The 42,976-nt window shown below is 64.5% G+C and carries 38 protein-coding genes and 1 tRNA gene; 18 read left to right on the top strand and 21 right to left on the bottom strand.

The window, feature by feature from the left end; all coding sequences use genetic code 11:
- Positions 1-928: Na+-dependent transporter (locus DY467_RS22765; RefSeq protein ID WP_164639163.1), on the top strand; the 928-nt coding region annotated here is incomplete at its 5' end.
- Here DY467_RS22765 and DY467_RS22760 read toward each other — a convergent pair.
- The 4 genes from DY467_RS22760 to DY467_RS22745 all read right to left on the bottom strand — a co-directional run bounded on the left by DY467_RS22760 (position 918) and on the right by DY467_RS22745 (position 4,352).
- The gene (locus DY467_RS22760) at positions 918-1,772 is read right to left on the bottom strand and encodes an ABC transporter permease (RefSeq protein ID WP_164639161.1); all 855 of its coding nucleotides are present in this window, start codon (positions 1,770-1,772) and stop codon (positions 918-920) included. The two genes, DY467_RS22765 and DY467_RS22760, sit on opposite strands and share 11 nt — an antisense overlap.
- Positions 1,773-1,950: 178 nt before the next feature.
- Positions 1,951-2,748 carry an ABC transporter ATP-binding protein gene (locus DY467_RS22755; protein ID WP_164639159.1) on the bottom strand — a complete coding sequence of 266 codons (798 nt, stop codon included), beginning with the start codon at positions 2,746-2,748 and terminating at the stop codon, positions 1,951-1,953.
- A gap of 202 nt (positions 2,749-2,950) precedes the next feature.
- Entirely contained in the window at positions 2,951-3,949 is a 999-nt protein-coding gene (locus DY467_RS22750; protein ID WP_164639157.1) for an ABC transporter substrate-binding protein, read from the bottom strand.
- 130 nt (positions 3,950-4,079) lie between these two features.
- Positions 4,080-4,352, bottom strand: coding sequence for a hypothetical protein (locus tag DY467_RS22745; protein ID WP_164639154.1), 273 nt, complete (start codon positions 4,350-4,352; stop codon positions 4,080-4,082).
- 167 nt (positions 4,353-4,519) lie between these two features.
- Between DY467_RS22745 and DY467_RS22740 the strand changes: the two genes are divergently transcribed.
- Positions 4,520-6,028, top strand: coding sequence for a sensor domain-containing diguanylate cyclase (locus DY467_RS22740; protein ID WP_164639152.1), 1,509 nt, complete (start codon positions 4,520-4,522; stop codon positions 6,026-6,028).
- 27 nt (positions 6,029-6,055) lie between these two features.
- On the opposite strand, the gene galU is transcribed toward DY467_RS22740, so the two are convergent.
- Positions 6,056-6,931, bottom strand: a complete 876-nt coding sequence (gene galU, locus DY467_RS22735) for a UTP--glucose-1-phosphate uridylyltransferase GalU (protein ID WP_107343045.1) — start codon at positions 6,929-6,931, stop codon at positions 6,056-6,058.
- Positions 6,932-7,054: 123 nt separating this feature from the next.
- Positions 7,055-7,999, bottom strand: coding sequence for an alpha/beta hydrolase (locus tag DY467_RS22730; RefSeq protein WP_164639146.1), 945 nt, complete (start codon positions 7,997-7,999; stop codon positions 7,055-7,057).
- Positions 8,000-8,219: 220 nt separating this feature from the next.
- Between DY467_RS22730 and DY467_RS22725 the strand changes: the two genes are divergently transcribed.
- A complete protein-coding gene (locus DY467_RS22725) occupies positions 8,220-8,696 on the top strand; it encodes an Hsp20 family protein (RefSeq protein ID WP_107343047.1) in 477 nt (158 codons plus the stop codon).
- Between the two features lie 141 nt (positions 8,697-8,837).
- Here DY467_RS22725 and DY467_RS22720 read toward each other — a convergent pair whose 3' ends face one another.
- On the bottom strand, positions 8,838-9,620 hold the full coding sequence (locus tag DY467_RS22720; protein ID WP_164639144.1) for a hypothetical protein: 783 nt from the start codon (positions 9,618-9,620) through the stop codon (positions 8,838-8,840).
- 459 nt (positions 9,621-10,079) lie between these two features.
- Between DY467_RS22720 and gltB the strand changes: the two genes are divergently transcribed.
- From gltB to DY467_RS22705, 3 genes are all read left to right on the top strand, one after another.
- The gene (gene gltB, locus DY467_RS22715) at positions 10,080-14,807 is read left to right on the top strand and encodes a glutamate synthase large subunit (RefSeq protein ID WP_164639142.1); all 4,728 of its coding nucleotides are present in this window, start codon (positions 10,080-10,082) and stop codon (positions 14,805-14,807) included.
- Between the two features lie 193 nt (positions 14,808-15,000).
- Positions 15,001-16,455 carry a glutamate synthase subunit beta gene (locus tag DY467_RS22710; RefSeq protein WP_164639139.1) on the top strand — a complete coding sequence of 485 codons (1,455 nt, stop codon included), beginning with the start codon at positions 15,001-15,003 and terminating at the stop codon, positions 16,453-16,455.
- A gap of 327 nt (positions 16,456-16,782) precedes the next feature.
- A complete protein-coding gene (locus DY467_RS22705; RefSeq protein WP_164639137.1) occupies positions 16,783-17,187 on the top strand; it encodes a DUF559 domain-containing protein in 405 nt (134 codons plus the stop codon).
- A 213-nt stretch (positions 17,188-17,400) separates the two neighbouring features.
- Here the strand turns inward: DY467_RS22705 and DY467_RS22700 are convergent, their stop codons facing one another.
- Positions 17,401-18,177 (bottom strand): SDR family NAD(P)-dependent oxidoreductase, encoded by a 777-nt coding sequence (locus tag DY467_RS22700; RefSeq protein WP_107354327.1) that lies wholly within the window; start codon positions 18,175-18,177, stop codon positions 17,401-17,403.
- A gap of 139 nt (positions 18,178-18,316) precedes the next feature.
- On the opposite strand from DY467_RS22700, the gene DY467_RS22695 reads away from it, so the two are divergent.
- Positions 18,317-19,051 (top strand): SDR family NAD(P)-dependent oxidoreductase, encoded by a 735-nt coding sequence (locus tag DY467_RS22695; protein WP_107354328.1) that lies wholly within the window; start codon positions 18,317-18,319, stop codon positions 19,049-19,051.
- A gap of 72 nt (positions 19,052-19,123) precedes the next feature.
- Here the strand turns inward: DY467_RS22695 and DY467_RS22690 are convergent, their stop codons facing one another.
- Together DY467_RS22690 and dapA are read right to left on the bottom strand one after the other, a co-directional pair.
- Entirely contained in the window at positions 19,124-20,821 is a 1,698-nt protein-coding gene (locus DY467_RS22690; RefSeq protein ID WP_164639135.1) for an SGNH/GDSL hydrolase family protein, read from the bottom strand.
- Between the two features lie 146 nt (positions 20,822-20,967).
- Entirely contained in the window at positions 20,968-21,885 is a 918-nt protein-coding gene (dapA, locus tag DY467_RS22685) for a 4-hydroxy-tetrahydrodipicolinate synthase (protein ID WP_164639133.1), read from the bottom strand.
- Between the two features lie 343 nt (positions 21,886-22,228).
- Here dapA and DY467_RS22680 point away from each other — a divergent pair, with 343 nt between their 5' ends.
- Both DY467_RS22680 and DY467_RS22675 read left to right on the top strand, forming a co-directional pair.
- The gene (locus DY467_RS22680; RefSeq protein WP_164639132.1) at positions 22,229-22,714 is read left to right on the top strand and encodes a DUF2231 domain-containing protein; all 486 of its coding nucleotides are present in this window, start codon (positions 22,229-22,231) and stop codon (positions 22,712-22,714) included.
- On the top strand, positions 22,711-24,117 hold the full coding sequence (locus DY467_RS22675) for a PQQ-dependent sugar dehydrogenase (protein WP_502706453.1): 1,407 nt from the start codon (positions 22,711-22,713) through the stop codon (positions 24,115-24,117). Before DY467_RS22680 ends, DY467_RS22675 begins: the two co-directional genes overlap by 4 nt.
- A 3-nt stretch (positions 24,118-24,120) precedes the next feature.
- On the opposite strand, the gene DY467_RS22670 is transcribed toward DY467_RS22675, so the two are convergent.
- On the bottom strand, positions 24,121-25,053 hold the full coding sequence (locus tag DY467_RS22670; RefSeq protein ID WP_164639130.1) for a tyrosine-type recombinase/integrase: 933 nt from the start codon (positions 25,051-25,053) through the stop codon (positions 24,121-24,123).
- A gap of 151 nt (positions 25,054-25,204) precedes the next feature.
- Between DY467_RS22670 and DY467_RS22665 the strand changes: the two genes are divergently transcribed.
- Positions 25,205-26,230: a D-alanine--D-alanine ligase family protein gene (locus tag DY467_RS22665; RefSeq protein ID WP_164639121.1), complete on the top strand. Its 1,026-nt coding sequence runs from the start codon at positions 25,205-25,207 to the stop codon at positions 26,228-26,230.
- Here the strand turns inward: DY467_RS22665 and DY467_RS22660 are convergent.
- The gene (locus DY467_RS22660; protein WP_164639119.1) at positions 26,168-28,648 is read right to left on the bottom strand and encodes an ATP-binding protein; all 2,481 of its coding nucleotides are present in this window, start codon (positions 28,646-28,648) and stop codon (positions 26,168-26,170) included. The two genes, DY467_RS22665 and DY467_RS22660, sit on opposite strands and share 63 nt — an antisense overlap.
- 65 nt (positions 28,649-28,713) lie before the next feature.
- Positions 28,714-30,099 carry a lytic murein transglycosylase gene (locus DY467_RS22655; protein ID WP_164639117.1) on the bottom strand — a complete coding sequence of 462 codons (1,386 nt, stop codon included), beginning with the start codon at positions 30,097-30,099 and terminating at the stop codon, positions 28,714-28,716.
- A gap of 194 nt (positions 30,100-30,293) precedes the next feature.
- Here DY467_RS22655 and DY467_RS22650 point away from each other — a divergent pair, with 194 nt between their 5' ends.
- The gene (locus DY467_RS22650) at positions 30,294-30,926 is read left to right on the top strand and encodes a LysE family translocator (protein WP_164639115.1); all 633 of its coding nucleotides are present in this window, start codon (positions 30,294-30,296) and stop codon (positions 30,924-30,926) included.
- A 14-nt stretch (positions 30,927-30,940) separates the two neighbouring features.
- On the opposite strand, the gene DY467_RS22645 is transcribed toward DY467_RS22650, so the two are convergent.
- Together DY467_RS22645 and DY467_RS22640 are read right to left on the bottom strand one after the other, a co-directional pair.
- On the bottom strand, positions 30,941-31,708 hold the full coding sequence (locus tag DY467_RS22645; RefSeq protein ID WP_164639113.1) for a sulfite exporter TauE/SafE family protein: 768 nt from the start codon (positions 31,706-31,708) through the stop codon (positions 30,941-30,943).
- Positions 31,709-31,740: 32 nt separating this feature from the next.
- Positions 31,741-32,172, bottom strand: a complete 432-nt coding sequence (locus tag DY467_RS22640; RefSeq protein WP_164639111.1) for a VOC family protein — start codon at positions 32,170-32,172, stop codon at positions 31,741-31,743.
- Between the two features lie 62 nt (positions 32,173-32,234).
- On the opposite strand from DY467_RS22640, the gene DY467_RS22635 reads away from it, so the two are divergent.
- Entirely contained in the window at positions 32,235-32,819 is a 585-nt protein-coding gene (locus DY467_RS22635; RefSeq protein ID WP_164639109.1) for a TetR/AcrR family transcriptional regulator, read from the top strand.
- A 15-nt stretch (positions 32,820-32,834) separates the two neighbouring features.
- Here the strand turns inward: DY467_RS22635 and hisN are convergent, their stop codons facing one another.
- From hisN to DY467_RS22620, 3 genes are all read right to left on the bottom strand, one after another.
- Positions 32,835-33,617, bottom strand: coding sequence for a histidinol-phosphatase (gene hisN, locus DY467_RS22630; protein WP_164639107.1), 783 nt, complete (start codon positions 33,615-33,617; stop codon positions 32,835-32,837).
- 697 nt (positions 33,618-34,314) lie between these two features.
- Entirely contained in the window at positions 34,315-34,488 is a 174-nt protein-coding gene (locus tag DY467_RS22625; protein ID WP_107343061.1) for a Flp family type IVb pilin, read from the bottom strand.
- A 155-nt stretch (positions 34,489-34,643) separates the two neighbouring features.
- The gene (locus tag DY467_RS22620; RefSeq protein WP_107343062.1) at positions 34,644-35,531 is read right to left on the bottom strand and encodes an N-formylglutamate amidohydrolase; all 888 of its coding nucleotides are present in this window, start codon (positions 35,529-35,531) and stop codon (positions 34,644-34,646) included.
- Between the two features lie 311 nt (positions 35,532-35,842).
- Here DY467_RS22620 and cpdR point away from each other — a divergent pair, with 311 nt between their 5' ends.
- The 3 genes from cpdR (at position 35,843) to DY467_RS22605 (ending at position 36,765) form a co-directional block, all read left to right on the top strand.
- Positions 35,843-36,202 carry a cell cycle two-component system response regulator CpdR gene (gene cpdR, locus DY467_RS22615; protein ID WP_011156442.1) on the top strand — a complete coding sequence of 120 codons (360 nt, stop codon included), beginning with the start codon at positions 35,843-35,845 and terminating at the stop codon, positions 36,200-36,202.
- 84 nt (positions 36,203-36,286) lie between these two features.
- Positions 36,287-36,361, top strand: a tRNA-Val gene (locus DY467_RS22610).
- A gap of 131 nt (positions 36,362-36,492) precedes the next feature.
- Positions 36,493-36,765: a hypothetical protein gene (locus DY467_RS22605; protein WP_107343063.1), complete on the top strand. Its 273-nt coding sequence runs from the start codon at positions 36,493-36,495 to the stop codon at positions 36,763-36,765.
- Between the two features lie 79 nt (positions 36,766-36,844).
- Here the strand turns inward: DY467_RS22605 and DY467_RS22600 are convergent, their stop codons facing one another.
- Positions 36,845-37,471, bottom strand: coding sequence for a TetR/AcrR family transcriptional regulator (locus DY467_RS22600; protein ID WP_164639105.1), 627 nt, complete (start codon positions 37,469-37,471; stop codon positions 36,845-36,847).
- A gap of 216 nt (positions 37,472-37,687) precedes the next feature.
- Here DY467_RS22600 and DY467_RS22595 point away from each other — a divergent pair, with 216 nt between their 5' ends.
- Genes DY467_RS22595 through DY467_RS22585 form a run of 3 tightly spaced genes read left to right on the top strand, consistent with a single transcriptional unit; the run spans position 37,688 to position 41,537 of the window.
- A complete protein-coding gene (locus DY467_RS22595) occupies positions 37,688-38,224 on the top strand; it encodes a (2Fe-2S)-binding protein (RefSeq protein WP_164639103.1) in 537 nt (178 codons plus the stop codon).
- Complete coding sequence (locus DY467_RS22590; RefSeq protein WP_164639101.1) at positions 38,221-39,207, top strand: FAD binding domain-containing protein; 987 nt, start codon at positions 38,221-38,223, stop codon at positions 39,205-39,207. The genes DY467_RS22595 and DY467_RS22590 overlap by 4 nt, the downstream gene beginning before the upstream one ends.
- A gap of 41 nt (positions 39,208-39,248) precedes the next feature.
- Positions 39,249-41,537, top strand: a complete 2,289-nt coding sequence (locus DY467_RS22585) for a xanthine dehydrogenase family protein molybdopterin-binding subunit (protein ID WP_205502678.1) — start codon at positions 39,249-39,251, stop codon at positions 41,535-41,537.
- A gap of 284 nt (positions 41,538-41,821) precedes the next feature.
- On the opposite strand, the gene DY467_RS26280 is transcribed toward DY467_RS22585, so the two are convergent.
- Both DY467_RS26280 and wrbA read right to left on the bottom strand, forming a co-directional pair.
- Positions 41,822-41,971 (bottom strand): hypothetical protein, encoded by a 150-nt coding sequence (locus DY467_RS26280; RefSeq protein WP_193528685.1) that lies wholly within the window; start codon positions 41,969-41,971, stop codon positions 41,822-41,824.
- Positions 41,972-42,131: 160 nt separating this feature from the next.
- Entirely contained in the window at positions 42,132-42,731 is a 600-nt protein-coding gene (wrbA, locus tag DY467_RS22580) for an NAD(P)H:quinone oxidoreductase (protein ID WP_012494572.1), read from the bottom strand.
- Positions 42,732-42,976: the final 245 nt, after the last annotated feature.

Genomic DNA, 42,976 nt, shown 5'->3' with positions numbered 1-42,976 from the left:
GGTGATCCTCGGACTGCTGGTGACGCCGCTCGGCGACATCTTAAGACCATTCGTCACCGAAGCGATCTTTGCGCTGCTGTGTATCTCGTTCATGCGTGTTGACGTCGCCCAGGTGCGCGCCAATCTCCGGCAGCCTGGGACCGTGCTAGCGGCGACCGCATGGACCACCTTGGCGGTGCCGGCTCTTGCCGGCCTGGCCTGTCTCGCGGTCGGGCTGGATGTACGCTCGCCGGATCTGTTTCTGGCGCTGATGCTGCAGGCGGTCGCATCTCCGATGATGGCCTCGCCAGCACTTGCGGCACTGATGGGGCTGGATGCGACCCTGGTGCTGATCACGCTGGTGACCAGCACGGCGCTGATCCCGTTCACTGCGCCGCTGTTTGCTTACCTATTCGTCGGCTCCGCGATGACGCTGTCGCCGCTGGCTCTCGGCCTGAAGCTGTCGGCGATCCTCGGAGGCTCGCTGCTGGTCGCTGCGATCATCCGCAAGCTGGTGGGCGCGGATGCTATCCGTCGCCACAAGGAGCCGATAGACGGCGTCAATATTCTGATCCTGTACGTCTTCGTCGCGGCCGTGATGGGCAATGTGGTGTCGAACTTCATCGCGCGGCCGCTGCTCATGATCGCGCTTACGTTGTTCGCCTTTATGATGTTCCTGGTGCTCCTGGTCGCCACCATGCTGATCTTCCGCAAGATCGGTGCCGGCCGCGCGTTGGCGCTCGGCCTGATGGTGTCGCAGCGCAATATGGGACTGATGCTGGCGGCGACCGATGGCGTACTGCCGGGCGCGACCTGGCTGTATTTCGCGCTGTCGCAGTTTCCGATCTACCTGGCGCCGCAGTTGCTCAAACCGATCGCGCGCCGAGTGCTGGCCCGGCCGTCGTTCGATGCCGCTGGCGATCCGGTGTCGTCGCCGGCTAATCGTTGAGGGCCGAGGCCTCCGGCCGCCACGTCAGCAATCGCTTCTCCAGCGCGGTCAGCAGTCCTTCGGCGACCAGCGCCACCACGGCGATGACGATCATCGCGGCGAACACGCCGTTGGAGTCGAACGAGCCCTGGGCGGTGGCGATCAGCAGGCCCATGCCTTCGCGGGCGCCGAGGAATTCGCCGACGATGGCGCCGACCAGCGCGAAGCCGAAGCTGACATGCAGACTGGCGAGAATCCACGACAGCGCCGAAGGGATCACCACCGAGGTCGTCACCTGCCACGGGCTGGCGCCGAGAATCCGCGCATTGGCGATCAGGTTCTTGTCGGCTTCGCGCACGCCCTGAAACGCATTGGCGAACACCACGAAGAACACCATCACCACCGCCAGCGCGACCTTCGACGCCGCGCCGAGTCCGAGCGCGACGATGAAGATCGAGCCGAGCACCACGCGCGGAATCGAGTTGGCGACTTTGATGTAGATCGAAAACACGTCCGACAGCAGGTGATTGCGGCCGAGCGCGATGCCGCACAGCACCCCGAGCACCGCCCCGATCAGGAAGCCGGCGCTGGCCTCGTAGATCGTCACCCACACCTGCTGCCACAGCGGGCCGATCGAGGTGCCGTTCTGGATCCAGTCGATCAGCTTGAGCACGATGCCGCTCGGCTGGCCGAAGAAAAATGGATCGATCACGCCGAACCGCACGCCCAACTCCCAGCCGGCGATCAGCACCACCAGCACCGCGAGCCGCAGCGCCAGCACCAGCCGCGCCCGCCGCCGCATGCGGACAGCCATCGGCTCGGCGCGAATGTCCGTCTCCGGCTTGCTGATTGTCGTATCAGCCATCAGCATGCTCCTCGCACGTCGCCGGTCCCATGCGAGGCCCTCATGGTGAGGAGGCGCGTCAGCGCCGTCTCGAACCATGAGTTTGCGCGGCTCTCATCCTTCGAGACGCGGCGAAGACGCCGCTCCTCAGGATGAGGACGCTGCGAGTTGTGGCGATGCCGAATGTCGCGATGCCTCCTCAATGTCCCGCCCTCGCGCGCAGGACTTCTTCGCGCAGGTCGTCGCTGATGCGGCGGGCGATGGCGATGAAGCGCTCGTCGTAGCGGAGCGTGGCGACGTCGCGCGGGCGCGGCAGGTCGATAGCGTGCACCGACTTCACCCGCGCCGGACGCGTCGTCAGTACCGCGACACGGTCGGCCAGCAGGATCGCTTCATCGAGGTCGTGAGTGACGAACAGCACCGCAGAGCGCGCCTGCGCCCACCGCTGCAGCAGTTCTTCCTGCATCAGTTCGCGGGTCTGGACGTCGAGCGCCGAAAACGGCTCGTCCATCAGCAGCACCTGCGGATTGTTGATGAAGGTCTGCGCCAGCGCCACGCGCTTGCGCATGCCGCCGGACAGTTGATGCGGATGATGGTTCTCGAAACCCTTCAAGCCAACGCGGACGATCCAGTCGCGGGCTTGCGCCTCGGCGTCCGCCTTGCCGACGCCGCGAAACAGCGGCCCGGCCATCACGTTGTGCAGGACGCTGCGCCAGGGAAACACCGCGTCCTGCTGAAACACGAAGCCGACGCGGCGATCGACGCCATCGACCGGCGCGTCGAACAATGTGACGCGGCCGGCCTGCGGCTTCGCCAGTCCGGCGATCAATCCGAGCGTCGTCGACTTGCCACAGCCGGTCGGCCCGACGATGGCGCAGAACTCACCGGGCGCGATCGACAGGTCGAAATCCTCCAGCGCCGACAGCACCTCGCCCGACGGCGTGACGAAGCGGCGGGCGACCTGATGGAGTTCAACGGCGGAGGGGGAGGACGGCATCAAAGGATCGCCCATGAGGGTGGAGAGTTAGCAGCGAGCACGGCGCGCTCCCTCTCCCGCTTGCGGGAGAGGGGTGGGGTGAGGGCGACGCGGGCACAGTGCCTGGGGACCCCCACCCCTCTCCCGCAAGGGGGAGGGGTGAAGACGCGTCGCGTCACTCCATGCTCGTGTGCATTGGCCCGATCGACAGGCATCGCCGCCCTCACTGCCCAGCATTCGCCTTCGCCACGAATTCCGTGGTGTAGGTCTTCGACAGATCGACGGTCTTGCCCTGCAGGTTCGGCGAGAAGCTCGCCAGGATCATAGCGACCGACTCAGGCGCGCCGCTCGGCATCACGCCGTCGGGCGAGTACTGCACCTTGCCGTCCTGCAGGCCCTGGACGTAGAGCGCGCGGTCGCCGGCGTAGTAATCCTTTGGCATCTTGTCGGCGATCTCTTCAGCCGAATGCGCCTGGATCCATTTCAGCGTCTTGACGAAGGCGTTCACCACCTTCTGCACGGTGGGCTTGTTGGCCTCCATCCAGCCGCGGTCCATGTACAGGCAAGCGGCCGGGTAGTCACCGCCGAGCACCTTGCGGGTCTCCTCCGGCGAGCGCAGGTCGATCCCGATCTTGGCGGTGCCGGAACTCAGCGCGCGCTGCACGGTCGGCTCGGTGGTCATGCCGGAGCTGATTTTGCCCTGCTGCATCGCCGCCAGGAAGGTGTCGCCGGCCCCGACCGGCACCAGCGTGTAGTCCTGCATCTTCAGGCCAGCCTTGGCGGCGAGCGCGCGGGTGAGAAAGTCGGTCGCCGAGCCGAGGCCGGTGACGCCGAGCGCCAGGCCTTTCCAATTCGCCGGCTGTTTCAGCTTGTCGGCCTCGGCCGCCTTCACCAGCACGACCTCGCCGGGCGCGACCGAGAACTGCACCACGTCGGTGATGAACTTGCCCTTGGCCTGCAGGTCGATGGTGTGATCGTAAAATCCGACGACGCCTTGGACTTCGCGCGCCAACAGCGCGGTGGCGGCCTGCGAGCCCGAGGTCGAGTTGAATAGCTCGACGTCGAGCCCTTCCTCCTTAAAGAAGCCGAGCTGAGCGGCGAGTTTGGCCGGCAGATAGATCTGCTTGTCGATGCCGCCCACCATGATCTTCAGCGACGTCTGCGCAGCCGCCGGCACGGCGGTCAGCAGGACGGCAAACAGGGCGGCGACAACTCTGCGCATCGGCGTTTCCTCATGACGTTCGCGGCTCGCAGGCCCAGGCGGGCTGCGACGCGTGTCACGCATCAGGACGCGGGGTGCGGCAATCTGTCAATGCCGGACGCGCGCGCCGCCGCGCCCGCCGCGGAACTCGTCAGCTTCGCCAGCGCGACCGTTCGGCCTTGATCCGCCGGAAGCGCACACCGGAGCCATCCGGCAGGCGGGTGGCGATGTAGCCGGCGGCGAGGCAGGCTTCGCGCTGCGGCATCTTCTCGTCCGGCGCATAGGTCGAATCCCACCACGCCGCCCGCTGCGCCGCGCGCGGCAGGTCGAAGCCGAGCATCTCCTCGATGACGTCGATGCTGAGCACCAGCTCCGGGGCGGTCTGCTGCGCCAGATACTCTCGTAGGGGTTCGTAGGATTTCATCGGGCGCCGTGGTTGGTCGAAGGGAGCGGGCGGATGGTCGTTTGGAGGACGCTAAGTGCGTTCTCCGGCCGAGTCCGGCGTTATGCGGTGAAACAGCGTGTTAACCCCGCATTACGTCAATAGCGCAACTTAAGCGCTCTGCAAGACATTGCGTGGAACCTGAGATGATGGACACGCACGCTCTGTTCGACAGGATCAGCAAGGAGCTCCACCGTCGGCGCCGGATGTCGGCGCGGGTGATGGTGATGTTTTCGCTGATCACCGTGCTGGGTTTTTCCGCTGTGTGCGGCAGCGTGCTGCTCGACATGCGGCGCGGCGCCGAAGAGCTGGCGCGGCAGACGCTCGAAAATCTCGCCGCCTCGATGGACGCCGACATCAACCGGCATGTCGAGCTGTACGACGCCTCGCTGCGAGCGGTCGCGTCCAATCTGGTGCTACCCGAACTCAGCCAGGTCGACGCCCGCCTGGCGCGGTTGATCCTGTTCGATCATCCGGTCACCGGTCCGCATTTCGGCGCGATCCGGGTCTATGACGAGCACGGCAACCTCACCCGCGACTCCGCCCTCACCAATCCGCCGAAGGAGAACCGCGCGAACGAGCCGTTCTTCACGGTGCAGCGCGACGAGCCATATGCCGGGCTGTACATCAGCAAGCCGCAGCAGGTCGATGGCCACTACTCGGTGATCCTCAGCCGACGTGTCACCGGCTCCGACGGCACGTTTCTCGGCGTCGTCGCCGGCTCGATCAAGTTCGGTTACTTCCAGGACCTGTTCAAGCGGCTGCGGCTGCGCCCGCAGGACATGATCGCGGTGATCGCGCACGACGGCACCCTGATCGTCCGCACCCCGTTCGAGCCGGAACTGATCGGCAAGAACATGCTGTTCACTTCGGGCGTGCAGAAGATGTTCAGTCGTCGCAACGGCTGGTTCGCCGGCACCGGTACGCTGGACGGCGTCCAGCGGATGTTCGTCTGGAGCGACAGCACCAAGCCGCTGGTGGTGCTGGTCGCGAAGTCGTGGAACGACATCTATGCGATGTGGCGCAAGGAGGCGATCTGGATCGGCATCGTGCTGCTGGTGCTGGCCGGCTTCGTCGCTGCCGTCACGGTGTTCTTCATCCGCGAGATCGAGCGCCGCGCCGCGGCCGAGCGCCGGCTCGAGGAGCTGGCCACCACCGATCCGCTGACCGGGCTGACCAACCGGCGCAAATTCGACGCCGCGATCGACACCGAGTGGCGCCGCGCCATCCGGCAGAACACGCCGATCGCGCTGCTGATGATCGATGCCGATCACTTCAAGGCTTACAACGACAGCTTCGGCCATCAGGCCGGCGACCAGATGTTGGTCGGGATCGCGGTGTGTATCGCCGACACCGTGCACCGCGCCGGCGACTGCGTTGCCCGGTTCGGCGGCGAAGAGTTTGCCGTGCTGCTGCCGGGGCTGACCGCGCCGGCCGCCGAAGCCATCGCCGAGACCATCCGGCGCAAGGTCGAGGAATGGTCGGATATCGAGGGTGGCGTCACCGTGTCGATCGGCGTCGCCAGCACCACGCCGATGGCTGCGCATCAATGGCACGATCTGGTCGAAGCCGCCGATCGTGCGCTGTATGCGGCCAAGGAGCTCGGCCGCAATCGCTGCGTCGTCGCCGTGCGCGGCGAGGTCACGCTGGTGGCGTAACCTCTCCGGCGCTTCGGTGCCGCGCGATTACTTGTCCAGATAACGCTTCATGTCTTCGATCAGGCCGGCGCGCAGGTCGTCGCGCTGCATCGCGAATGCGATGTTGGCGCGCAGGAAGCCGGCCTTCGAACCGCAGTCGTGGCGCTCGCCTTCGAACTCCACGCCGTAGAATTTCTGCGTCTTAGACAGCCCGATCATCGCGTCGGTGAGCTGGATTTCGCCGCCTGCGCCGCGCTCCTGCGTCGCCAGGATCTTGAAGATCTCAGGCTGCAGGATGTAGCGCCCGGTGATCGACAGGTTCGACGGCGCGGTGCCGGGCGCCGGCTTCTCGACCATGCCGTCGACCTCGAACACCTTTCCGGTGCGCTTGCCGACGCCGCAGATGCCGTACTGATGGGTGCGGTCGGCCGGCACTTCTTCCACCGCGATGACGTTCGCCTTGTCGCCGAGCTTCTCGGCGGCCTGGATCATCTGCTTCAGGCAGCCCGGGGTGTTGAGCACCAGTTCGTCCGGCAGCACCACCGCGAACGGCTCGTTGCCGACGATGTCGCGAGCGCACCACACCGCGTGGCCGAGCCCGTGCGGGGCCTGCTGGCGGGTGAAGCTCATCGCGCCCGCTTCCGGCTGGTCGCGCGCCAGGATTTCCATCTCGTTCTTCTTGTTTCGCTTCTCCAGCGTCACATCGAGTTCGAACTGGCGGTCGAAGTGATCCTCGATCATGCCCTTGTTGCGCCCGGTGACGAACACGAAGTGCTCGATCCCGGCTTCCCGCGCTTCGTCGACGACGTACTGGATCAGCGGCTTGTCGACGATGGTCAGCATCTCCTTCGGCATCGCCTTGGTGGCGGGGAGAACGCGGGTGCCGAGGCCGGCGACCGGGAAGACGGCTTTACGGATTTTCATGATCTGGAAATCTTTCGAGAGGGACGGAAGGGCGAAACCGTACGGTCTTGCAGCCTGCAACCAAGGCGGATGTGTGAAGTTCCGAAACGCGGCGCGAAGCCTCGCCGGAGACAGAATGTCACATCAGAAAAGCGGCGTCCCCGGTACGAAAGCATCGAACGCCGCCCAGAATTGCTGGCGGTAGCGATCCTGCTCCTGGAGGATTTCGTGCTTGGCGCCGGGGATCACCAGATGCGAACCGGCCCGCAAATGATAAGCGAACTCTTCGATCGCCGGCGTCGACACCACGCCGTCCATGCCGGCCGCGATCATCAGGATCGGCTGCCGGATCTGCGACGGATAGTTGGTCGCCTTGAAGGCGTGCATGGCGCGGAAGGCAGTGTCGGCCCACGCAACGGTCGGCGAGGCGAGGCCGAGGGTCGGGTCTTCGGCGATGATCGCTGCGTTTCGGGCGTAGCGCACCGGATCCGAGGTCAGCTTGTTGCCGACGAACGGCTCGGTGTTGGCGAGCACGTCGTTGCCGCCTGGCACGTAACGACCGCCCTGGCCGGCCAGCCGCATCGCCCGCAGCAGCAGCCTGATCGGCAGCGCGGTGGTGTTGCCGGCGAGGTCGATCATCGGGGCCGACAGCACCATGCGGTCGAACCAGCGTTTGCCGGAACGGGCGATGCGCAGCATCACCGCTCCGCCCATCGAATGCGCCAGCGCGAAATGCGGCGGCGGGCAGTCCGGCAGCACCACTTCGCGGACGAAGGTTTCGACGTCGACCTCGAAGTCGGCGAAGTTGCGCACATAGCCCTTGCGATAGTCGCGTAAGCGGCGTTCCGAGTGGCCCTGGCCGCGCCAGTCGAGCGCCGCGACCGCAAAGCCGCGATCACGCAGATCGCGCACCGTCTCGAAGTACTTCTCGATCTGCTCGGTACGTCCGGTGAAGACGCACACGGTGCCTTTGCGGTGCCCCGCCGGCTCCCACCGCGCAAACCGCAGCGGCACGCCGTCGGGCGTCTTGATGAAACCGGAGACGGCGTCTTCGGGCACCGGATTGGCAGGAGTCGAGACGAGCGTCATGGACCGGGTCCGGAGGGGAGCAAATGCCTGGAAAATCGGGATGAAAGCGGCGGGCGCGAACTGCTTCGGGCCCCCTCTTGAACCCCGAAACGCCCCTCCCATATCATTTCCGTGCAGGCCACACCAAGGGGTCAGGAACTGACTTCTCCGGCTGCACGGACAAGGCCCGGCCCGATGGCGGGCGGGTCATCACATAGTCGCTTCTAGGAGGACTTTGACCATGCGTAGCTTCGATCTCACCCCGTTCTATCGTTCGACCATCGGCTTCGACCGGCTGTTCAATCTGCTCGACCAGACCTCTGCGGATGCGGCCGCGCCCGGCTATCCGCCCTATAACATCGAGCGCACCGGCGAGAATGCGTATCGCATCACCGTTGCGGTCGCCGGGTTCTCTCCGTCCGAGCTGTCGATCGTCAGCAAGGAGAACACGCTGACCATCAAGGGCGAGAAGACCGGTGAAGAGGCCGGCAAGGCCGAAGTGCTATATCGCGGCATCGCCGCGCGCGCCTTCGAGCGGGCCTTCCAGCTCGCCGACTACGTCACGGTAAAGAACGCCAGCCTCGAAAACGGTCTGCTGCACGTCGACCTCGTGCGCGAGATTCCCGAGGCGAAAAAGCCGCGCAGCATTCCGATCAGCATCAATGCGCAGGCCGGCCCGCAAGTGGTCACCGACAACAGCGAGAAGGCGGCCGCGTAACGCGCCGCCGGCTTGCGAACTTTCTTTCGCTGCATAGACCCCTAGCCAAGCAGGCGCCCCGGGCAACCGGGGCGCTTTGCTTTCGGAGCCATCGCGGTCCGTCGCGAAGGGCACAGGTCGTCTGAAAAGCCGACCGAGCGGCTACTCCAGCCCCTGCACCGGCGGCATTGCTTCGGTCGGACGGATCGTCGTCGAGGAGGAGGGCCTGGCTCGCACCGGCGAGGGGCCTGCAGCCGACGGCACCGCGCTGGCCGGGCTTTGCACCGCTGCGGTGTCCTGTTTGGTGTCCTTGCCGGCGTCCTGCCTGGCCTGATCGAGCATCGGCTTGGAGCCGTCCTTGGCGGCGGCGTCGCCTGCGGCCTTGGCGGCTTTGTCGCCGGCCGGGTGCTGCGGCGCCGGCCGCGGGATCGGTGTGGCGGCATTGCGGTTGGCGACGCGGGCGACCGGCTTCGGCGGCCGCGGCGGATTGGTCTCGACGAACCGGGGCAGTCCCTGAATCCGGCCGTAGCTGGCGACCGTCACCTCTTCCATGCGGTCGCCCATCTGCCAGGCCGGCATGAAGCGGACCAGACGGCCGGTGCGGGCGTCGATCACCAGGCGACCATCGTCACCGTCCGGATTGATCGCCGCCATGGTGTAGACCGCGCCGCGCTGGCGCGGATAGCCGAGCGGAGAAAAGCCCTCGGCGCGGGCCGCGCGGGTGACTTCATCCGGTGACAGCACCTCCAGCACCTCGGCCAGCGGGGCCGCGCGGCGCAGATCGCGCCGGGGCGGCGGCGGCATCGCCGCATACGAGCCCTTAAGGTCCGACACCTTAGTGACGGGCGGCCGCGCGGCGCCGCCGGCCGGCAGCGGATCGGCCATTGCCGTGGTCGCGGCGGTCGCGGCAAGACCCGCCGACATTACCCACCCCTTGAATTTCATAGCTTCATGCTCCCTGCAGCGCCCGTCCCATTCTGGTGCGGGGCGGGAGCCTCGCGGGGGAATTTGGCCTGGGCTTGGCCCAAACGCGGCGCATTTGGCGTGAATCCGCGGCAGCCGCGATCGCGTCGCTGCTGCAAAACCAATGCAGAAACGCCCGGCCCACCATCGAATGGGGGACGTGGGCGCGCTTGTGTGCTAGACAAAAATTTGGCAAAGTCGTGCTAGGACAGCATCGCTGTCTCATTTACGGTGGTAGCCCGGCACGGGGTTTGCAGCGTCACGCGAGGCGATTGACGTCGCGCGCGGCACCTGATTGTCCGTTGGGCGATATGGACACCGGGGTCTGAATACGCAAATCGTGGCTCGCAGAGCGCGAGCGGTGGCCCGGAGGGTGCCGCGAGCGTTCGAAGTGCGCCGATGCTGGATAGTGTATCCCCTCCCGGGATGAAGAGGACGAAGATGAGCGGGTCTGAGTGCGAGCGCGAAATTATGGTTGCCAATGCGCTGACGGCGGACTCGGCTGTCAAAACCACCGGTCCTGAGCACACTTGGCGTCCGCCGGCCGAAGGTCTGTACGACCTGTCGCGCGAAAAGGACGCCTGCGGCGTCGGCTTCATCGCCAACATCAAGGGCGTCAAGTCGCATCAGATCGTCTGCGACGCGCTGCGCATCCTGTGCAACCTCGAGCATCGCGGCGCCGTCGGCGCCGATCCGCGCGCCGGTGACGGCGCCGGCATCCTGGTGCAGATCCCGCACGCCTTCTTCAGCCGCAAGGCCACCGAGCTCGGCTTCTCGCTGCCGGCGCCGGGCGAATACGCCGTCGGCGCGCTGTTCATGCCGCGCGAGACCTCGTGGCGGAAGGTGATCAAGAGCATCATCGAGGATCGCATCAAGGCCGAAGGCCTGACCTTCCTCGGCTGGCGCGACGTGCCGACCGACAACTCCTCGCTCGGCGAGACCGTGAAGCCGACCGAGCCTGCCAACATGCAGGTGTTCATCGGTCGCGGCACCGCGATCACCTCCGAAGACGATTTCGAGCGCAAGCTCTACATCCTGCGCAAGTCGATCTCGAACGCGATCTATCAGCGTCGCGAGCGCGCGCTCGCCGGCTACTATCCGGTGTCGCTGTCGTGCCGCACCGTGATCTACAAGGGCATGTTCCTGGCCGACCAGCTCGGCAAGTACTATCCGGATCTGCACGAAGACGATTTCGCCAGCGCGCTGGCGCTGGTGCATCAGCGGTTCTCGACCAACACCTTCCCGACCTGGTCGCTGGCGCATCCGTACCGCATGGTCGCGCACAACGGCGAGATCAACACCCTGCGCGGCAACGTCAACTGGATGGCGGCGCGTCAGGCGTCGGTGCATTCGGAGTTGTACGGCGAAGACATCAGCCGGCTATGGCCGATCTCTTACGAAGGCCAGAGCGACACCGCCTGCTTCGACAACGCGCTCGAATTCCTGGTGCGCGGCGGCTACTCGTTGACGCATGCCGTGATGATGATGATTCCGGAAGCGTGGGCCGGCAACCCGCTGATGGACGAGAAGCGCCGCGCTTTCTACGAGTACCACGCCGCTCTGATGGAGCCGTGGGACGGTCCGGCCGCGCTCGCCTTCACCGACGGCCGCCAGATCGGCGCGACGCTCGACCGTAACGGTCTGCGCCCGGCGCGCTATCTCGTCACCAAGGACGACCGCATCGTGATGGCGTCCGAAATGGGCGTGCTGAAGATTCCGGAGGACCAGATCGTCACCAAGTGGCGGCTGCAGCCCGGCAAGATGCTGCTGGTCGACCTCGAGCAGGGCCGCCTGATCCCGGACGAAGAGATCAAGGCGCAGCTCGCCGCCAGCCAGCCCTATGCCGACTGGCTGCATCGCACCCAGATCGTGCTGGAAGAGCTGAAGGACGCGCCGGTCAAGGGCCAGCGCTCCAACCTGCCGCTGCTCGATCGGCAGCAGGCGTTCGGCTACACCCAGGAAGACATCTCGATCCTGCTGACGCCGATGGCGTCGACCGGCGAAGAAGCCAACGGCTCGATGGGCAACGACACTCCGCTGTCGGCGCTCTCGGACAAGCCGAAGCTGCTCTACACCTACTTCAAGCAGAACTTCGCCCAGGTCACCAACCCGCCGATCGATCCGATCCGCGAGGAGCTGGTGATGAGCCTGGTGTCGATCATCGGCCCGCGGCCGAACCTGTTCGACACCGAAGGTCTCGCCGGCACCAAGCGTCTGGAAGTGCGTCAGCCGATCCTGACCGACGGCGACCTCGAGAAGATCCGTTCGATCTCCGAGATCGGCGATCCGCACTTCAAGTCGCGCACGCTCGACACCACTTTCCACTCCGCGCTCGGCGCTGCCGGCATGGAGCAGGTGCTCGACGACCTCAACGGCCGCGCCGAATCTGCGGTGCGTGACGGCGTCAACATCATCATCCTCAGCGACCGCGCCGCCGGTGCCGATCGGATTCCGATCCCGGCGCTGCTGGCCTGCGCCTCGGTGCATCATCACCTGATCCGCGTCGGTCTGCGCACCTCGGTCGGCCTGGTGATCGAGTCGGGCGAGCCGCGCGAAGTGCATCACTTCGCCTGCCTGGCCGGTTTCGGCGCCGAAGCGATCAACCCGTATCTGGCGTTCGAGACCATCATCGCGCTGAAGGACCGGCTGCCGGCCAAGCTCGAAGACAAGGAAATCGTCAAGCGCTACATCAAGTCGATCGGCAAGGGCCTACTCAAGGTCATGTCGAAGATGGGCATTTCGACCTATCAGTCGTATTGCGGCGCCCAGATCTTCGACGCCGTCGGCCTGCGTCACGACTTCATCGCCAAGTACTTCGCCGGCACTCACTCGCAGATCGAAGGCGTCGGCCTGGCCGAAATCGCCGAAGAGACCGTGCGCCGGCATCGCGACGCGTTCGGCGACGCGCTGGTGTACAAGACCGCGCTCGACGTCGGCGGCGAATACGCTTTCCGCACCCGCGGCGAAGACCACGCCTGGACCGCGGACTCGGTTGCGACCCTACAGCACGCGGTGCGCGGCAACTCGCAGGAGCGCTACCGCGCGTTCGCCAAGCTGCTCAACGAGCAGCAGGAGCGGCTGCTGACGCTGCGCGGCCTGTTCGAGATCAAGGGCGCCGAGGCCGAAGGCCGCAAGCCGGTGCCGCTCGCCGAAGTCGAGTCGGCCGCCGAGATCGTCAAGCGGTTCTCGACCGGCGCGATGAGCTTCGGCTCGATCTCGCGCGAGGCGCACACCACGCTGGCGATCGCCATGAACCGGATCGGCGGCAAGTCGAACACCGGTGAGGGCGGCGAGGAGCCGGATCGCTTCAAGCCGATGGCGAATGGCGACTCGATGCGCTCGGCGATCAAGCAGGTCGCCTCGGGCCGGTTCGGTGTCACGACCGAATACCTCGCCAATTCGGACATGATCCAAATTAAGATGGCGCAGGGTGCCAAGCCCGGCGAAGGCGGTCAGTTGCCCGGCCACAAGGTCGACGCCACCATCGCGGCGGTGCGCCACTCGACCCCCGGCGTCGGCCTGATCTCGCCGCCGCCGCACCACGACATCTACTCGATCGAAGATCTGGCGCAGCTGATCTACGATCTGAAGAACGTCAATCCGTCGAGCGCGATCTCGGTGAAGCTGGTGTCGGAAATCGGCGTCGGCACCGTCGCGGCGGGCGTTGCCAAGGCGCGCGCCGACCACGTCACCATCTCGGGCTTCGAAGGCGGCACCGGTGCTTCGCCGCTGACCTCGATCAAGCACGCCGGCTCGCCGTGGGAAATCGGCCTCGCCGAAACTCACCAGACCCTGGTGCGCGAGCGGCTGCGGTCGCGCATCGCCGTCCAGGTCGACGGCGGCTTCCGTACCGGCCGTGACGTCGTGATTGGCGCGCTGCTCGGTGCCGACGAGTTCGGCTTCGCCACCGCGCCGCTGATCGCGGCCGGCTGCATCATGATGCGCAAGTGCCACCTCAACACTTGCCCGGTCGGCGTCGCCACCCAGGACCCGGTGCTGCGCAAGCGCTTCACCGGCCAGCCCGAGCACGTCATCAACTACTTCTTCTTCGTCGCCGAAGAAGTCCGCGAACTGATGGCGAGCCTCGGCTACCGCACCTTCAATGAAATGGTCGGCCAGTCGCAGATGCTCGACCAGGCCGCTCTGGTGGCGCATTGGAAGGCCAAGGGCCTCGACTTCTCCAAGCTGTTCTTCAAGCAGAAGGCGGACAAGGGCCAGACGATCTTCCATTCGGAAGGCCAGGATCATCATCTCGACAGCGTGCTCGACCGCAAGCTGATCGCCAAGTCGCAGCCGGCAATCGACCGCGGCGCACCGGTGAAGTTCGAGATCGAGATCAACAACACCGACCGCTCGGCCGGCGCGATGCTGTCCGGCACCGTCGCCAAGCATTACGGCCACGCCGGACTGCCGGCCGACACCATCCAGGTGCACCTCAAGGGCACTGCGGGGCAGGCGTTCGGCGCCTGGCTGGCGCGCGGCATCACCTTCGATCTCGAAGGCGAAGGCAACGACTACGTCGGCAAAGGCCTGTCGGGCGGCAAGATCATCGTCCGGCCGCCGGCGATCTCCGGCATCGTGCCGGAAGAGTCGATCATCGTCGGCAACACCGTGATGTACGGCGCGATCGAAGGCGAGTGCTACTTCCATGGCATCGCCGGCGAACGCTTCGCGGTTCGTAACTCGGGCGCCGTCGCGGTGGTCGAAGGCGCCGGCGATCATTGCTGCGAATACATGACCGGCGGCATCGTGGTGGTGCTCGGCAAGACCGGCCGTAACTTCGCGGCCGGCATGTCGGGCGGCGTCGCCTACGTGCTGGACGAGGACGGCAGCTTCGCCAAGACCTGCAACATGGCGATGGTCGAGCTCGAACCGGTGCTGTCGGAAGAGATGATCAACGCCGGCGCGTTCCATCAGGCCGGCGATCTCGAAGCGCACGGCAAGGTCGACGTGTTCGCCGATCTGCTCGGCGCCGACGTCGAGCGGCTGCACGTGCTGATCTCGCGCCACGCCAAGTACACCGGCTCCAAGCGCGCCCAGGACATCCTGGCGAACTGGAAGAGCTACTTGCCGAAATTCCGCAAGGTGATGCCGGTCGAGTATCGCCGCGCGCTGCGCGAGATGAAAGCTCGCGCCGCCGAGGAGCCGAAAATCGCGATCGGGGCGTAACGACCTGATGATGCGAAGAGCCTCTTTCGCGACAACCCACCGCTTCATATCGCTGGCGGTGGCTGTCGCGGTGCCGGCGGCGATTTACATCATCAACGGAACGCTCGAACTTTGGACTGTTGTTTTGGGTGCCGTAATCGGCTTCGGTTATTGGTACTTCTTCCCCTTCATCCTACCGTAAATGTGAAACGCAATGGGCAAGGTCACGGGATTTCTGGAAATCGAGCGGCACGATCGCGCTTATGCGCCGGTCGCCGAACGGGTGAAGAACTACAGCGAGTTCGTGGTTCCGCTCAGTGAGAAAGACCTGCGCGACCAGGCCGCCCGCTGCATGAACTGCGGCATCCCGTATTGCCACGGCACCGGTTCGCCCCAGCCGGGCGCGACGGGTTGCCCGGTCAACAACCAGATCCCCGACTGGAACGACCTGGTTTACAACGGCTATTGGCAGGAAGCCGCGCGCACCCTGCACTCGACCAATAACTTCCCGGAGTTCACCGGCCGGATCTGCCCGGCCCCGTGCGAAGCGTCGTGCACGCTGAACATCGACGACAACCCGGTCACCATCAAGACGATCGAATGCGCGATCGTCGACACCGCGTTCGACAACGGCTGGGTCAAGCCGGAGATTGCCGCGGTCAAGACCGGCCAGAGCGTCGCGATCGTCGGCGCCGGCCCGGCGGGCCTCGCCTGCGCCCAGCAGCTGGCGCGCGCCGGCCACGATGTCCACGTCTATGAGAAGTTCGCCAAGGCCGGCGGCCTGCTCCGCTACGGCATCCCGGACTTCAAGATGGAGAAGACTCTGATCGACCGCCGCGTCGCTCAGATGGAAGCCGAAGGCGTCACCTTCCACTACGGCGCGCCGGTCGGCGGCAGCGCTCCGGGCGCAGTCGATCCGGCTGAGCTGCTCAAGCAGTACGATGCCGTCGCGCTGACCGGCGGTGCCGAAGCGCCGCGCGATCTGCCGATCCCGGGCCGTGAGCTCAGCGGCATCCATTTCGCGATGGACTTCCTCACCCAGCAGAACCGCCGCGTCTCGGGCGAAGCCGTGAACGGCACCGACATTCTCGCCGCCGGCAAGAATGTGGTGGTGATCGGCGGCGGTGACACCGGTTCGGACTGCATCGGCACCTCGATCCGTCAGGGCGCCAAGTCGGTGACCCAGATCGAAATCATGCCGGCGCCGCCGGAGCGTGAGAACAAGGCGCTGACCTGGCCGAACTGGCCGATGAAGATGCGGACCTCATCGAGCCAGGCCGAAGGCGCCGCGCGCGAATTCGCCGTGATGACCCAGTCGTTCGAAGGTGAGGGCGGCGTCGTCAAGAAGCTGAACTGCGTCCGCGTCGACGCCAAGTTTCAGCCGATCCCCGGCACCGAATTCGTGCTCGAAGCCGACCTCGTGCTGCTGGCGATGGGCTTTGTCTCGCCGGTCAAGGAAGGCCTGCTGACCCAGCTCGGCGTCGCGCTCGACCCGCGCGGCAACGTCGCCGCCGACCTGTCGCACTTCACCACCTCGGTCGACAAGGTGTTCGCCGCCGGCGACATGCGCCGCGGCCAGTCGCTGGTGGTCTGGGCGATCCGCGAAGGCCGCCTCTGTGCCCAGGCGATCGACCGGTTTTTGATGGGTAGCACGACGCTGCCGCGGTAAGCGGCGCAAGGCGACAGCTACACGCCCCAGCGTCATGCGCGGGCTCGACCCGCGCATCCATCGCGCGCATTAGCGCGCGATCAACATTACGTACGCGAAGATTGATGGATTGCCGGGTCAAGCCCGGCAATGACGGTGGTGGTTGCAACGAGCTGCCGCCCAGCCGCAGCTTCTGCCTCCATGCTCCGGCTTCACGAAGCGGGTAGCCGGCCGGCCGGGCTCGCGGCCTGCCTACAAAAACGCGAATCTTACTCGCCTACTACCCGTCCTGGTTGACGAACCAGCTGCGCGGATCAACTCTCTTGCAGCCGAGCGAGAGGATCAGCCGTGGCCAGTGCCACCGCACGTGGACTTCGCAAGCGTCTCACGCCGCAGGAAACGCGGCTGTGGGCTGGGCTGCGCGGGCTCAAGCCGCGCGGCTATCACTTCCGGCGGAAGGCGCCGATCGGTTGCTATGTGGTCGACTTCGTCTGCTTATCCGCCAGGTTGATCATCGAAGCCGATGGCGATCAGCACGCCATGCCGGCGTATTTCACCGCTGATCGGCAGCGCGGTGTTGTCCTGCGCCGTCAAGGCTTCCGTGTGCTGCATTTTTGGGATTCCGACATCGATCGTTACTTCGACGGCGTGATGCAGACCGTGCTCGATGCGCTGGCGACTCCGGCCATTCGACCTCACGTGCCGCGAACTGGTCACTCCATCCATGAAGGAGCGGGAGAGCGTGGCGGGTGATGGGTGACGTCTGGCGTTGACGTCGAGTTGTGATCTCATCCCACCCCGAGTCATTCCGGGGCGCGACCGCTAGGTCGCGAACCCGGAATCTCTCTTTGCTATCAGCTCGGGGTTCCGGGTTCGCTCGCGTTGCGAGCGCCCCGGAACGACGGTGCAGGGAGACAGCGGCGCGGCGACGGCTAATCGCCCCCAGCGTTTCCTGCCCAAGTGATCTCACGCATTCCTGGCCATCAGCCCACCGTCGACCGGGATCACCGCGCCGGTGATGAACGATGCGGCGGGCAGGCACAGGCTGAGCGTCATGTGGGCGACTTCTTCCGGGTCGCCGTAGCGGTGCAAAGCGGTGCGGCGGCGGGCGTATTTCTGTTTGTGGTCGGCGCTGATGCGGTCGGTCATGCCGGTGGTGATCGGGCCGGGGCAGATGCAGTTCACGGTGATGCCTTCGGGGCCAAGCTCCACTGCGAGCGAGCGCGTCAGTCCGGTGACGCCGGCTTTCGCCGCCGAGTATGGGCTGTGAGTTGCGGTGGCGCCGAGGGCTTCGGTGGAGGCGATGTTGACGATGCGCGGTGATTGCGACTTGCGCAAATACGGCAGCGCGGCGCGGATCACGCGCGGATGCGCGGTAAGCAGAATATTGAGCGCGCGCTCCCACACCGCATCGTAGCCCGCATCGTCGATCGGCAGCGCCGCCGAGATGCCGGCATTGTTGATGACGATGTCGAGCCCGCCGAGTGATTGCGCGATGTGCTCGACGCCGCTCTTGATCGCCTGCGCGTCGCCGACATCGAGCGCAAACGCGGTCGCATCGCCGCCGCGCGCCTTGATGGCGTCGGCGACCGGCTGCGCGCCGGCGAGGGTGACATCAGTGACGGCGACGCGTGCGCCTTCGTCGGCGAACACGTGCGCGGTGGCGCGGCCCATGCCGCTTGCGGCGCCTGTGACGAGAACGCGCAGGCCTTTGACGGAACGGCTGAGCGGCTTGTACGACATCGGTTTCCTCCGGTTGTTTCTTGTTGCGGAATGTGCGGGCGCGCGGCGCGCGTGCCTTCCGATTGACAAGGCTGGCATCGATCGACACACAGGTCAAACGTCGCGCAGACGACGAACAACAACAAACAGGAGGACGCGCGTGAACGATCTCGATTTCAGTGGCCAGCAGGTGCTGGTGGTCGGCGGTTCGAGCGGCATCGGCAACGGCATCGCGCAGGCGTTTCGCACCCGCGGCGCCAAGGTCTGCGTCACCGGCACGCGCGCGGCGCCGTCGGACTACTCGGCTGAAGACGGCAGCCATTTCGACGGACTGACCTACGTGCAGCTCGACGTCGGCAAGGCGCAGGCGGTCGACGCGTTCGCGCCGCCGATCGAGCGGCTCGACATTCTGGTGCTGGCACAGGGTGCGGTGATCTATCGCCGCGGTGAGTTCGAGATGGATGGCTTCCGCCACGTGATGGAAGTCAACCTGATGAGCCTGATGGCCTGCGCGGCGAAATTCCATCCGCAGCTCAAAGCGGCGTCCGGCAAGCTGATCATCGTGTCGTCGACTGCGGCGTTCCACGCCACCAAGGGCAACCCGGCTTACAACGCGTCGAAGACCGGCGCTTACGGGCTGACCCGGACGCTGGCGCAGGCCTGGGCCGAGGACGGCATTCGCGTCAACGGCATCGCGCCGGGCCTGGTCGATACCAAGATGACCAAGGTCACCACCGACAATCCGAAGCGGCTCGCCGGCGCGATCGAAGGCATTCCGATGAAGCGCCTCGGCACGCCCGAAGACATGGCCGGCGCTGCGCTGTTTCTGGCGTCTCCGCTGTCGGCCTATGTGCTCGGCCAGACGCTGGTGGTCGACGGCGGGCTGATTTTGTAACGGCGCGTCAGCCGCGTTGCGGTCATTGTGGTGAGATACGCGGCATGGTCCCGCGTATCTCGACGCCTGCCGTCAGCGGAAGATCGAGAAGAAGCCCGACGCGCTCGGCGGCGGGGCGCGGCGGCCTTGCTGCTGCGGCGGGCCGCCAAAGCCGAAGAAACCAGATGCGGTCGGCGGCGGGGGCGGCGGCGCGGAGCGGGCGACACGGCGCTGCTGTTGTTGCTGCTGCGGCTGCGCTCCCGCCGAAGCGCTCGGCGCGCCGCCGCTGGGCTTGGCGCTTGCCACCGGGGTCTCCGGCTTCGGCTGCTCCTTCGGCGGCGGAGGCTCCTGGGCCTTTTCGATCGACACTTCCCGGCGCGGCCAGACGTCGTCGTCGGCGCGGCCGGCGGGCGCCGACAGCGGCTCGCCCTTCACCAGCGTGCGGGAGACCAGCGCATCGACCGGCGCCGGCGCGGTGCCCGGCCCGCCGAGCAGGCGGTCGGTCGACACTGAAGAAGCAACCAGCGGCAGGATCGGGCCGGCAGCCGGGCGCGGCGCGGGACCTGCCGGCGGCTTGGCGGCCGTGTCGGGCGCGGCCGGTTCGGTCGGCAGGGCAATCGGGCCGCTGCGCGCTGCCAGCAGGCGGGCGATCTCGCGCTCGGCGTAATGCGCCAGCTTGCGGGCGCCTGCCTTGGTGAAATACACGCCGTCATACGAGCGCAGCCGGCGGATCTGGCCTTCGAAGTCCGGGCCCTGCAACACGTAGCGGCCGCCTTCGTCGACGAAGCCGTCCCAGACATCGACATAGGTGATGCCGGCCTTAGCGGCGCCGTCACGATACAGCGCGTTGAGGAACTGCATGTCCGAGGTCGCCTTGGTGCCGCGCACCGCGGGCAGGCCGACCCACAGGATCGGGACGTTCTTGGCTTTGAGGACGTTGATCAGGTCCTCGATCTTCTTGGCGTAAAGCTCCGACCAGCGATCTTCGCGAAACTGGGCGACGCCGCCTGCGGCGCGCTTGCCCTTTTCGTTCATGATCCGCAGCGAGTCGTCGTCATCCTCGTCGTCGTCTGCAGCGGCGTTGTCGGCGGCCTTCTCGTCCGGCTTGGCGTCGGTTTTGCCGTCAGGCTTCGCGTCGGTTTTGTTGTCTGTCTTGTTGTCGGTCTTAGCGTCCGGCTTGGCCTCTTCGCCGGGCTTGGCGGCGGCCTTGTCGTCCTTCTTCTTGTCCTTCTCGGGCGTCGCCTGCTCGCGGATCGCAATGCGGTCCGACAGGCCGAGCATCACCACGATCGCGTCCGGGTTCTCCTGGGCGATCACCTCTTTGGCGGCTGCGACCCAATCCGACGGCTCACCCTTCGGCGCGTAGCGGAGCAGGCCCGAGATGGTCTTGAACTTGCGAACCACGCCCATTTCGGGCTGCTCGGCGTAAGCCTGCTCCAGGCCGTAGCCGAGCCAGTCGGCCATCGAGTCGCCGAGTACCAGCACGGTCCGATCCGGGATCGTCTCGCGCTTCTCAGGCGCGGGCGCCTTGGAATAGTCCTCGCGGGGGGCTGCGCGGCGCTGCGGCTGGTTCTGATGGAACGGCTGGAACACGTCGTTGCCGAACCAGCCGAATCCGCCACCACCACCGCCGCCACGTTGCTGGCGGGCGGGCGGGGGGCCGCCGAAATCGAAGAACTGCGCCGATGCCGGCCCGACGATGCCGAACAGCAGCACGCCGGCGACCGCGAGCGCGCCTAGCGGGCCGCGCTCGGTAAAGACGCCAAAGAAGGATCTCGGCTTGTCGGACATGCGGATCTTGCGCAATCGCCACCGGAAAAACGGAAGCTGATCCCTATACTAGCGGATTCGGGCCGCAACCGGGCAGCTTTCGCCGGCTCCATAAGGCGGTCCCGGTCGCGCCCGTCAAGGGCTTCGGCCGGGCCGCATCGGACCGCCTAAGCCGCGGATCGGCCGGGCAGGAGCCGCGCATCGAGGGCGGTAGCGAGCGCGGGCGACACCGGTGTCATCGGCAGCCGCACCTCCGGGCTGTCGATCAGCCCGCGCCGCCACAGCGCATATTTCACCGGCGCCGGGGACGGCTCGGCGAACAGCAGCTTCGGCAGGTCGGCGAGCCGTTGCCATTCGGTCGCGCCGCCGAGCCGGTCGCCGGCCTGCAGCCGATGCATCATCGCGGCGAACGCATCGGTCTCCAGATGTGCCGAGGCGAGGATCGCGCCGTCGCAGCCGCGGCTCAAGGCATCGAAAGCCAGCGCATCCTCGCCGGTGAGCACCGCAAAGCCCGGCGGCCGCAGCCGCAGCAACTCGGCGGTCTGCGCAGGATCGGCGCAGCAATCCTTGACGCCGACGATGTTGGCGCGCTCGGCGAGCCGCAGCATCGCCTCGTTGTGCAGATTGACGCCGGTGCGATACGGAATGTTGTAGATCAGGATCGGCAGCGCGGTGGCGTCGGCCGCAGCTTCGAAATGTAGCACCAGTCCTTGCTGCGGCGGACGGGTGTAATACGGGCAGGCGATCAGCACGCCGTCGATCGGCCAGTGCGCAGTCCACGCCAGGGTCTGCACCAGCTTGCGCGTGTCGCTGCCGGACAGCCCGAGATACACCGGAAGCTTGCGGCCGCCGGCCGCCAGCGCATCGGCGGTCAGCATCACCAGGCGCTCCAGCTCGTTTTCATTCAGCGTCACCCCTTCGCCGGTGGTGGCGCCGAGGATCAGCCCGTCGAGAGGTGCCCGTGCGTAGTGGGTGATCAGCCGGCGCAGCGATGCGGCGTCGAGCTCGCCGTCCCGAAACGGCGTGATCAGCGGTAGCCACAGCCCGCGCGGCTGTTCGGCTGTCGCGTCCAGGGGCGTCTCCATCTTCGGTCTCCTGAGAGGTCGGGCCGGAGGCGGAGCTTGCAACAAAAAACCCCGTCGAAACCGGCGGGGTTGGGTGCATGCGTGAAGGCGAGATTGATCTATCGCGCGCAAGCCACCTGCCCCTGAAGGAGCGCGGGCTTTCGATTTCAAAGCGGCGGCACGGCGGATCATGCGGCGGAGGATGGGCGGCGCGCTGCCGGGTGTCAAGCCGCACGCAAGTCTGCGCCCTATACGCGTGCCGCAAACAATGCCGTGAATGGGCCTGCTTACTCCGCCGTCGTCAGGAACATCGCGGCATGGCCGGTGTTCGCACCTGTCAGGAAGACGGCAGCGGATTCTCGCCATGGCGCACGACGCATTTCCCGCGAACTCAGGCCCTGCAAACTCACTCCGACTGGCATCGACCGCGCGGATCGGCGCGCATCCGATCCATCCGATGCTGGTGCCTGTCCCGATTGCCTGCTTCGTCGGCGCGCTGCTCACCGACATCGCCTATTGGAAGACCGCCGAGATCAGCTGGTCGAACTTCTCGGCCTGGCTGGTGAGTGCCGGCGTGGTGATCGGCTGGCTGGCGGCGATCTTCGGCGCCGTCGATCTGCTCGCGCGCCGCGCCATCCGCAATCTCACCGCAGCTTGGATTCACGGCATCGGCAATCTCGTGGTGCTGGTACTCGCCACCCTCAACATGCTGGTGCACACCCACGATGCCTGGACCTCCGTGGTGCCGTGGGGGCTGACGCTGTCTGTGCTGACGGTGCTGGTCCTGCTGGTCACCGGCTGGATGGGGTGGGCGCTGGTGTATCGCTATCGTGTCGGAGGCGCCGGATGAGCACCGTCATGTTCAAGCGCATCGCCACGCTCGTCGCCTGTGCGTCGCTGCTCACGCTCGCCGGCTGCGGCGGCGACGATCATTTCGACGTCTCCAGCCAGATCGGTCCGAATCCAAATCTGCCCGAGCCGCAGCAATATCTATTTCCGCCGATGAAGCTGGCGCCGGTGGTCGGATGGAAGGACGGCGAGACGCCGAGCGCGTCGGAAGGTCTCAAGGTCGCCGCGCTCGCCACCGGTCTGCAGCATCCGCGCGAGCTCTACGTGCTGCCGAACGGCGATGTGCTGGTGGTGGAATCGAAGAAGCCGCCCGGTGAGCCGATCAAGCGGCCGAAGGATCTGGTGATGGGCTGGGTCGAGTCCTTCGTCACCTCCGGCGGCAGCGGTGCCAACGAGCCGAGCAATCGCATCACGCTGCTGCGCGACGCCAATGGCGACGGCGTCCCCGAGGTGCGCAGCACCTTCCTCGACCATCTCAATTCGCCGTTCGGCGTGGCGCTGGTCGGCAACGACCTCTATGTCGCCAACACCGACGCGATCATGCATTACACCTATCATCCGGGCGACACGCAAATCAGCGAGCCCGGCACAGTGCTGACGCCGCTGCCCGGCGGCCCGATCGACCATCACTGGACCAAGAGCCTGGTCGCGAGCCGCGACGCCGCACTGCTGTATGTCGGCGTCGGCTCCAACAGCAACATCACCGAGAACGGCCTCGAGGCGGAGAAGAACCGCGCCGCGATCTGGGAAGTCGACCGCGCTTCCGGGCGCTGGCGGCTGTTCGCCACGGGTTTGCGCAATCCCAACGGCCTCAGCATAGAGCCCCAGACCGGCGCGCTGTGGACAGCCGTCAATGAGCGCGACGAGCTCGGCCCCAATCTGGTGCCGGACTACATGACCTCGGTGAAGGACGGCGGCTTCTATGGCTGGCCGTACAGTTACTATGGCCAGCACGTCGACCCGCGGGTGCAGCCGCCTCGGCCGGATCTAGTGGCCAAGGCGATCGTGCCGGACTACGCGCTCAGCTCCCACGTCGCCCCGCTCGGGATGGCGTTCGCCACCGGCACCAGCCTGCCGGCGAAATATCGCGGCGGCGCCTTCGTCGGCGAGCACGGCTCGTGGGACCGGCAGCACTTCAACGGCTACAAGGTGGTGTATGTGCCGTTCGACGGCGGCAAGCCGAGCGGCAAGGCCGAAGATGTCGTCACCGGCTTTCTCGACCCAAGCGGCAAAGCCCGCGGCCGCCCGGTCGGCGTTGCCATCGACAAATCCGGCGCCCTGCTGATCGCCGACGACGTCGGCAACACGGTGTGGCGCGTGACCGCGACCGACGCCACGCCGCACAGCGCGGGAGGAGCTGGCCAAAACGCTACGGGCGCTTCATCTGGAGTGCCGCCGCGCTGAGAGCTACCGCGCCAGCCCGGCCAGGATGTTCGCCCGCTCGAGTGTCGAGCGCAGCGCTTCATCGGAGACATGGGTGTAGATTTCGGTGGTGGCAATGCTCGAATGTCCGAGGAGCCGCTGCACGATGCGGATGTCGACCCCGCTCTCGATCAGCAGCGTCGCGGCAGTATGGCGCAGCATGTGAGGGGTTACCCGTCGCCGCACGCCGGCCTGGCCGGCGAAGTTGCGCAGCTTGGTGCGGAACGAATGCGGCCTCAGCTTGGTGCCGTTGCGATTGACGAACAGCGGGCCGTCGCCGCCGAGCATGCGTTGCCGCTGCATCGTCAACTTGCGCAATTCCGTGCGGAGGGCCGCATCGGTGACATACACGACGCGATCGCGCGATCCCTTGCCGTGAATCCGGATCGCCGCGCCGTCGCTGCCGACGTCGCTGCTGGCGATCTTGCATAACTCACCGATCCGGATTCCGGTCGCGATCATCAGCCGGATCTCGGTGCACAGCGACGGCGCATCCGGCGCCGCATGCCGCACCGCGCCTGGCGCTCGCGCCGATTTCAAAAGCCGCGTGGTCTCGTCCCGCGACAACGTCCGCGGCAACCGCTTCCGCTTCGGCAGCTTGAGCCGCCAGCCGTCGAATGGATTGGGCGTACAATTCCGATCGGCAACAAAACGGAAGAACGCACGGAGACAAGCCAGCCGCCGGCGGATCGTTGCTGCAGAGAGCTTTCGCTCCATCATGTGTTCAAGGTAGGCGCGAAGGTGGTCGGTGACGATCACTGCATCGGCGCAGAACATCCTATCCTTGCAGCGTAGAGTCCCGATCCACGCGGTAAAGTCCGCAAGGTCATAGCCGTAGGCCTGCAAAGTGTGATCCGACAATTGCCGCTCGACTGAGCAATAGTCGAGAAATACTGCGATCATTCTTGTGAGGGGCATTTCTTACTCCGCCCAGGGGGCAAGCAGAAATGTGAATGCAGCTTGGCGCCGAGGCTAGCGTTCGAAGCATGTCATATTCGTCTAGGGTTACCGATTGCAATAGGTTGACGTGTCAACTCCTGGATGAGGTTGAGCATAACTTGGAATTATGATGCTACCTTTGCCTGCGAAACGCATTTGGGACGGCACGATCATTTTGGTTGCGGACCCAGTCGATCCACAATCTCCCACCGACGCTTTTGATCGACGGATCGATCGACCATATCGATCCACTGTCGAAGAGATAAGCGACGCGCTACTCAACTGTTGCGATCAGCTCATTATAGTAGATGATCTAACGAATTTCACGACAGAGCTACATGAGCATCTACAAAGTCTTGTATTTCCGTATTGGTTTGGGGAATCCAGCAGAAGCCGTCACGGACTTGTTCCCGCGATATGCGAGGCAAACAATGTAATGTTTGTTGGGGCTGACGCGTTCGTTAAGGTTGTCTGCAACGACAAAGAGCTATCCAAGTCAGTGTGTCGCCAGTGCGGTCTGAATGCGCCGGGTTCGATCACCATTCAAAGCCTCGACGACCTCAGTTTCGTCAAAAATGTTCGCCCCCCAGTGGTCGTGAAGCCAAATTATGAAGGTACGTCGCTTGGAATCACACAGCGGAACCTCTGTCGAAGTTTGCGCGAAATTCTAGATATCGCTGAAACCACCCTAAAACGCCTTGGGCAGCCGGTGATTATAGAAGAGTTTATAGAGGGTCGAGAGTTTTCTGCATGCTTGTTCGGAGATGCATCGGGTAAAATTGACGTTGAAGTTGGCAGTTGGAAAATAGATGGAAGGTCTGACTATCTCGATAGCCGCCTAAATACGTTCGATCTCAAACTGCCAAATGAACTAGCATTTCAGTTCGACTTGATTACCGAGCAGATCAACGAAAATGAGCTCACGGCGATGAAGAGGTGTTTTGGGAGTCTAGGGAAGGTGGAGCTGTTGAGAATTGACGGGCGCCTGAATAAAGCTGGACTCTTCATAATCGAGCTAACACCAGATATCTATCTTGGCTCGAACGGAGAGTATTTTCTTGCCCTAAGAAATCGATTTACTGCATACAGCAATCTAATCGCGCGCATAGTCTCCAATAGCCTGAAATGGTACCAAGCCGAGATGCCAGTGAGCTAAGTAAACTGGATAAAATTCTAGCGAACACCTCCAATCATCAAGATCGATCTCGTTACGGCGAGCGGACCAGTATTTTTCGTCGATTCCCGACCGCAAGGCGGTCCAGCGCTCGTGATACCCCCCGGCCGCATCCATTCGGCCGAATCGTTTATTTGTTGCCTCTAAATTGAAAAGTGCAATCCTCTTGATTTCAGTGTCTATGGAGCTTTTCGAGAGCGACGCTGCAATTACTTCTTCTATTTGAAGTGCTCGATCAAAATCGCCAGCGACGGCGTGCCATATTAGCATGTTGACCTGAATGAGCAGGCAATCCAGTGCATCGTATGCCAATACTTGAGCCTGTTCTAGAAGGCGCAGGTCTTCTGCTGTCGGGTTTCCTCTATAGAGCGAAATAACGGCTCGGTTTGCTAGCAGATTTGATCGCTGAAGCCAGACTTCGTCTCCGATTTCGCTTGCTCGGTTCAATAACGCTTCCGCCCGATCTAGATTTGGTGTGTATCCGATCAACTGCCCTAGCGCGAGGCACGAAGAAGCCAACTCGCCTCTCAGGCCCCGTCTCTCAGACTCCGCGATCGCCAACTCAAGATATTGAGCGCATTGAGGGAGGTCCTCATCAGAACACAGGCACAGATCTGCAAATCGAAGCAAGGTGGGGTATGCGCTAAGGTTTGAGTACTTCCGCTGCGAAACTGTGTCGATGTACAGGTCCCTGGCGGATGCCAGCTGATTAGAATTCCTAAGACCATGCATTTTTATCAACTTCAGGCAAAGTTCCGCGTCTAGGGACTCTGTGTTCTTCGGTAGTTTGCTCAGATACGCGTCAGCCATACTGATGCCGCGCGCCTGAAACTCGGTTGCGCAGTACAACTCGACTTGCAAGTACTGGAATGATGGGGGGATCTCGGACGCAATATCCAGGCATTCAAGCGCCTGGTCAAACCAGCCCGCATCATAGAAGAAATGGCATTGAGAAAGCGCGATGCGCGATAATCCGGTCTTGCTGAATTCTGAGTTTCCCCACTGTAGTCTCGATGTAACATCCTTCAAGTAATTGACGATGCTCTTTGGATTTCGTGAATTTATCCCTTTACGGCCAACTTCCTGAAGTGTTGAGGATATGCCAACCAGATCATTTAGTACTGCGCATTGGTGCAAGATCTGTCTGCATCGGTCCGCCTCAGAAACAAAAATCCCAAGCGTTGATGCGTCTCGATAAAAGTCACGCCATAGCTTTCGGAAGCTGAGCTGAATAACGCCGAGGTCGGCATGATGATCTACTACAGTATGGACTCGGGGCTGGCATGATGCGCTGCTCGTGGTCACGATTGCGAGCAGCCTTTCGTCAAGAAAGTCGAGCGTTCCATCTACATCGCTCGGCAGCGCGACAAAATTCCCGGAACTGGTAGAGCCTAGAAATTCAACCAACAGGTTACGATCGACCGGGCCTGCATGTGCGGAGATTGCAAGTAGTGCGTTGAGATGCGGTTGGCCAAGATTTAACATCCTTTCTTCGGTCAATTTGGCCAGAGCATCTTCGGAGGCATCAAAGGTATCGGCGACCGCGGCGCCGCGCTCCCTTAGTAGGGCCGCGTCATCGTATGGCAACAGATTTCCGGCCTTGGCGAATTGGTCTCGTAATGTTCGAGCAAATCGATCTGGTAAACTAGAGAACAGCTGATCTGCATATGCTAGCGGCAGTGGCTCGATGTTTAGCTCCAAGCGTTTAACGCTTGCCAAGTCTGGATGCGGTTGCACCGATTGTGCTGTCGTGAATTCGATGAAGAAGACGGATGTGGTTGAATCGAGTAAATGCAGGATGAGCTTGATCTCTCCTGGGTCCAGAAGATGTGCATGATCAATATGAACGACCGCAGGCACAGTCTTTAGTTTCTCTAATATATAGAGAAGGCGCAGGTCGTCCGACTCAAGCTTGGACGATTTGTTACCGCCGCGGGACGCTTTGATCCGCTCGTAGGCCTCCCACGCTAAGCGCGATGCGGGGCCGGGGAGCAGGGCCTTGGTGGCGATCGAAGCAGCAGCTTCTGCTCCCATCTTGACTGACCTCGACCAGCGATGGCTTTTGCAGAAGTCGTCGAAGGTCTCAAAGCCGTACGCTGTTCCGAGACTGGATAATTGCCTCTCCAACAATTCGGGAAAAGGTATTCCACCTGGAAGGCCTCCCGCAGGAGTTGCTCGATCGCACAACAGATACAATCGGTCGTTTCGATACAGCTTTGCGGCATGGCGCAGCAGTGTGGTCTTTCCCACTCCGAGGCCACCGCCAGCAATGACCAAACGCGCTCCCTGAGGGGGAAGATCTAAAAATCTTGCCAGGCGTTCGAGATATGGTCGACGATCGAGGAATTCAAACAACCGATAATTCCAAGTTATGTAATGAAGTTTAGTGGAATTCTGCAAAAAATCTCGCGCAGATTGAATCTAAAATCAACTTTCAAGGTAGTGTGGAGGACACTTTTTATCCCCTACCTTCCTCTCAACCTCTCCAACATCTCCCCCGTCGCAAATCCATCCGCCGGTGCGCCGATGGAGGCTTGGAAGTTGCGCAGTGCGCTGCGGGTTTCCGAGCCGAACTGGCCGTCGGGTGTGCCGCGGTAGAAGCCGCGCTGGGCGAGGAGCTGCTGCAATTCCAGCTTTTCGGTGCGTGACAGGGCGCGCTCCTGGCGTGGCCAGTCCTGGACGAATGGGGTGCCGCCGCGCAGCCGGTCGGCGAAATGGCCGATCGCCAGCGCATAGGCCTCGGCCGGGTTGTACTTCATGATCACCCGGAAATTGGTGAGCATCAGGAAGCCGGGGCCGGCGGCGCCGGCGGGGGCGAGCAGGTAAGCCTTTTCGCCCGAGCGCGGAAACGGCTGGCCGCCGGCGCGGCGCAGCCCCATCTGCTCCCATTGCGCCAGCGTCTGGGTCTGGCGACGGTCGGCCAGCATGTAGTTGAAGCCGCGCGGCACCACGACCTCGTAACCCCAGGTCTGGCCGGTCTGCCAGCCGTCCTTCTTCAGGTTGTTGGCGGTCGAGGCGATCAGGTCGTAGGGATTGTCGACCACGTCGCGGCGGCCGTCACCATCGGCGTCGACCGCGAAGCGCTTGAATGCCGTCGGCATGAACTGGGTCGGGCCGAACGCGCCAGCCCATGAGCCGCGCAGCTGCTCGGGCCGTAGATCACCGCGATGCAGGATCTCCAGCGCGGTGAGGAATTCGTCCTTGAAGTACGCCTGGCGGCGGCCGACGCAGGCCAGCGTCGCGGTGGAGTTCACCACATAGCGATCGCCCATCTGGGTCGAGTAGTTCGATTCGATGCCCCAGATCGACGCGATGATGTAGCGGTCGACGCCATAGGCGCGCTCGACCGCGTCGAACTGCGGCTTGTACTGCGCCAGGATTTCTCGGCCCCTGGCGAGGCGGGTATCGTTGACCAGGATGTCGAGATAATCCCAGATCGACTTGGTGAACTCCGGCTGTGAATCCATCAGGTCCATCAGCCGCAGGTCGGGCGACAGGCCTGCGGTGTAGCGCTCGAACGATTCCCGCGAGATGCCGCGGCGCGCCGCGTCCGGCCACATCGCCGCGACGCAATTGTCGAAATTCGCCGCGGCCTCGCGGATTGCGGCGGCGGTCATCAGCGGATGGCCGGAAGCCCCGTCCTCTCCGCTCCAGGGCTGTGCGGCGGAGCTGCCGCCGGAGGGCGCGCTCGCGCCGGGCGCGGCTGGGCGACTCGGCGACGGATTGCCGAAAATGCTGTCGAGGAAGTTCAGAGGATTGCCGGATTGCGCCTGCGCCGCCGTGGCCGAAAGCGCCACGCCGCCGAACCATGCCGCGAGCGCGGCAGCTGCCAGCCGGTTGTGTCCCGTCATCGCCGATTGCATCCCACCTGTTGCGAGGCCCCCGGGGCAGGAGGCGCCGTGATGGTTTCCATCAGCTTAACAAAGCGGCTTTTTGCCGTCCGGCCGCCCGCGCCCGTACCGAGTTTTCGCGTGCGCAGGCGGCCCTTGACGGCCGGCGCGATCGCCGGAGGATGGTGGGAAACGCGCATGGGAATGGGACCGAGATGCTCGGCATTCACGACTTCTGGCTGTTCGTCGCTTCCGGGCTGCTGCTCAATGTCACGCCCGGGCCGGACACCGCCTACATCGTCGGCCGCGGCCTACAGTTCGGCTGGCGCGGCGGGGCGGCTGCGGCGCTCGGCGTCGGCACCGGTTGCCTGGTCCACGTTGCAGCGGCGGCCGCGGGCCTGTCGGCGCTCCTGATGGCCTCGACGCTGGCGTTCAGCGTGCTCAAGTGGATCGGCGCCGCCTATCTGATCTGGCTGGGATTGCGCATGCTGCTGTCGAAGCCGAGCGATTTCACCGCGACTGCAGGCGCTGCCCCGGCGTTGTCGCTGGCCTCGGTGTTTCGCCAGGGCATGCTCACCAACGTCCTGAATCCCAAGGTGGCGCTATTCTTTCTCGCCTTCCTGCCGCAGTTCGTCGCCGCCGATGCTTCCAACAAGGCGCTGGCGTTTCTGGTGCTCGGGCTGATCTTCGTGGTCAACGGCACGCTGTATTGCCTGGCGCTCGCGGCCTTCGCGGCGCGGGCGGCGGATCGGCTGCGACGCTCCGGCTCGGTGCTGCAATGGATCAATCGCGGTCTCGGGGCGCTGTTCGTGGCGCTCGGCATCCGGGTGGCGCTGGCGCGCGCCTGACCGAGGACGCGATGCTAGCCGACTAGCTTCACGAGGGTGGTGGCGGCGAGATACAGGCCGAGCCCCATCAGGGCGATCAAGAACCAGCGGCGGAATGTGTCTGGATGCATCCGGGTGCGCACCGCCTGGCCACCGAACATGCCGGCGAACGCGGCCGCCAGCGCGATCAGGCCGGGCAGGGCGGTGGCGGTCGACAGCAGGCCGGCGTCGGTGAGGTTGACGGCCAGCGCCAGCGTCGCGGTGGTGAAGAACACGCCGAGCGCCTGGACCAGCTCGTCCTTCTCCATCCCGATCGCCTGCAAATACGGCATCGAGGGAATCACCTGCACGCCGGTGGCCGCCGAGATCACGCCGGTGATCAGCCCGACCGGACCGCCGATCCATTTCTCGCGGTTCGGCGCGACGTGGAAGCTGCGCTTGCTGAGGCCGAGAATGCCGTAAGCGACCAGCAGCACGCCGAGCACCAGCGACCCGTAGCGGGCATAGGGGCCGGTCATCAGCCCGGCGCCGAGACGAATGCCGATCACGGTGCCGACCAGCAGCGGCCACAGCCGGCGCAGGATGTCACGCAGATAGCTGCCAGCGAAGGTCTGCCAGATGTTGGTGACGATCGCCGGCACGATAACGATGGCGACCGCCTGGGCCGGCGGCATGGCGACGGCGAGCAGTCCGATCGACACCGTCGGCAGACCGAGACCGATCACGCCTTTGATGAAGCCGGCGAACGCGAAGACCGCAGCGATGATGAGGAGAAATGGATCGAACACTGCCGCAGATTGCACACTCGCCGAGCCTCACGCAACCCATGCTTCGCTTATGGCTCTGCGGCAGCGGCGCCACCTGCATACTGCGCCGCGTAGTTCGCGCTCGGCGGAATCGGTTTGATAATGTCGATCAGCACGCCGTTCGGATCGGCAGTGATGAAATGGCGCTGGCCGAAATCCTCATCGCGCAGCGACAGCAGGATCGGCAGCCCAGCTTGCTGCAGCCGGGCATATTCGCGGTCCGCATCGTCGACTTCGAAGTTCAGGATCAGGCCTGACACCTGACCGCGGCCGGCGGCGGGAATCGTCGCATGCTGACCGTCGAGGATCGCCAGATTGACAGCAGGATCTTCAACTGACTGCAGGTGCATGTACCAGTCGGCTTCGAACAGGGGACGGAAGCCGAAATGCCGGCAGTAGAACGCCGCCGTCGCGGCGACGTTCGACGTCATGATCACCGGGTAGTAGCTGGTCGATCGCATCGCTTTCCTCCTCGCCAACAAAAAGATACAGTGTGTATGTATAAAACATGCAGGCTGTATGTATGAAGGCGACGAAGCGACGCACCAACCCCGAACGGTCCAGTGCCACCCAGGCGGCCCTGATCGCAGCGGCCCGCGAGGCATTCGTGGTTCGCGGCTATGCGGAGACCAGCACGCCGGATCTGGTGGAGGCCGCGGGCGTCACGCGTGGTGCGCTGTATCACCACTTCGCCGACAAACAGGCGCTGTTCCGGGCGGTCGTCGAGGCCGAATCCGCGGCCGTCGCCACGGAGGTCGAAGCAGGCGCCGACGAGGGCCCACCGCTCGAGGCTTTGATCTCCGGGGGGGAAGCCTATCTGGCTGCGATGGCCGTGCCGGGCCGCACGCGGCTATTGCTGATTGAGGCGCCTGCGGTGCTCGGCCGTGCCGAGGTTGACGCGATTGATGCGCAGCACGGCGTCAGGACGCTGCGGGAGGGCTTGGCGGCGGCGATCGAACAGCAAGCGATCGCGCCGATTCCGGTCGAGGCGGCCGCGAAGCTGCTCGGCGCCGCGTTCGATCGCGCCGCGCTCGAAATCGCGCAAGGAGGCGACCGCGAGAGCTGCCTCGCTGTACTGCGGGCGCTGATCGAAGGACTGCGGGTATGACCGCTAAAGCGTGGTTCAGGCGCTGAGGATCTTCATCGCCGCTTCGTGCACGCGCTTGTCGCCCGCCGCGATGATCCGGCCGCCATTCTGCGCCGGCTTGCCGTCCCAGGTCGTGATGATGCCGCCGGCACCGGTGATGATGGGAATCAGCGCGGCGACGTCGTAGGGCTTCAGCTCGGTTTCGATCACGAGGTCGAGCTGCCCGGCGGCCAGCATGCAGTAGGAGTAGCAGTCGCCGCCGTAGCGGGTCAGTCGCGCCTCGGCCTGGACCTTCTCGAAAATGCCGCGGTCGCTGTCGTTCATCAGCAGCGGCGAGGTGGTGAACAGCACCGCGTCCTTGATAGCGGCGCATCGGCGTACGCCGAGTTTGCGCTCGCCGGACGGGCCTTTGTACGTCGCCGAACCATTGTCGCCGGAGAAGCGCTCGCCGATGAAAGGCTGATGCATCATGCCGAACACCGGCGCGCCCTTGTGCAGCAACGCGATCAGCGTGCCCCACACCGGAAAGCCGGCGATGAAGGACTTCGTGCCGTCGATAGGGTCCAGCACCCAGACGTAATCGGCGTCTTCGCGCTCGTTGCCGAACTCTTCGCCGATGATGCCGTGCTGGGGAAAGCTCGCCTTGATCAGCCGGCGCATCACCGCTTCGGCGGCGCGATCGGCTTCGGTCACCGGATCGAAATCGCGGCCGGGCTGCTTGTTGTCGATCGTCAGCGTGGTGCGGAAGAACGGCAGGATGGTGTCGCCCGACGAGGTCGCAAGGCGGCCGATAAAGGCGGCGAAATCGATGACCGTCACGGCGCGATCCTTTGCGAGCATTGCGGGCGGGACATGGAACCGCGCCACCATCTTAGACGGGAGCGGCCGAACCCTTGCTCCTTTATTATGGCGGGTGACTCCCGGTCCATAGTCTGAATCGTCGGCAATAAGCCGCACTCACAGCTTTGAAGCGGCTAGCGGCGCTGCGGGAACCAGGTGCGACAAGACCGCTCGGAATCGCCCGAGGATGCGGTGCGGGCTTTGGTCGCGACCTCATTCATCTCATTGATCTGTCTCAAATAATTTTAGCAGTTCCGCGGCGTGGACGGTGCTCTGACATGCGTTTTTTGCATGGAAAATCGCCTGAAAACACTTGCGCTTTGTGCGGCGCGGTCGCATATTGTTGCGGTGCGGTAGCGCCTCGCGCTATCGCTGCCCTCCTTGGGCGTTTCCTCCCTAGACTTGGGCCGCTTGCCATCGCAAGCGGCCCTTTTTTCTTTTTGGATTGTCTTTTCTTTGGATCGAGGCTCGGCAGCGCCAGCGGCGCTGTCTGCTCGTCGGTGGCCGCTTGCGCTTCGCCAGCAGCCACCTGATCGCGGGTGTTCGTTTGCGGTTCTCGGCCGCACCATACCTCTCTCGGCCTGCATCAGGTCGGAGAGCGGCAGGTGAGAACGCCGTCGAGAAGCCGTGGAGCCCGGCTTCTTAAAGGTGCAGTCCTGACGCGATCGACCGTCTGCTAGCCGCCGCCGGTGAGGCCGTCTTTCACCGACGTGAAAGTGGAATTCAGTTTGTCACCGAGCCCGGTGACTGCGGCGATGATCGCCAGCGAGATGCCGGCGGCGATCAGACCGTATTCAATTGCGGTGGCGCCGGATTCTTCCGACAAGAATTTCAGAACAAGACGCTTCACGTTGTTCTCCCAGGATAGCCTGCGGTTTGGGGTTCACAACTGAAGATTGCGGGTTCCACGTTAATTCCGGCTGAATCGGTTCCCGTGAATTTAGGAACACGTTGCGCCGATTGACGCCGATAAGCGGCAAAACGGCACTTGGGTCCGCCGGCCAGCTACTCCGCAGCCGCCTGAAACGGGCGGAGATCGTCCAGCGGTATCTCGGACAGCCTCTCGGCGAGGCGGCTGAAATCCTCGGCCACGGTGGCAAAGCGGTCGCTGCGCAGCCGCAGCCGTTCGTCCATATAAATCGCCCGGTTGAGCTCGACCTGGACGGTGTGCAGCCCGGTGGCCGGGTTGCCGTAATGCTCGGTGATGAAGCCGCCCGCATAAGGCTTGTTGCGGCCGGTCGAATAACCGCGCGCCGCCATCGTCTCTTCGATCACGGCGGCGATCAACGGCGAGCAGCTGGTGCCGTAGCGGTCGCCGATCACCACATCCGGTCGCTTCGGCTCGTCGCGCGAGATGCCGACCGAGGGCATCGAATGGCAGTCGACCAGAAGCACCGAGCCGAACTGCTGGTGCGCCTGGTTGATAAGCCGGCGCAGCGCGCGGTGATACGGCTTGTACAGCGTCTCGATCCGGCCAAGCGCGTCGTCGATATGGATGCGCTCGTGGTAGATCTCCTGGCCGTCGCCGACCACGCGCGGGATCGTGCCAAGCCCGCCGGCGACCCGCATCGAGCGGGTATTGGCAAAGCTCGGCAGCCGGCCGTTGAACATCCGCGGATCGAGCTCGTAAGGCTCGCGATTGACGTCGATATAGGAGCGGGGGAAATGCACCCGCACCACCGGAAAGCCGTCATGGATCAGGTGGCCGATCAGCTCGTCCATGAACGAATCTTCGGAGCGCTGCAGCGCTTCGAGATCGATCCGCGAGGCGTTCAGGAAGGCGTTCGGATAGACCGAACCGGAATGCGGCGAATTGAAAATGATCGGGGCGCGCCAGACCGCCGGTTCGGCGATCTCGAAGGCGGGGGAGAACTCACCGTCGAACTCGGTCATCGTCGTCCGCCACTCGTCAAATCCGCCCGTCTCCTGCCTCTGCGACAGCGCATCTGGTGATTTGGTGAGCGGTATTGTCGGCAATAGGGCCGGCGCTGCCAAGCAAAATCATTCCAGAGAGCGGTGTCGAAAACGCCGGAGCCGAACAAAAGTGCCCGCTTGCGGATTTGTTGATTCAGAGCCCGATCGGGCGCAGGATTATCCCCGCTTCCTCACTTGATGGGCGATGGGAATTTCACCCGAAATTTACCAGACTTCGGTCTAACTGGATCGATCGGTTTTCCTCGCCCGGATTTGAAGTTCCAGCCACCATGCACAAAATTCTCCTCGCCGAAGACGATAACGACATGCGCCGCTTCCTGGTGAAGGCGTTGGAAAACGCCGGATTCCAGGTTTCCTCGTTCGACAACGGCATGTCGGCCTACCAGCGGCTTCGCGAAGAGCCGTTCGAAATGCTGCTGACCGACATCGTGATGCCGGAGATGGACGGAATCGAGCTGGCGCGCCGCGCCTCCGAACTCGATCCCGACATCAAGATCATGTTCATCACCGGATTCGCCGCGGTGGCGCTGAATTCCGATTCGGACGCGCCAAAGAACGCCAAGGTCCTGGCCAAGCCGGTGCACCTGCGGGAATTGGTCAGCGAAGTGAATAAGATGCTCGCCGCGTAAAATTGGCGTCGAAATCCTGCTTTGGTGTCCTTGCCTGACCGGCTCGGAGCCGATATAGGGACGCCACCCGTGAAGACGATCTGAGGGCGCGTAGCTCAGCGGGAGAGCACCTCGTTGACATCGAGGGGGTCACAGGTTCGATCCCTGTCGCGCCCACCATTCCCCAGCATCGTCGAACTCCATCTTCCCCCGATCTCGTGTCTGACCGCTCGGCGGCCGCTTTGCTTTGGCGGAACGAAGCTGCCTGCGACGAATTGGCTCAACATCGCCATTCGGCATGGAGCGACACGATGATCAAGCAGATTGCCATCACCGCCGCCGCGCTGGCGGCTCTTTCCACCGCCGCCGCTGCGCCGGCCAGCGCCGATGAAGTCGGCATCGGAGTGGGGCCGGCAGGTGTCACCGTCGGCACCAGTCACGGCCCGTATTACGGACATGAAGACCGGTACGTGCGCGAGCGCCGGATCTATCGCGAGCGCGAGCCCGATGAGACCGTCGTGGTTCGCCGGCAATACCGTGAAGAACCCCGCCGCCGTGTGATCATCGAGCACGATGACGATTAAGACGACTAGCGGCCTCCCTTGCGGAGGCCGCTTTGTCGTTTGGGGTGGAATCCCAGCGGCGCCGGCCGCAGGCGTCTCCTCAAGAGTCTGGTCTGGCCTTGCTGCCAGCTGCCCCGTAGCGCAGGCCATCGATCAGCAACCCGACCATCCGGCTGGTGTGGTCGGGATCGGCGCCCGGCGCCGAATTGCAGAGCTGCGCCACCGCCTTGAGCAAATCGAACGGGTCAACGTCGCGGCGAACCTCGCCGGCCGCGCCGGCTGCATCCAGCAGCGATTGCAGCGCGGGGCGGAGCCGCTGTTCGAAATAGACTGGCAGGCTGTCATAGGCCGGATTGCCCGAATATAGCGCCGCCGCCAAACCGCGCTTGGTCGCGATGAAGTCGACATAGCGCTGCATCCAGCGCGACAAAGCCTCGAGCGGCGAATACTCCGCCGCCAGGGCTGCGGCGGCGTCGGCGCAGGCATCGACCTCGTTGCGGAACACAGCGACGATCAGGTCGGATCGCTGCGGGAAGTGCCGATACAGCGTGCCGACGCCGACGCCGGCTTTCTCGGCGATGTCCCGCACCGGCGCATCCACGCCTGCCGTCGCGAACACCGCCAGCGCCGCCTCCAGCAGCGTCTTCAGATTGCGCTGCGCGTCCGCCCGAACCCGACGCGGCGTACCGGCCGCTGAGGCGTTTTTGCGCGGCCGCTTTTCGGACACAGGAATACCTCTTGATAAACGGAACGATGTTCCGTATAAGGAGTTGCTGGTCCGTTATCTCACATCGATGCCTGCCGGGCTACGCGGCATCGGCCACGCCAACCAACGCCCCGAACTAATAAGCCGCTCGGCGGTTAGCGATTTTTCCGTTCCGCACAATGTGCGCGCGAATACGGATCCGCGCGCGTTGCTTCATCCCGTCCTCAAGGAGGTCATATGACCGCTGATCGAACTGTCGCGCCTGCCGCGGCGATCCGCATCAATGGAGTGGACTGTCCGGTCCCCGCCGATCCGCGGGTCTCACTGCTCGACCTGCTGCGCGAGACGCTGAACCTGCACGGCACCAAGAAGGGCTGCAATCAGGGTGCCTGCGGCGCCTGCACGGTGCTGGTCGACGGCGAACGCATCGTGTCCTGCCTGTCGCTCGCCGTGCAGCACGCCGGCCGCAGCGTCACCACCATCGAAGGTCTCGCAAGCGAGGCGGGGCTGCATCCGTTGCAGCAGGCGTTCATCGAACACGACGGATTCCAGTGCGGCTACTGCACCCCCGGGCAGATCTGCTCGGCGATCGGCATGGCATCCGAACTTCAGCGCGGCGTTCCGAGCCACGTCACCCGCGATCTGGCAGCCGACCATATCGCACCGACCCGCGACGAAATCCGCGAACGCATGAGCGGCAATCTGTGCCGCTGCGGCGCGCACAACGGCATTATCGCGGCGATCCGCGACACCTACGCGGAGGCTGCAGAATGACTCCCTTCGATTACTCACGAGCCGGCGATGTCGCCGAAGCGCTGCGGCTTGGCGGCGCCGCGCAGGCCAAATTTCTCGGCGGCGGCACCAATCTGATCGACCTGATGCGCGAGACGATCGAGCGTCCGGCGGCGCTGGTCGATATCACCCGCCTGCCGGCGGACATCACCGAGCGCGAGGGTGGCGGCTTGCTGATCGGCGCAGCGGTGCGCAACACTGCGCTCGCGGAGCACCCCGCCGTGCGCCGGCGCTATCCGATGCTGTCGCGAGCCATTCTGGCGGGCGCCTCGGCGCAGATCCGCAATATGGCAACGGTCGGCGGCAATCTGCTGCAGCGGACGCGCTGCACTTACTTTTACGACGATGCCGGCTCGCGCTGTAACAAGCGCAACCCCGGTCAGGGCTGCGACGCCATCGAAGGCTTCAACCGCAATCACGCAATTCTCGGTGCGTCTGAATCCTGCGTCGCGACGCATCCGTCCGACATGTGCGTCGCGCTCGCGGCGCTCGATGCGGTGGTGCATGTCGAAGGGCACGCTGGGAAGCGGGCGCTGCCGTTTGCCGACTTCCATCGTTTGCCGGGCGATCGGCCCGACCTCGAGACGGTGCTGCAGCCCGGCGAACTGATCACCGCGATCGAACTGCCGGCGCAGCCGATCGCCGCGCGCTCGACCTATCGCAAGGTGCGCGACCGTTCGAGCTACGCGTTCGCGCTGGTGTCGGTCGCGGCCGCGATCGAGCTCGAAGACGGCAGGGTGAAGGACGTCCGGCTCGCACTCGGCGGCGTCGCACACAAGCCGTGGCGGGCGCTGAAGGCCGAGCAGGCGCTGCGCGGCAGAGAGGCCACCGTGGATGCGTTCCGTGCGGCCGCCGAAGCCGAGCTGACCGATGCGGTCGCGCTGCGCGACAACGCTTTCAAGATCGAACTGGCCAAACGAACGATCACTGCCGTCCTCGGCGAACTCGCAGGAGATGCCCGATGAGCATCATCAACGAAGCCAAACAAGCCGTGCGCGGCGCCGCGATGGACGTGATGGAGAAAGCCGTTGCGCTCGCACCCGATAGTTGGATGCCGGGCGGCGATCCCGATCCCTTGATCCGCGCCAAACACGGCTCGATCGGCGCCTCGATCTCGCGGATCGACGGCCCGCTGAAGGTGCGCGGCGCCGCGCCGTTTGCGGCTGAGTTCGCGCTCGACGGTATGCTCTATGCCGCGCTGATGTTCAGCACCGTGCCGAAGGGCCGGATCGCCACGCTCGACACCGCCGCGGCCGAAGCCGCGCCGGGCGTCGCTCTGGTGATGACTCATCGCAACACCCCGCGGATGAAGCCGATGCCGCTGTTCATGACGGCCGAGAAGGCTGGCGGCGGCGACAATCTGCCGATCATGCAGGACGACCGCATCCATTGGAACGGCCAGCCGATCGCCGTGGTGCTGGCTGATACGCAGGAACAGGCCGATTACGCCGTCTCGCTGATCCGCGCGACCTACGGGGCAGAACCCGCGCTGACCAGTTTCGGCGCTGCCAAGGCCAAGGGCACCGAGCCCGGCCTGTTCATGGGGCAGCCGCTCCAGGCTCAGAAAGGCGACGCCGAAGCGGCGTTCGCCAAAGCGCCGGTTCGAGTCGCTGGCCGCTACTCGACGCCGCGGCACAATCACAATGCGATCGAGCCGCACGCCGCCACGGTGATGTGGCAGGGCGACAAGCTGATCGTGCACGACGCCTCGCAGGCGGTGCAGCACACCGCGTGGTCGCTCGGGGATGTGTTCGGCATTGCCGAGGAGCAGGTCCATGTCACCTCGCCGTTCGTCGGCGGCGGCTTCGGCGGCAAGTGTCTATGGCAGCATCAGGTGCTGGGCGCTGCGGCTGCCAAGCTCGCCGGCAGGCCGGTGCGGATCGCGCTGTCGCGCGAGGGGGTGTACCGGCTGATCGGCGGCCGCACGCTCACCGAGCAGCGCTTCGCGATCGGCGCTGAGCCGGATGGTCGCTTCGTGTCGCTGATCCACACCGGCACGGCCCCGACCTCGCGCCAGAACGCGTTTCCTGAGCCGTTCATCCTGCCGACGATGAGTAGTTACGGCTCGCCCAACATCAAGCTCGACGTCGAGACGGTACACCTCGACATGCTGGCCAACACCTTCATGCGTGCGCCGGGCGAGTCCGTTGGTACCTTCGCGATGGAATCGGCGATCGACGAGATGGCCGTAGCGCTCGGCATCGATCCGGTCGAACTGCGCATTCTCAATCAACCGAAAGAAGATCCGCTGAAGGGCACGCCGTTCTCGTCCCGGCATATCGCCGAGGCTTGGCGTGCAGGTGCCGAACGCTTCGGCTGGTCAAAGCGCAATCCGACCGCCGCCAGCATTCGCGACGGCGAGTGGCTGGTCGGAATGGGCTGCGCCACCGCGACCTATCCGTATCACCGCATGCCGGGCGGTGCGGCGCGGATCACGCTGACCCGCGACGGCGGCGCCAAGGTCGAGATCGCCGCGCACGAAATGGGCATGGGCACGGCGACGGCTCATACCCAGGTGGTGGCGGAACGGCTCGGCCTGTCGCGCGATCAGGTGACGTTTGCCTATGGCGACTCGATGTTTCCCGGCGTGGTGCTGGCCGGTGGCTCGCAGCAGACCGCGTCGATCGGCGCCTCGGTGATCGCCGCGCATCACGTGCTGATCAAGGAACTGCTCAAGCTCGCCGGCAACGACTCGCCGCTGGCGGGCCTCCGCGCTGAGGAGGTTGGCACCGTGAACGGCGGCCTCGCCAAGCTCGACGACACGTCGCGTCATGAGAGTTATGTGTCGATCCTGACCCGTTCGGGCCGCGATCACGTCTCGGCCGAGGGCAGCGCTTCGGCGCCGCTCGAAACCATGCACTGGTCGATGCACTCGTTCGGCGCGCTGTTCTGCGAGATCGGCGTCAACAGCGTCACCGGCGAGACCCGTGTGCGGCGTTTCCTCGGCTCCTACGATTGCGGCCGTATCCTCAATCCGAAGACGGCGGCGAGTCAGTTCCGCGGCGGCATCATCATGGGCCTCGGCCTGGCGCTGATGGAAGAGACGCAGTTCGACGAGCGCAATGGCCGGATCATGAATCCGAGTCTGGCCGAGTATCACATCCCGGTGCATCTCGACGTGCCGGAGATCGATGTGATTTGGACCGACATTCCCGATCCGCGCGCGCCGATGGGCGCCCGCGGCATCGGCGAGATCGGCATCACCGGCGTCGGCGCGGCGGTTGCCAACGCCGTGTTCAATGCCACCGGCAAGCGCATCCGCGATCTGCCACTGACGCTCGATAAGCTGCTGTAACGGCATTCGGGTCGTGGGCCTTGCTCGCGGCCCGGCATCGCCCCCAGCGATCAACGTTCTGCCGCGTTGTGAAATCAGTGCGCGTCATTGCGAGGAGCGAAGCAATCCAGGGCTCGGTGCAGGGAAGCTTCTGGATTGCTTCGCTACGCTCGCAATGACGGGTTTATGGTCGAGGGGAAAGCGGATGAACGTCTCAAAGGGCGCGGGCGCTCGATTCAGCTGAGATAAAGCTGCTCGAACTGCATGCTAATGAGCGGGCTAAGTACAGGTGATCGCCGTGGAAATCAGTCCGCGTCCGGCGGTGTGGCGCCGGTGCAGCTTCGACACTGCCGCTTGCCATAGGTCGCGATGCTGAGGCTCTTGCAAACTAAACGCTTAGCCATCGCCTGCAGCGGGCTCCGCGCCAATTGAAGCATGAACACCATCTCGAGCATGTCGTCGTCTCCCCACTAGCAATATCTGAGATGGGGCCGAGGCAGCGGGCGCAGTAGCCCCGCTGCAGCGCATCAGGCATGCGATACATGCATCTGCATTGAGTTGGGCGGAAGGCGTGGCGCGGTGCGTTCGAGCGCCCCGCCACGCCTCCTGTTGTCGTTAGCCGTGCAGCTTGATGGCTGTTTCGGCGATGGTCTTGCCCTGGTAGCGCGCGCCGGCGAGTTCGGTTTCGCTCGGCTGGCGCGAGCCGTCGCCGCCGGTGATCGTGGTGGCGCCATAGGGGGCACCGCCCGTCACCTGATCGAGCCGCATCTGGTCGCCGAAGCCGTAGTTGAGGCCGACCACCACCATGCCGAAATGCAGCAGGTTGGTAATGATCGAAAACAGCGTGGTCTCCTGGCCGCCGTGCTGGGTCGCGGTCGAGGTGAAGGCGCCGCCGACCTTGCCGTTCAGCGCGCCGCGCGCCCATAGGCCGCCGGCCTGATCCAGGAAGTTGGACATTTGCGACGCCATGCGGCCGAACCGGGTGCCGGTGCCGATGACGATCGCGTCGTAATTGGCGAGGTCCTCGATGGTTGCGACCGGCGCAGCCTGATCGAGCTTGTAGTGCGACGCCTTGGCGACGTCCGGCGGTACCAGTTCGGGCACGCGCTTGATGTCGACCTGCGCGCCGGCCTCACGCGCGCCTTCGGCGACCGCGTTGGCCATCGCTTCGATGTGACCGTAAGCCGAGTAGTAAAGAACCAGAACCTTTGCCATGGGGAGTCTCCGTTTGGTTGGTGATTGGGTGGGGAGTGATTGTTGTTAGTTATCCGTCATGGCCGGGCTTGACCCGGCCATCCATCCTCTTCGTGAGAACTGTTGCGAAGTAGGATGGATGCGCGGGGCAAGCCCGCGCATCACGTGTGTGGGTGACGAAAGGCTGCACGGCCTTACGCGGCGTCGACCAGAACCAGCTCGGCGTCTGCGAGCGCCGTGATGGTGAGCTTCGTCTCGCCGTGGAT

Origin of the sequence: Rhodopseudomonas sp. BR0G17 (assembly GCF_010907025.1) — a bacterium.
GTDB classification, from domain to species: Bacteria; Pseudomonadota; Alphaproteobacteria; order Rhizobiales; family Xanthobacteraceae; genus Rhodopseudomonas; species Rhodopseudomonas palustris_H.
This window is presented reverse-complemented; position numbering and strand designations above follow the sequence as displayed.

What these genes read in the sequence shown, in the direction of transcription:
- DY467_RS22650 (WP_164639115.1), top strand. Translation starts at nt 30,294, where the DNA reads ATGCTCGGCATTCACGACTTCTGGCTGTTCGTCGCTTCCGGGCTGCTG.
- cpdR (WP_011156442.1), top strand. Translation starts at nt 35,843, where the DNA reads ATGCACAAAATTCTCCTCGCCGAAGACGATAACGACATGCGCCGCTTC.
- DY467_RS22675 (WP_502706453.1), top strand. Translation starts at nt 22,711, where the DNA reads ATGAGCACCGTCATGTTCAAGCGCATCGCCACGCTCGTCGCCTGTGCG.
- DY467_RS22700 (WP_107354327.1), bottom strand. Translation starts at nt 18,177, where the DNA reads ATGTCGTACAAGCCGCTCAGCCGTTCCGTCAAAGGCCTGCGCGTTCTC.
- DY467_RS26280 (WP_193528685.1), bottom strand. Translation starts at nt 41,971, where the DNA reads ATGCTCGAGATGGTGTTCATGCTTCAATTGGCGCGGAGCCCGCTGCAG.
- DY467_RS22635 (WP_164639109.1), top strand. Translation starts at nt 32,235, where the DNA reads ATGAAGGCGACGAAGCGACGCACCAACCCCGAACGGTCCAGTGCCACC.
- DY467_RS22730 (WP_164639146.1), bottom strand. Translation starts at nt 7,999, where the DNA reads ATGACGCTCGTCTCGACTCCTGCCAATCCGGTGCCCGAAGACGCCGTC.
- wrbA (WP_012494572.1), bottom strand. Translation starts at nt 42,731, where the DNA reads ATGGCAAAGGTTCTGGTTCTTTACTACTCGGCTTACGGTCACATCGAA.
- DY467_RS22585 (WP_205502678.1), top strand. Translation starts at nt 39,249, where the DNA reads ATGGACGTGATGGAGAAAGCCGTTGCGCTCGCACCCGATAGTTGGATG.
- DY467_RS22745 (WP_164639154.1), bottom strand. Translation starts at nt 4,352, where the DNA reads ATGAAATCCTACGAACCCCTACGAGAGTATCTGGCGCAGCAGACCGCC.
- DY467_RS22690 (WP_164639135.1), bottom strand. Translation starts at nt 20,821, where the DNA reads ATGTCCGACAAGCCGAGATCCTTCTTTGGCGTCTTTACCGAGCGCGGC.
- DY467_RS22750 (WP_164639157.1), bottom strand. Translation starts at nt 3,949, where the DNA reads ATGCGCAGAGTTGTCGCCGCCCTGTTTGCCGTCCTGCTGACCGCCGTG.
- DY467_RS22670 (WP_164639130.1), bottom strand. Translation starts at nt 25,053, where the DNA reads ATGCCCCTCACAAGAATGATCGCAGTATTTCTCGACTATTGCTCAGTC.
- DY467_RS22665 (WP_164639121.1), top strand. Translation starts at nt 25,205, where the DNA reads ATGCTACCTTTGCCTGCGAAACGCATTTGGGACGGCACGATCATTTTG.
- DY467_RS22655 (WP_164639117.1), bottom strand. Translation starts at nt 30,099, where the DNA reads ATGACGGGACACAACCGGCTGGCAGCTGCCGCGCTCGCGGCATGGTTC.
- DY467_RS22710 (WP_164639139.1), top strand. Translation starts at nt 15,001, where the DNA reads ATGGGCAAGGTCACGGGATTTCTGGAAATCGAGCGGCACGATCGCGCT.
- DY467_RS22740 (WP_164639152.1), top strand. Translation starts at nt 4,520, where the DNA reads ATGGACACGCACGCTCTGTTCGACAGGATCAGCAAGGAGCTCCACCGT.
- DY467_RS22605 (WP_107343063.1), top strand. Translation starts at nt 36,493, where the DNA reads ATGATCAAGCAGATTGCCATCACCGCCGCCGCGCTGGCGGCTCTTTCC.
- dapA (WP_164639133.1), bottom strand. Translation starts at nt 21,885, where the DNA reads ATGGAGACGCCCCTGGACGCGACAGCCGAACAGCCGCGCGGGCTGTGG.
- galU (WP_107343045.1), bottom strand. Translation starts at nt 6,931, where the DNA reads ATGAAAATCCGTAAAGCCGTCTTCCCGGTCGCCGGCCTCGGCACCCGC.
- DY467_RS22640 (WP_164639111.1), bottom strand. Translation starts at nt 32,172, where the DNA reads ATGCGATCGACCAGCTACTACCCGGTGATCATGACGTCGAACGTCGCC.
- DY467_RS22720 (WP_164639144.1), bottom strand. Translation starts at nt 9,620, where the DNA reads ATGAAATTCAAGGGGTGGGTAATGTCGGCGGGTCTTGCCGCGACCGCC.
- gltB (WP_164639142.1), top strand. Translation starts at nt 10,080, where the DNA reads ATGAGCGGGTCTGAGTGCGAGCGCGAAATTATGGTTGCCAATGCGCTG.
- DY467_RS22620 (WP_107343062.1), bottom strand. Translation starts at nt 35,531, where the DNA reads ATGACCGAGTTCGACGGTGAGTTCTCCCCCGCCTTCGAGATCGCCGAA.
- DY467_RS22725 (WP_107343047.1), top strand. Translation starts at nt 8,220, where the DNA reads ATGCGTAGCTTCGATCTCACCCCGTTCTATCGTTCGACCATCGGCTTC.
- DY467_RS22760 (WP_164639161.1), bottom strand. Translation starts at nt 1,772, where the DNA reads ATGGCTGATACGACAATCAGCAAGCCGGAGACGGACATTCGCGCCGAG.
- DY467_RS22680 (WP_164639132.1), top strand. Translation starts at nt 22,229, where the DNA reads ATGGCGCACGACGCATTTCCCGCGAACTCAGGCCCTGCAAACTCACTC.
- DY467_RS22755 (WP_164639159.1), bottom strand. Translation starts at nt 2,748, where the DNA reads ATGCCGTCCTCCCCCTCCGCCGTTGAACTCCATCAGGTCGCCCGCCGC.
- DY467_RS22595 (WP_164639103.1), top strand. Translation starts at nt 37,688, where the DNA reads ATGACCGCTGATCGAACTGTCGCGCCTGCCGCGGCGATCCGCATCAAT.
- DY467_RS22590 (WP_164639101.1), top strand. Translation starts at nt 38,221, where the DNA reads ATGACTCCCTTCGATTACTCACGAGCCGGCGATGTCGCCGAAGCGCTG.